This window comes from Nocardia sp. NPDC055053 (genome assembly GCF_053608285.1).
In genome coordinates this window covers 1-47594 of record NZ_JBSGVD010000042.1, presented here as the reverse complement: position 1 = coordinate 47594, position 47594 = coordinate 1, and the positions used below count along the sequence as shown (strand labels likewise).

The window sequence follows — 47594 nt, the reverse complement described above, 5'->3', positions numbered from 1 at the left end:
GCTGCGCATCAGCGCAGCAGGTCGACGGCATTCACCAGGGCATCGCGGTGGCGCCCCGGCTCAACTGATCGTCGGGGTGGCTGCCTTGCCGATCGTGCGAACTCCGCCCCGCGGGAGCGCGAAGATCAATCCGATTATCGCCACCAGCAACGCGATCGCGGCACTCAGCATGATGGCGAAGGCCCGCGAGAAGTTCTCGGTGCGAGCGGTCTCGCCGGCGTCGGTCAGCGCGATGCTCACGGGATCACCGGGTGTCGCTGCCGGGCAACTGGCCGGCACGGCAGTCGGATCGTGGGCCGCGGACCTGTCCTGGACGCAGCGGCGAAACTTCGCGGCGATGTCGGCCTGCGCGTCGGCCGGTATCCCGGCGGCGGTCAACTCCGTGCGCAGCCCCGGTAGCGCGCTGTCAACGCCATGGTCGGAATTCTCGTCCAGCATCGTGAAGAACAGCACCGCCGCCAATGCCACGCCCAGTGCGGTGCCGACCTGCTGACTGGTGTTGAGCAGGCCGGAGGCCGAGCCCGCGTCCTCGACGGGAGTGTCCGACAGCACGACTTCCACAGTCGACGCGAACATCATGCCGAATCCGATGCCGGTGAACGCCAACACCGCCGACATGTGCCAGGTGCTGATCGTTTGCCCGTAATGCCATGCGAGCGCGGCATAGAGGCCGAACCCGGTCGCGTTGATCGCGGCGCCGACGAACAGCACCCGTCGCCCGTACTTCGGGACCAGTATCTCCATGGAGCTACCGGCGCCGATCCCTGCCCCGACCGCGAAGGTGGCCGCGACGAGCCCGGCGTGCAGTGCCGACCAGCCCAGGCCCACCTGCATGTACAGCGTCCACACAACGAAGAAGCCACCGAGCGCGGTGTTGAACAGCAGCCAGATGCCGATGCCGGACGCGAAGGACCGGAGCCTGAACAGGCTCAGGACCACCAGCGGGGAGCCGACGGTCTCGGTGCGGCGTTTTTCGTAGGCGAGGAAGACGGCGAGCAGTACCAGCGACGCGGCCATGGAAACGAAAGTCCATGCGGGCCAACCCAGTCGGCGGCCTTCGGTCAACGGGTAGATGAGCAGTGTCACCGCGACGATGGCCAGGATCATGCCGATCGGATCGAGACGCGGTGGGACTTCGGAGCGGGTCTCCGGGATGAGCCGCCAGCCCGCGACGAGTGCGGCGATGCCGATCGGGATGTTGATGAGGAAGATCGGACGCCACGTCAGATCGAAAAGATTGAGTTCGACCAGTGCGCCACCGATCACCATGCCGGAGACGGCGGCCAGACCACTGATGCCGCCGAAGATTCCGATGGCCCGACCGCGGTCGTCGGCGGGGAAGGTGGCCTGCACGATGGCGAGGACCTGCGGGATCATCAAGCCCGCCATCGCGCCCTGCAGGAATCTGGCACCGATGAGCATTTCGGGCGAGGTCGCCAGCCCGCACAGGGCCGATGCCAGCGTGAAGCCCGCGATGCCGAGCAGGAAAAGCTTGCGCCGACCATAGATGTCGCCGAGCCTGCCGCCGGTGATGAGCAGGGCCGCGAACCCGAGCACATAGCCGGTGACGGTCCATTCGATCTGTGTGTACGTCGCGTCGAGATTGTGCTGCAGCGTGGGGATGGTGACGTTGACGATGGTCATGTCGAGCAGGTCCATGAAGGAAGCGACGAGCATCACGACGAACGCTGCCCAATGTCGGCGGCCTGGCGGCGCCGACCGGCCTGCGGACGACTTCACCGGGTCCAACGTGCGGGTTTCCATATTCGACTGCCTCTGATTCAGGGGCTGGTGCCGGCCGACGGCGTCGGTGTACACCCAGCCATGAAATGCACCTGTAGTGCTTATCACGCTCAGTGATACGCAGCAAAGTTGCAACGGTCTCTCCGGGGCGGTGCACGGCTCGAGGTACTTTGAACGAGACATGGATACGACGGGCGATCATGCGCACCTCCGGCTGGACGAACATCCGACCTTCCTGCTGGCGCAGCTCGGGGTGCACACGACGGAGCGATTCAGTGCCGCCCTCGCGTCCCTGGGGATTCAGCCGCGACATGTAGCTGTGCTCAGCGTGCTCAGCGACAGTGACGGGCTCTCGCAGCAGCAGCTGTGCGATTCGCTGCACATTCACCGCAACGTGATGGTCGGGATCGTTGACGAGCTGGAGCGTCGTGAATTCGTCGAACGGCGAAAGCATCCCGCCAACCGCAGGGCTTACGCCGTCCACGTGTTGCCGGCGGGCAAGCGCTTGCTGGTCGAGGCGGAGCGAGTGCTGGACGGGTACGAAGCGGAGTTCACCAGCTCGCTACAGCCGGATGAGCGGCGGGAATTCTTGGCGTTGCTGCAGCGTCTCGCGGTGAACGGCGGCCTGCATGTCGGTGCTCACTACGGCTGCGGAGCCGACCCGGTCGAGTAGGGCTCGACCGGGCCGTCGTGTCGAACCGGACGGTCCAATTGTGATACGAGTCGCGCTTGTATCGTATTGGGTACCTGGTTACGCTCAGTTCGTGCCGACACAATCAGGCGGTGATGCGCCGCTCAGGTCGGCCGGACGTCCTCGGGATCCCGGCCGCGACAGCGCCCTTTTGGCCGCGGCTGGGGAAATTCTGCCCGAGGTGGGGTACGACCGGCTGACGGTCGAGGCGGTCGCGGCCAGAGCGGGCGCGGGCCGTGCCACCGTCTACCGGCGGTGGAAGGACAAAGCCGAGCTGGTTCGCGATGCCATCGAGGCGCTGGGCGGGGAAATCCCGATCCCGGACACCGGCAGTCTGCGTTCAGATCTGATCGCCCTTGGCGCTGCCTACCTCGACGCGAGCAGCCGCCGCGATGCCGTGCTGGCAGCCATCGCATCGTCGATGACCCGTGACCGCCAGTTGCGGGAGACGGTCGAAAGAGCGGTCGCGACACCACGGCGGGAGGCCTATGCCGCAGTGGTGGAGCGTGCGCGTGCGCGCGGAGAGATCGCCGCCGGAGTCGATGCCGAGCTGATCGCCCATGTCATTCCCGCGATGATCTTTCACCGAATCATGATTCTCGCCGAGCCGGTGGACGGTGTCTTCTTCGAACGTCTCGTCGATTCGCTGACGGTTCCGTTGTTGACCATGCAGGCGCCCGCGGATTGATACCTATCCGATAGCGGATCGTCGCGTCTGTCCATATTCGAGGAGCCGACAAGGTCGATTCCTCGAATCGTCATGTCTGTCATCGAGGAGTAGCAGTGAGGCTGGTCGTTTTCGGTGCTAATGGTCCGACCGGTCGTCAGGTCACCCGGCTGGCGCTCGACGCGGGACATCACGTCACCGCGGTTGTTCGCGATCTCGCTTCCTTTCCGTCCGGAGAACCAGGGCTGCGGGTCGTCCAAGCCGACGTTCGGGACGGTCGATCTGTGGACCGTGTGCTGGCAGGCCAAGATGCGGTTGTTTCCGTGCTCGGTGCCACCTACACGCGGCAGCCGATTACGGTGTACTCCACCGGGATCGCCAACATCGCCAGTGTCATGACGCGCCGCGGAATCAGTCGGCTGGTCTGCGTGAGCTCCGTCTGCGCGCCACCGGTTTCCGCGCCGGGCGAGCGAATTCTATTTCGCACTGTCGTCCGGCCGGTGCTGCGAAAAATCGGCCGCACGGCCTACGCGGATATGCTTCGAATGGAAGATTTTCTGCAGAGCACGGATCTCGATTGGACGGTGATCCGGGCCGCCGGCCTGTTCGACGGCAGTGAGGTAACCGGCTACACCATCGCGCCGACCGGAATTCCCGGGTGCTTCACCTCACGTCTGGATCTGGCCCACGCGCTGCTTGCGGTAGCGGTTCAGAAAACGCACCGGCGAGCCGTCGTCGATGTGATCACCACGGCCGACACGCCTCAATTTGTCCGGTTGCTGATCAAGGAGATCGCTCGCAATCGGTAAGAAGGCCTCCGGTCGACGCGATGCTGTCGCACAGCCGAATCTGGGGGGATGTTTTCACGTGAAAGGAATTTCGATGGTAAGTGTCGTTTCGTCTCGAAGGTCTGTGCTGGGCGCGCTGATAATGACATTCGGGATCGCCTCTGCGGTGTTCACGCCGACGACCGCCTCCGCAGAGGAGTCTGCAGCACGCTCGCTGGCTGGTTCCTGGACTGTGAGCGTGATCGAGTATCTGTCGACGGGACCCGTAACCCGCAGTGCGCAGTTCACTTTCAACGAAGGCGGCGACGGTTCGGTGGTGACCGGTGGCGGTCTCACCGGAACACTGACGTGGACGCAGCAAAAGCACGTCATCAGCATCGACGCGAACCATGATCTGCCACCGGACGGTACCGCGAAGGGATTCCAGGTCGGTACCTTGGCCGATGCCAACCGGTTCACTTCGTCCGGAACGACGACGCTGTTCCGTGCCGATGGGTCGGTGATCGTGAGCTTCCGGTCCGACTTCACGGGCACCAGAAACCGGTAATTGGTCCACACGTGCAGCCGAACAGCTCGCCCCGCCGACGAAATCCCGTAGCGGGGTGAGCTGTTCACCCGGCACTCGATGCCGTACCTGTGTGCGCAGGGGTGCAGATGGATTCAGCTGGTACCGCCGAGCGAGTCCTGTTGATTCCCTTCGCTACCCAGTCGATGGAGCTGTCGTGACGGTTCCGCCGCAGCGCTGTGATCATTGTCCCGGCCCATGGGGCAACCGCGATCGCGGCGAGCGCGATCATCCACGGCACCCGCCACCACCAGCGCAGGCCGACCACGTCGACCGGCGGCTCCCCGGTAAGCAACCGAGCCGTCGAAGACCACACCACGAACGCGTCCCCGATCGGCACCATCCCGAACGCGTACCGCTTCGACCCGGGCAGACCGACCGGCAGCCCGAGCAGCTCGCCTTGGGCGCCGATCGCCGCGGCCAGCTCGCTGTCGCCGTTCACCCGGGCGGCCCCGAGCCCGACCACGGTGGCGGACAAGCTGATTCCGGCTATCAGCGGCCCCGAATCCACATCACCGACCCCGTCGACACCCTTCGGGTATTCGCGCAAAGCTGGCCCGAAACCGCCCGGATAGGACAGGTACTGCTCGCGATACAGGGCGTACTGACTGCGCGCGAAGGCTGGATCGATCTCCGGCAGGAACCGGTGGATCACCGACTGCGAGGTCGCCCGCGCACCGTCGAGCTGCGATCCCTCCGGCGACACCTCGTGCGGCATCAGCCCGGTGGCGGGATCGAGCCTGCTCCGCACCGCGCCGAGCCAGCGTGCCGTCACCGCCCCGAACTTGTCGTCGAACAGCTGGTCGTGCAATCGCAGCGAGGCCACAGCCACGGTGGAGTCGACCGGCCAGGCCTGTCCACGGTAGGCCTGCAAGAACGGTGTCTCCGAGGCGGCGAAGGCCTGCGCGATCTCCGCGCTGTGTGTGGAAAAGCGCTGCACCTCATCGGGATCAGACGCATCGAGCGACAGGATCGCTCCACGTAACCAGTTGGTCCACCCGGCCCAGAACACCCCGTACGCGGGCCGCAGCGTCGGGCTGAAAACTGCCCGGCCCGCCGCGGACTCCAATCGATCCAGCGCCCAGCGAGATTCGCGCAGCGCATCCTCGCGGAGCCCCGGATCGGTGCGCGCCGCCTGCGCCCACGAGATGCCGTAGAGCGCGTTCAGGAAGAAGTGCCCCTCCGGAAACTGCCGCTGCGCAGCGACATCCGCACCACCGTCGAGCGCGTCCCGGACGAACGCCAGCTGCCGCTCGGTCGAACCGGGCTGGTCATCGATTCCCGGCTGCGGCCACAGGAACCGGCCCATCCCGACCACGCAGGCCAGCGTCACAGCAATCCCCACGATGCGCGGGCCCCACCGGGCCGAGCGCCGAATTCTCCCCATGCCGACACTGTGCCACCGATTGATCGTCAACCGACGGTTGACGCAGCCGAATCGTCAACCTAGAGTTGACGCATGAGCATTCCGAACATTCGCCTCGACGATCTGATCGACGGCATCAAGAAGGCCCGTCCCGACAACGTCCTCGACCAGCTCTCCGACGCCGTGGTGGCCGCGGGTCACCTCGGCGAGGTGGCCGACCACCTCATCGGCCACTTCGTCGACCAGGCCCGCCGCTCCGGCGCGTCCTGGACCGATATCGGTGCCAGCATGGGCGTCAGCAAGCAGGCCGCGCAGAAGCGCTTCGTTCCCAAGCAGCCCGGCGACACCGCGGCCATGGACCCGCAGGCCGGGTTCGCCAAGTTCACCGACCGGGCACGGCAGGTCGTGGTGGGTTCCCAGGAGTCGGCCAGGGGGGCGGGCAACAACCAGATCACGCTCGGCCACCTCATCCTCGGGCTGATCGGCCAGTCCGAGGGCCTGGCGGCCAAGGAGATCGTCGCCCGTGGGGTCAGTCTGGAGTCGGTCCAGGCGGCGGCCGTCGCCGCGCTCCCGCCCGCGACCGACGACATCCCCGCGCTCATCCCGTTCGACGGTGAGACCAAGAAGGTCCTCGAACTGACCTTTCGCGAGGCGCTGCGCCTCGGCCACAACTACATCGGCACCGAACACATCCTGCTCGCGCTGCTCGAACAGGAGAACGGCACTGGCGTGCTCAGTGACCTCGGCCTGGACAAGGCTGTGGTAGAAGCCGAACTCGTCGAGTTGCTGAATCAGTTCCTGGCGGCGCAGGGCGAGTCCTGACCCGCGGGGCGCGCCCGGTGTCCTCCTCCGCGCCGGGCGCGACCTTGCACTCTCACCACCCGAGTGCTAAAAATGCTTTGGCACTCGCGTCTGTTGAGTGCCAGGTCGGGACGGTGAGGCCGGGTTCCATCGACACCCTCGGTCGTCCGTCGCGGGCACCGCACCTGGCCAGCGTACTTTGGGGCGATCCAACCTGTGGTCGTCTCGTGTGTCAGCCATAGACATGTGGAGGATCTCAACGCAATGGCCAAGACAATTGCGTACGACGAAGAGGCCCGTCGCGGTCTCGAGCGGGGTCTGAACGCCCTCGCCGACGCTGTCAAGGTGACGCTGGGCCCGAAGGGTCGCAACGTCGTGCTCGAGAAGAAGTGGGGCGCCCCCACGATCACCAACGATGGTGTGTCCATCGCCAAGGAGATCGACCTCGAGGACCCGTACGAGAAGATCGGCGCCGAGCTGGTCAAGGAAGTCGCCAAGAAGACGGACGACGTCGCGGGCGACGGCACCACCACCGCCACCGTGCTCGCCCAGGCGCTCGTGCGTGAGGGCCTGCGCAACGTCGCGGCCGGCGCCAACCCGCTTGGCCTGAAGCGCGGCATCGAGAAGGCCGTCGAGGCCGTCACCGCCAAGCTGCTCGACACCGCCAAGGAGGTCGAGACCAAGGAGCAGATCGCTGCCACCGCCGGTATCTCGGCAGGCGACTCGTCCATCGGTGAGCTCATCGCCGAGGCCATGGACAAGGTCGGCAAGGAAGGCGTCATCACCGTCGAGGAGAGCAACACCTTCGGTCTCCAGCTGGAGCTCACCGAGGGCATGCGCTTCGACAAGGGCTACATCTCCGGTTACTTCGTGACCGACCCCGAGCGTCAGGAAGCGGTCCTCGAGGACCCGTACATCCTGCTGGTGTCGGCCAAGATCTCGACCGTCAAGGACCTGCTGCCGCTGCTGGAGAAGGTCATCCAGGCCGGCAAGCCGCTGCTGATCATCGCCGAGGACGTCGAGGGCGAGGCCCTGTCGACCCTGGTTGTGAACAAGATCCGTGGCACCTTCAAGTCCGTCGCCGTCAAGGCTCCGGGCTTCGGTGACCGTCGCAAGGCCCAGCTGGCCGACATCGCCATCCTCACCGGTGGCGAGGTCATCAGCGAAGAGGTCGGTCTGTCGCTGGAGACCGCCGGTATCGAGCTGCTCGGTACCGCGCGCAAGGTCGTCATCACCAAGGACGAGACCACCATCGTCGAGGGCGCTGGCGACGCGGAGGCCATCAAGGGCCGCGTTGCGCAGATCCGCACCGAGATCGAGAACTCGGACTCGGACTACGACCGTGAGAAGCTGCAGGAGCGCCTGGCCAAGCTGGCCGGCGGTGTCGCGGTGATCAAGGCCGGTGCCGCCACCGAGGTCGAGCTCAAGGAGCGCAAGCACCGCATCGAAGATGCCGTGCGCAACGCCAAGGCTGCCGTCGAAGAGGGCATCGTCGCCGGTGGTGGCGTCGCCCTGCTGCAGGCCGCCCCCGCGCTGGACGGCTTCAGCGGCCTGTCGGCCGACGAGGCCACCGGTGTCAACATCGTGCGTGTCGCGCTGTCGGCCCCGCTGAAGCAGATCGCCTTCAACGCCGGCCTCGAGCCCGGCGTCGTCGCCGAGAAGGTCTCCAACCTCCCCGAGGGCGAAGGCCTGAACGCCGATTCCGGCGTCTACGAGAACCTGCTGGCCGCCGGCGTTGCCGACCCGGTCAAGGTCACCCGTTCGGCCCTGCAGAACGCGGCCTCCATCGCGGCCCTGTTCCTCACCACCGAGGCCGTCGTCGCCGACAAGCCGGAGAAGGCCGCCCCCGCGGGCGACCCCACCGGTGGCATGGGCGGCATGGACTTCTGATCCCCCCGGATCACTAGTTCCCGCAAGTCACGAAGGCCGGTCCACTCCCGAGTGGACCGGCCTTCGGTCTGTCCGTAGGGAGTGGAAAATGACGTTCGCCCGCACGGCCCGCAAGTACTGGGTGTTCTGTGTACTGGTGGGGATCATCTGCGGCTGGCTGATCCTGTCGGGCCTGCTCGGCCTGCTCGACGACACGGTCACCTGTCACACCTGGAACATCTTCGTCCTGGATTTCTCCAGCTACGACATGAGCCAGGGCGACACGTCGTGCTCGATGTCGAAGTCCGGTGGCAACTACGCGGACGTGAAATTCTTCAACAACACAATGGACTGGGTGAAGGTCATCATCGGGGCGGTACTGCTGTGGGCGAGCTGCTCGGGCCTGAACGACCTGGCGAAGAAGGAACTCACGCCGCCCTCCGACGAGTAGACCGACTCGCTGTCGACGGCGTAACCCGGTGGTGCGGGAGCTGTCTCACCCCACCGGCGTCAACCGCAACCGCTCCGCGAGTTCGTTGAAGATGTAGAAGTTGGGGATGGTGCCGACGGGGGTGAGGGAGCGCCAGGTGCCGGTGAGTTTGAGGCGGATGTGGCCGCTGCGGGCGTCGATGAGCTGGATGTTCTCCCACGGGAAGGATTCGCCCTGGAAGTGGAGGGCGTCGAGGGAGAGGCCGACCTCGCCGAAGGTGACGGTGCCGCCGTTGTCGATGGCGGTGACGGCGGCGGGGAGTTGGGTTGCGGTGACGGCGGATTGGATGGCGCGGGCCCATTCGCGGGCGCGGGCGAAGCCTTCTTCGTCGATGGTGGCTTCGACACCACCTGGTCCGGTGAGCGCGAGGTAGTAGGACACCGCCGTGGTGTCGTGGAAGGGGATCATCTGCTGGCGCACTTCGGTGCTGTCCCAGCGGAATCCGGCGACCCGCTGGCCGGAGCGGTAGACGGTGACGCCGTGGTCGAACAGGTCGATGCGGGCGGCGCGGTTCTGCCGGTTGAGGATTCCACGACGGAAGGCCAGCAGGACCGGGAGCGCGGCGATCACCAGCAGGGCGACACCACCCTGCCAGGCGCCGACGGCGCCGCAGATGACGCCGATGGTGGCGAAGGTGCCCCCGATGATGCCGCAGCCGCGGACGAAGGTGTCGTCGGCGGGCATGGCGAGGAACGTGTCACGGTGCGCGCCGAGGTGCTGATACTCCGACATCAGGTGTATCAGCTGCGTCAACGGCACCCTATGCCGGACTTCGGCTACGTCCTCCGGACTGTTCGGAGTGATCACTCGTCCCTCCATGAGGCGTCTTACATCCGCGGCGAAGCGTATTCGACGAGGCCGATTACCGCCACTGGTGGGTGAATAATGATAGCGGCCATTCCGGAATCGGCTGCTACGCGGGGTGAAAGCCGCTGTAGAGGGGACTGATTCAGCGCTGCGGATCGAGCAGCCGGGAGACCACGGCGTCCACCAGTTCGTCGGTGGCGGGCAGGGTCTGCGGCGCGATCCTGGCCAGCTGATTGAACCCGTGATAGATGCTGACGGCCACGCTCGCGCGAGTGTAGGCCTGCGGATCGGGCACCCCGAGCAGCCGCAATTGCGCGGCGACATAGTCGATCCGGCGTTCGGCGACCCGGCTCATCGCCGCGGCGACGGCGGGCTGATCCACCGAGGCGAGCAGCGCGAGATCTTCCCTGCCGTGCGCGGCGTACTCGATGACATGGGTGAACAGCTGCCGCAAACGTTCAGCGGGCCCTGGCAATTGATCCAGCTCGTCGATGACATCCTGCGTCCCGCGCTGCTCCCACCGCGCGAGCACAGCCTCGACGAGCGCGGCGCGATCCTTGAAATGCCAGTAGAAGCTGCCCTTGGTCGCCCCGAGCCGTTTCGCCAGCGGTTCGACCGCCACCGCGGCCAGCCCGCCTTCGCCGAGGGCGTCCAGCGCGGCCTGCGCCCAGTCGTCGGCGGTGAGCCTGCGCCCGGCGGACTTCGCGTTCTCCTCTCGCGGCATTCGCATACGCTACCGTATGGTCAATTCCATACGGGAAAGTATGGAGGTCTGACCATGCCGATGCTCGACTTCGTCGCCTCGGTGCGTATGGCAGGCGGCCGGACGTCGCTGTGCGGAGCACCTGTTGGCCACCAACGCTTCCCCGCGTCGCCAACCGGTTCCGCGGTCCCGCGAGTCGATGCGGTACGCGGCCTGGCAGGTCAGGCGATCGGGACCACGTCGTCGGGGTCGGACAGGTCGCCGTCGTCGGACAGGTTGTCGTCGCTGGTGCGCAGGATCTCCTCGATCGCGTTGCGTAGGTCGGTATAGCCGTCGGTGGCGAGGTAGGTCAGGATCTCGGACCGATGCTCCGGCGAGGGGTAGGCCGCGGGGTCGGTGCTGACGCTCTTCATGAATTCGCACATGAACAGCGCCGTGATCGCGCCCGGGTCCAGCACCTCGAGGATGTTGGTCTTGCGCAGTGTGGAGAACAGCTGCAGGGGATTGTCGACCCGGCCGGACAGGTCGACCATCCGGTCGTCGACGTGGTCGTCGACGAGGCGCACGACCACGCTCCACTCGTGCAGCCGATCCGCCTGTCGGGCAAGCCAATCGGCGGCGCATCTGCGTAGCACGGCGGTGACCTCGGGGTCTTCGAGCCAGTGGCTGCCCGCGGGCCCGGCGAGGATGTCGCAGGCCACGATGGCTGTCAGGCGGTCCCGCATGTACGAGTCGCCACTGCACCGCTGCAACTCGGCGTAGAACTTGACCGGATCAGCGGCACGGCGGATCGTGGAATCCAGATCGGGAACCGTCGGATCGACTACGAGCTCTACTTCGTAGACGAGTTCGGGCCGGTCTCCCGGCGTCGTGTTGCTGGCACTCATCTGAGACCTCAGCCTCCTCACTCTTCGCGTGGTTCGGAGCGCCTGGCGGATAGGCCAGGCTGAGAGACCACGATACTGCCACACGGTGCAGATGTGTTCATCGACTCGACATGAACCGCTTCGCAACTCGCGCATCCGACAGGTTCCCCGACACGCCGGTGTCCTCAGAGGTTTTTTACTATCCTGCGCGAGCACGAATGCCTACACTGTGTGTTAAGGAATATGAACACACACGGTGCGCTCCGGTTCGATATGATTCACCCGTTCACTAATGAACACCGACGTCCAGTAGTAGTTGGCATCGCATCGCGAGGGGTCGCACCCTCGCCCACCCTGTCGGAATCAGGGTGGGCGAGGAGCGGATGCCACGACCGACAACCAGGAGATGAGCCATGGCCAATATGACCTTCACAGTGCGGATCAGCCCGCGCGACCACGAGCTGTTGACCAGCCTCGCGGCCATCCGCAACCAGAGCGTCGCGGAGCTCTCGCGCGAACTCCTCTCCGACGGCATTCGCAGACTTCTCGATCCGGAGGAGATCGAGCGTCGCATAGCGGCTGAGCGTGCTCGGCTACTCGCCGCCGCCGCGGAGCTTCGCGCTGACGACGCCGTACCTTCCGCGGTGGCCGACGTCGATGATTCGGCCGCGAAGGCCAAGTCGTCGGTCAAGGCCTCCGCGACAACGAACTGATATTCGTATCAATATTTGAACCACCCTGGCCGAGGTTCCGAGTGCGCCTACCACCCGGAGCGATCGACCGGAGATCTGAGAAAGAGCCGCCGGGCGAGAAATCGCCGGCGGCTCTTTTCGCGTCGGTCAGTTCGTGTGCATACGTTTGAACACGTTTGAGCACAGTCGGTTCTTGTGCAACGTGTGCACACGGGTACAGTGGCCATCGATAGGCAGATCGGTACTCGTGGAAGGACCTTCATGACCGACAACGCCAGCGGCGCCACCACACCCCCGCCCCCCGCTCCGCCGGTCACCGCCGAGGATGTGGCCCGCATGCTCCAGGCCGCCGAGGACGCCACCCGGCTGCTCCGGGAGGTCCAGGCCGCCGGCCGCCGCCAGCAGACCCGCGCGTTCGCCGCCGGCTTCGCAGGCAGCTCCGTGGGCAGGCTCTTCGGCAAGGCGGGCGAGAAGTGGCTCGACCGCCTCGACTGGTTCGGCCTGGTCTGACCGCCTGGTCCGGCGGCCGCGAGTATCTGTGCGGCGCAATCGAATACGACGAAGGCCTGTACCGACATGGTGCGGGCCTTCGTCGTGTCCGGGGCATAACGCACCGCCCCGGCGCGGCAGACGAACCGAACGGTCTCGATAGTCTGGACAGGTGCTATTTCTGGACGAAGGCTCGCGCACCGGCCCGGTGATCGTGTTCGTGCACGGCATACCCGGTTCGGTCGACTGGTTCGCGGCGGTCGCCGAACGGCTGACCGGCGACCACCGCGTGATCCGGGTGGATGTCCACGATCAGGGCGCGGAATCCGGTGACTTCACGGCTGCCGCGCGCAGCGCTCCGATCGCCGCGCTGCTCGACGAGCTGGACCTGTCGCAGGTGACTGTGGTCGGTCATTCGTTCGGCGCGGAGATCGCTCTCGAACTCGCCGGCTCGCCGCGGGTGGCGCGGGTCGTAGTGGTCGGCCAGGCGCCGGACTATCACATCGCTGCGATCCCGTCCGTGGCGAAGTGGGTGGTCCGGCCATGGTCGGTCCGGCTGGCGCAACGCTGGACGCCCGGCCTGGTGATCCGGCTGGCCAACCGGACCGTGTTCGCGCCGCGCTTCCGCTACGCCTCCGCGCCCGGCCTGGCCGACGCGATGGTTCGGGACTTCCGAACCGCGGTGCCGGGCGGTCTCGCCTATGCGGCCGGTGCGCGAGCTGACGACCTCGCCGCACATCCGCTCGACGAGCGGGTCGCCGCACTCGACCTCCCGGTCCTTGCCGTGCACGGCAGGCACGACTACCTCTACGACAGCACGGCCACCCTGGACCGCTACGCCGCGGCCGGCGCGCGCACCCACCTCGTCGAGCACGCGGGTCACTCGCCGCAGATCGAGCAGCCGGACGAATTCGTCGCCGTCCTCAGGGAATTCGTCGACGGGGCCTGACTCAGAACCCGTCGACCGCCGACACCACGAACGTCCCGGGCGAACCCGCATCACCCATCGGCCCACCCTTGTCGAACTGTGACGACACGATCAGCGCCCGATCGCCCGAGTGCACCATCGTCGTGGGGATATTCAGTGCGGGATCATGGAATTCGCGATCACGCGTAGCGGCGGTACCGCGGTCGGTGACGGTCCAGCGGCTGACAGTGTTCTCGGTGTTGTGGACTACCCACAGCGTGTTGTCGCGCAGTTCCATGCCGTCGCCGTGGCGCACGTCGCCGCCGGTCAGCGCGACCTTGCGGATCGGCTCGGCGCCGGTCAGGTCGATCCGGTACAGCTCGCCCGCCGACATCGCGACGACGAGCAGATACGTGCCCGCCTGATCGGCGACGATCCCGTTCAGCTCGAAGGTCTTCGCATCGCGCGGTCCGAGCACCGGGCTCAGGTCGTAGGCGACCCCCAATTCACCATGGCCCGAGGCCATCTGGTCTGGAGTGACCCGATAGACGACATTGCGGACACTGTCGGTCAGATAGCCGCTCCCGTCGGCACCGAAGTCGAGATCGTTGACGAAACGCGGCGCGGCGCCCGGCACGTCGAACCGGGCCAGCAGCGCGCGGGAACCGGTGTCGTACACCGCGACTCCCACGCCCGAATCGATCACCCACAGCCTGCCGTCCCGGTCGACCCGCACTCCGTTGGCCGTCTTGCGGCCGTCCGCGCCCGCGGGCAGGAACACCTCCGCGCGCTCGGCGCCCGCGGCCGCCCGGTAGACCGTGCCGTCGGCGAACGAGCCGACATAGCTGTCGCCGGAGCGAGCGTCCAGTGCGATGCCCTCGGGATACACGGCATCGCCGGGCAGCTCGAAGGCGGTGCTCAACGCCGGCGCGGTGTCGGTTCCGCACGACGTAGCGGACAGGCAGGCGACGGCCAGTGCGATGGTGGCGCTGGTCCTGATCATGATGAAGCCTCTCAGTGATGTAATGCCAGACATCAAGTGATGGGCAGAAATGTAGATTAGAGCTCTAATGATCGTCAAGGGCATTACATGATGACGGACGGATACCATGCACGCATGACGTCCATGCCCGCCGCCGAGAGGCTCGGCACGTATATCAAGCGCGCCGAGCAGTCCCTGATCGCGGCGAAGACCGCCGCGCTGAAGCCGGCCGGGCTGACCGTCCCGCAGTACAGCGCCCTGCTACACCTCGCGGAGAACCCCGGCATCTCCGCCGCCGCGCTGGCCCGGCTGGCTGGGGTCACGCCACCGACCATGAACACCGTCCTGACCAACCTCCAGGACCGTGGCCTGGTCGAGCGCACGCCGCACGAATGGCACAAGAACGTGCTCGAGACCCGGCTGACCGAGGCGGGCCGCGAGGTGACCGCCGCGGGTGACGTGCGCGCGGTCGCCGTGGAACGCGATCTCGCGGCGCGGTTCACCGCCGAGGAACTGGCGACCGTGACGGCGCTGCTCACGCGGACGGCGGAGGCGCTCGACGAGATCCGCGCAGACCTGCCCTGACAGTCCGGCAACGCCGAGAGCCCGCCGGATCATCCGGCGGGCTCTCGGGGTTTGTGCAGGTCAGCGCTCTGCGACAGCCTTGACCTTGCTGAGGGTTTCGTTCATGCCCGCGACCAGGTCGGCCTCGAACTTCTCCTCACCACCGAGGGCGACCTTGATCGTCCCGCGCAGCCACGCCGGCACGCCCTTGACGGGGTCGACGGTGCGGGTTTCGACAACGCGGGTGCCGGTGGCGGTCGGCTGGAGCTCGTAGCGCCACACCGTGCGGTTCTCGTTCATCCGGAACGCGAAGGACTTGCTTGGCTCGTAGCTCACGATGCGCGAGGTGGTCGGGTACACCTTCCAGCCGACCTTGTTCAGATTGACGGTGTAGGCGCCGTCGCGGACCCCACCGACGGCGATCATCTTCAGCGTGGTCGGGCTGAGCTCGGGCATGCGGCGCAGGTCGGCCAGGATCGACCACACCTTCTCCGGCGCTGCGGCGATGTCGATGCTGGCTTCGAGATTGTTCGGCAACGGTGCCTCCGGTGGGTGTGACGGACTGTCACGCACAGCATAGGCATCGTCGACCAGGGGATCTTCCGCCCGTGGTCGGATTTTTCGCAACCTGGTCGCAACACTGTTCAAAAGTTCTGCGCCCGAATAATTTTCGTTCGACGGTCACGAGTTCCAGCTTCGAGCCCCGGCTTGCTGGGCGGCAACCCTCCATCGGGGGCGGGGTGCTCCGGGTGACGACCGGATGGCGGGGAGTTCCCACCCGCCATAAGCGTCCTTCTGGAGGTTCTATCCATGTCTGTTGTCCAACTCGACTCCGCCACCCGTGCCCCGGAAACGGTGGCGACCACCTTCGTCGTGGTCGCCGACCGGTTTCTCGGAATCTCCGCGGACGACCGGGTGCACACCGTGTCGGGACTCGTCGCCCTGTTGCGCGGCGGCCGTCTCACCGATCGGGAGTTGACGGTGCACCTGGGGCAGGGCATCACCCGGCACGATCTCGATTACCTCGAGCATGTCGCGCAGACCGCCGGGGCCCGGCTGCGGGTGGTCGGCGAGATCGCCGAACCGGCCCGCCGCCATCACGTGCACAAGTACCAGCATTCCAATGTGCTGTTGGCCGGGCTGACCAGGGAGAACGAGAACGTCTTCCGCGCCGACCTGCGCCTCGACAGCGACAACGAACTGCTGCTCGACCATCAGACCGGTGAGCACGTGCAGGGCATCGTGGTGATCGAGGCGGTGCGCCAGCTGTTCCTGGCCGCGTTCGAACTCGAATACGGCGTGCGCAGGCCGCAGGAGCACTTCTACATCGTGTGGAACAACGTGGACCTGCGGTTCACCTCGTTCCTGTTCCCGCTGCCCGCGACCCTGCACGCCCGGCTCACGCCGGTCTCGGTGGACGATCCCGGCAAGCTGCAGTTCGTCATCGAGACCGAGGTGCGTCAATTCGGCAAGACCGTGGCCGGCTCGCGCATCGAGTTCACCGCGCTGCCCAACGACCGCATCGCGCAGATCGAGCGAGCCAAGGCGGCCAAGGCGGTCACCGCGCACCTGGCGGAGTCGGCATGAGCGTGGCGTTCTTCGATGTCGACGAAACGTTGATCACCGTCAAGAGCATGTTCGCGTTCCTGCGGCACTGGCTCACCGAGCGCGGTGACGACGGCAGCGAGTACGCGCGCATCACCGGCGAGATCAAACAGCTGGCGGCAGCGGGCACTCCGCGCGAGGAGATCAACCGCCACTACTACCGGATCTATCGCGGAGTCGAGTACGCCGCGCTCGATGAGTCGGGGCAGCGCTGGTTCGACACCTTCGCCGCGGATGGCGCGCCGTTCTATCTCGATACCTTGGAAGCACTGCGCGCACATCATGATTCAGGCGTTCGCACCGTCCTGCTCTCCGGATCGTTCGCACCGGCGATCGCTCCGGTGGCCGCCGCGGTCGGTGCCGATCACATCATCGCCACCGAGCCGGTGCTCGACGAACACGGCTCGCTGACCGGCGAGGTCCACCGGCCGATGATCGGCGATGCCAAAGGCGAAGCGGTGGTGGCCTACCTGCGCGAACACGGCATCAGCCCCGACGACACCTGGGGCTACGGCGACCACAGCACCGACCTACCCTTCCTGTGGATCGTCGCGCACCCCTTCCACCGCGGCGACGACCCGCACCTGCTGGCCGCCGCGACCGCTGCCTGGCGCAGACTGGGCGACCGTGTCGGCGACGCGAACGGCATCGAAATCTCCGGCGATCGAAAAGTGGTATCCACGTGGTGAAACGGCTCTACGACCTGACCCCGACCACCCAGGGTCCGCTCTACCCACCCAGCGAAATCGTGGACGCCGACGGCGATTTCCTCGTCGTCGGCTTCCTCAACGAGGCGGGCCCCGACGGCACGGTGACGCGTCGATGGGGACGTGCTGTCGTCGCGGCCGACACCCCGCTGCCCGCCTTCGGCGAGAACCTGCCGTACCGCGTGATTCGTGAACTCCCCGAGAAGCTTTCGATCGACGACGCGAATCTGGTCCTGCACACGCTGCCCTTGCCCCTGCCCGCACACAACTACCCGATGGTCTTCGCTCCCGACCAGCTCCCGAACGCGGGGGAGGTGGTGCGACCGAGCTACCCCTTCCACGAGGTGCCGATCCCGGACCTGCGCCCCGAGGACGGCCGCAAACTCACCGAACCGATCACCCTCGGCCGCTGGCTGGAAGCGCGCGGCACGGTGGAGGTCGCGATCAGCGACGACGAGCACCACGGCGAATTCCATTTCGAACTCAGCGGATTGATCCCCGATTCCCTCTACACGATCATGTCCTTGCGCTCAGGCGACCTGAACCCGGCCGCACCCACCCGCCCCGGCCCACTCGGTGTCCCCAATGTCTTCATCACGACCGCCGACGGCACCGCCACCTACCGGGCTACCCTCCCCAACCCCTTCCCCGACCCAGCCACCCCCGGCGCGAACCGCATCATCAGCGTGGTCGTCCTCTGGCAGAGCTACCAGCAGAATTATGGCGGCGCGATCGGCCACTTCGGCCTCGGCGGCGACATCCACGCCCAGCTCAAACTCCCCACCCCGACCTTCGAGGAGTTCAGAACCCGTCCCTGACCGGAGCGCGGCACCGTCACCCTCGCCGTGTCACCCAGGCTGGCAGCGCCTCCCGCGCTGCCAGCCATTCCTCCGGCACACCGCCCTGCGTCCCGATCCCCGTGCGCGCGGCCACGATTCCGCCGACGATCGCCGCGGTGGTGTCCGCATCCCCACCGGCCTCGACACACGCGGTGATCGCGGCGGGATAGTCGTCCAGGAAACTCGCCGCCGCCCACAGCGTGAACGGCACCGTGTCCTGCGCGCTGACCTGCGCTCCGTTACCCAGTTCGTAGGAAGCCTCGGCCACCGATCGGCCGAGGAGCTTCCTGGCGCGCCGCACCCCGCTCGCCGTCCGGCCGTCGACCAGATACGGCTCCACCGCGTCCAGCAGTTCCACTGGTGCACAGTCTTTTCCGCGATTCGCCGCCGCCCAGCTCGCCGCCACCGCGACAACCATCGCCCCCACGATCGCCTCAGGATGCCGGTGCGTCAGCTCCGCCGCCGACGCAGCCTCCGCCGCGGCCCGATCGAACTCCCCGGCGAAATACGCCCCGAGCGGCGCCACCCGCATCGCCGCACCGTTCCCCCACGAACCACCTCCGCCGAACAGCGCACCCGCCGCCTCAGCCCAGGGCCGGCCATCCCGAATCTGGTGCAGCACAGCAACTGTGCCGCCGCTGTATCCCCGATACGGCTCGCACCGATCGGCGAAAGTGGCCGCCAGCGCATCGCGGTCGATCCGCCCGCGCTCCCGCAACTCGGTGAAGACCGAACACGCCATCTCGGTGTCATCGGTCCACTCCCAGGGACCGGCGGGCGGCCGCCCGGCGAGAAGATCGGACACCGATCGCCCAGGTACGAAGAACTGAGCCCCTAACGCATCACCTACCGACAGCCCATCCAGGCTGTCCCGAGCTGTCTCGAATCGCTCCATCATGTGCGAGCCATCCTGCCAACTGATAGTGGTCACTGCAACCAGAACCCGTGCGCCGACCTCGCTCAGTCGTCGCTCTCGGACTCGTCGGGGTAGGCGAAGTCTTCGATGGTCCAGGGATCGGAGGGTTGATTGCGCCAGGCCAGCTTGCCGGGTGGCAGGGCTGCCAGTTCGGTGACGGCGGAGTCGGTATCCGCCACGTGCTGGATGTGGACGAGGGCCGCGGTGTCCGGGTCGAGCGGGTCGTCGGAGCCGTCGCCGATGATCCAGTCACCCTCGGGGTCGTGGACAACGACCAGTGCGGGGCGTTCGCCGGACGCGACGGTGTTGTAGACGCACGCGGCGAGATCGTCGGGGAAGGCGAGACCGTAGGACTCGGGTGGCGGGTCGCTGGGATTGCGATCGGGAAGCGCGGGGGTCGCGGTGCGCCACCGCTCGGTCACCGAACCGAGGTCGTAGAACCACAGGCCGTCGGCATGTCCTTGCGCGAGAGTGGCTTTGGTTTCCTCGATATCGCTGCTCGGCGGGACATTCAGCGCGACAAGGCCGGTGCGGCTGCCCTCGCCGTCGACCCCGAGCGGTTCGAAGGCGTCGAGGACCGCCTGGCGAACTTCCGCCCGCAGACATCCGTCGGCCGGGATGACCCGGATCGTGCAGTTCCCTGACGATTCGAGCACGTCTCCCGCCCACAGCACGCCGTCGTCGCCGGCCTCGACCGCGATGACATCGCCGCACGCGATATCGCGGGCATGAAACGGGATGTTGTCCAGCCGAACCCGGGTTTCGTCGACCCGCACCGCCCACATCCGCTCTGTCCCGAACGAATGCCACCCGGCCGGATCGTCCGGCAGCCGAAACACCACCCGGACGTAGTCGACCTCGCCGCTCTCACCCACCGTCATACCGGAGAGCATGCCAGGGCGCGCCCCTAAATCTGGAACAGGTCAGCACGTAATGCGGCATGCAACGGACGCAGTGCCTCGACCGACTACCCGAAGACGGCCGGTGACGGTGGGAGAAGAGCGGGCGGCGGTTTCCGTGATCAGTCCGAATTTCTCGGGTCGATGGTCGCGCTGTCTCGAAGACCCGGAAATCGCTGCACCCTTGTCGAGGCGAAAGCCAGTGCTGCTCCCACGAATCCGAGCGCGGCGATGACGAGTGCCACGGCGGTGAATCCGTTCCCGGCGACCAGGTTGGCCAGTTGTGGGCCCGCGCTGGCGCCGAGGAACAGGGCGAACGTGTACAGCGCGGTGGCCGCACCCCTGGCGTCACCTGCCTGGGCGGCGATCGCTTGGACGGCTGCGGGGGCGGCAGTGGCCACCGCGGCGACGAAGACGAAAAGCCAGGTACCGACCCAGATTCCACCCAGCGGGATCGCGGTGATTCCGGCCGCAGCACCTGCCGCGGCGAGAGCGCTGATCAAGCGCAGTTCCGGATTGATCGCCGCCAATCTGGTGGCAAGCAGGGGGATCGCGATCATGGCCGGGATCGCGCTGGCCCGTAGTGCGAGCAATGTGGCACCGTCGGCACCGATGCCGGCGGGCGGTGCCAGCTGGATGCCGGTGTAGATGCCGACGAAGGAGCCGAGGACGGCGAGGCAGCTCAGGTAGAGCAGGGTCAGGCGCGGGGTGCGCAGCAGGGTGGCGAACGCGGTGAACACCGTGCTCGCCGATGCCGTGGTCGCGCGCTTGCCCGGCTCGAGGACAGCGTGCAGAACCACCGCCGATAGCCCGAAACCCAGTGCGCCGGTCACGAATACCGCCCGCCACCCGAAGGCGTCGTCCACGAGCTGGGCCAGCACCTGCGCGATCACCCCCGCCCCGAGGAACGAGCTGGTCAGGCAGGTGAGGGCGAAGACACGGCGGGCGGGGGCGATGCGCTCGGCGAGGTAGGCGAAGGCGGCGGGGGCGAAGAAGGACGCGGTGAGTCCCTGGAGGATCCGGGCGGCGAGTCCGGCGCCGAGGGTCGGTGCGGCGATCACGACCAGCGTGGACACCGCTGTCGCGGCGAGGCCGCCCACGATCACGGGGCGGCGGCCCCACCGGTCCGACAGCGGCCCGGTCACCAGGAATCCGGCGCCGTAGGCCAGCCCGAACGCGGTGGTCGTCCAGGTCGCCGCGGCGCGGGAGGTGCCCCACGCCGCGGCGAGATCGCCAAGGACCGGGAGCACCACGTACAGCTGGCCGACGACGAGAATGCCGACGGCGCAGATCGTCGCGACGGTGCGCCCGGTCGGCGCCCAGGTCTCAGTAGTCGCCGGCGAGCTCACGCGCACGTTCCTGTGCCGCGGCGAAGCCGACCTGCGGGTCCTCGGTGAGCACGGTCGGGGCGAAGCGGATCTCGGCGACGTCCTTGACGCCGATGAACCGGAGCCAGTCCTGCACGAACGGGGTGGCGAAGTCGCTGCCGAACTGGATCGGCACGCCCGGCTGGTGCACGCCGCTGGTGTAGACGGTGACGGCGCGCTTGCCGTCGAGCAGACCGCTGTAACCGACCTCGGGATCGAAGCCGAACGCCCACCCGGGCTGGGTGACGATGTCGACGTACTGCTTGAGGATGTAGGGCACCCCGTGGTTCCAGATCGGGATGTTGACGACATAGAGATCGGCGGCGGCGAACCGGTCGAACACCGCGCGCGCCTGCTCCCAGGCGGCGACCTGTTCGGGCGTCTGCTCCGACCCGGTGAACACGGCCAGTTTGGCCGCGGCCGCGTCGGTGCCGAATTCGGGCAGACCCGCGTCGAACAGATCGAGCGTGTCGACCTGCAAGCTGGAATCCTTCGCGGCGAGCGTTTCGATGAAAGTCTGTGCGATGGCGCGAGATTGGCTGAATTCGCCGCGTGCGGAGGCATTGATGTGTAGCAGAGTGGTCATGGGGAATAGCAGTACCGAGGCCGCCGACCCTCGACAATGATTTGTCGCACGCTGCGCTGATCCTCGCCGTGCCTGCCCGGTCATTTGTCTCGAGCTGATCGCAACCAGCCGCGCCACCGATCACCGCAGCTAGAGCCGTATCCGGCTGTCCCGGAACATCATCGAATGCGATCGCACGCGTCGGATCCGTCGCTGACCTGCTGCTACATTTCGACCCACGGTCACGAGTATCAGCAGTTTCGAGCCCCGGCTCGCTGATCGGCAACCCTCGCTTGGCGGTGGGGTGCCCCGGGTGACGACCAGGCGTTCTCGAAAGGAGAGCGCAAGCGCTGAATGCCCGGGTTTCCGTGGCGTCCGGATTCGAAGGAAAATCATCAATGAGCAAGTTCTCGATCGGCTCGCGCCGTCGTTTCAAGATTGTGGCGGGCGCGCTGGCCGCGGTGAGTGTGGCGGCCGCGGTGGTCGGTTGCAGCGACGCGGGCGGTGAATCCGCGAACGGAACTGTGTATTTCGGCGTTTCCGGTCCGCGCACCGGTCCGTCCGCCGAGTACGGCCGGCTGTGGCAGCAGGGCTTCGACCTCGCCCTCGACGAGATCAACGCCGCGGGCGGCATCAATGGCCGCAAGGTCGAATTGAAGTGGGAGGACTCGCAATCCGATCCCAAGCAGACCGTGCCGATCGCCACCAAGTTCGTCGACGACTCCTCGATCATCGCCGAGCTCGGTGACTTCTCCTCGCCCGCCTCGATCGCCGCGTCGCCGATCTACAACCGCGGCAAGCTCGTCCAGTACGGCTTCACCAACTCCGCGGTGGACTTCACCAAGGCGGGTGCCTACTCGTGGAGCCCGTCCATCACCCTCGATGTGTTCCAGGAGCGCAATGCCGAGTGGGTGAGCAAGAAGGCCAAGAAGGTGTCGGTGGTCTATCTCGAAACCGACTGGGGCAAGCAGGCATTCCAGTTCTTCGAGAAGTTCGCCGAGCAGAAGGGCGTCGAGATCGCCTACTCCTCGCCGATCCTGCCCGACTCCACCGATGTGAAGCCGATCCTGATCAAGGGCCGCGAGGCGAACCCGGAGGCGTTCGTGCACCTCGGGTACGGTCCCGACGGCGCGCTGGTGGTCAAGCAGCTGCGTGACGTCGGCTTCACCGGTCAGTTCTTCGGTGGCCAGAACACCCCGCAGTTCATCTCGCTGGCGGGCGCGGCGGCCGAGGGCGACATCGTCAACGGCATCTTCAGCCCGGCCGATCCCGACCCGAAGGTGCAGGACTTCGTCACCAAGTTCCGCGCGAAGTTCAACACCGACCCGGGCGACTTCAACGTCTACGCCTACGACGCCCTGAATGTGGTGGTGCAGGCGGCCAAGAAGGGCGGGGCCACTCGCGAAGGCGTCCTCGATGGCTTGAAGACCGAAACCCGGTTCACCGGAATCGGGCTCGGCACTTTCGCTTTCGATCAGGAGACCCGGCGCCCGAAGGGCGTGACCCCGCGTGAACTGGTGCTGACGGGCGGAAAGTTCGTCCCGACCGGCAATCGCTGATGTTCGACACGCTCGTCGCCGGTGTGGTCCATGGCAATGCGTACGCGCTGCTCGCCGTTGGCATCACCCTCATCTTCGGCGTCACCAATGTCATCAACTTCGCGCACGGTGCCGTCTTCGCGCTCGGGTCGATCCTGGGCTGGTGGCTGATCGCCGAACAGGGCTTGCCGCTGTGGCTGACCATCGTGCTGGTGGTCGCGATCACCGCCGTGGTCGGCATTCTCATCGATGTCCTGGCCGTGCACCCGTTGCGCAAGGCACCCGCCATCGCGGCGCTGCTGGCGACGGTCGCGGCCGGGTTGATCATCGAGAACCTGACCCAGATCGTGTTCGGACCGGACACCAGACCGTTTCCGCAGGTATTGCCAACCAACAACTTCCAGCTCGGCGGTGTCCGTTTCGGCACCTCCGATCTGGTGATGTTCGCGATCACCCTCGCGGTCATGGTCGGGCTGGCCGGATTCCTGCGATTCAGCCGGTACGGCCTTGCCATCCGGGCCACCGCCCAGGACCCGGACGCCGCCGCGCAAATGGGGATCGGGGTGTCGCGCATTCAGGTGCTCGCCTTCGCGATCGCCGCCGGGCTGGGTGGTCTCGCGGGAATCTTTGTCGGCCTGTACAACTCGAACATCTCGCCGACCAGCGGCACCCTCGCCGGGCTCACCGGCTTCGTCGCCGCCACCATCGGCGGTCTCGGCTCGATTCCCGGCGCGGTGATCGGCGGCTTCGCGCTCGGCATTCTGGAGGCGTTCGGGATCTACGTCTTCGGCGACGGCTACCGCGACCTGATCACCTTCGGCGTGCTGGTGGCGTTCCTGATCCTGCGGCCCGGCGGCCTGCTGGCGAAGGTGCCCGCCATCAGCGCCGAACCGCTCACCGGCACGTTCCTCGGTGTCGGCAGGCAGCTCAGGGTGCGGTGGTGGCACGCGGTCGCGGCGTTCGCGGTGGCGGCGCTGATCGTGCCGCTGGTCGCGAACAACTACGCCATCGTGGTTGGCACACAGATCCTCGCCTACGCCATCATCGCGGTCTCGATGACACTGGTGGCTGGCTCGGCGGGACAGCTGGTGATCGGGCAGGCCGGGCCGATCGCGATCGGCGCCTACACCTCGGCGATCCTGACGGTGAATCACGACTGGCCGTTTCTCGCCGCGGCCCTGGCAGGCGGTGTGCTGGCCGCGGTGCTCTCCTCGATCCTGGCCGCGCCGCTGTGGAATCTGAACGGGCACTATGTCGCGATCGCCACGCTCGGCATCGGCATCGTGATCGTCGCGGTGATCCGCAACTGGGAGTCGCTCACCAGGGGCAGCTACGGCATCTTCGGGATTCCGGTGCCGAGCATCCTCGGCCACGAGTTCACCGAGAACATCGAGGTGTTCTGGCTGGAGCTGGTGTTCCTCGCGATCACCCTCGCGGTGGTGGTCGGGGTGCAGCGGTCCCGGCTCGGTACCGCTTTGCGGGCCGTCGGCGCCGACGAGGTCGCGGCCAGGTCATCCGGTATCCCGGTGCGCGACTACAAGGCGCTCGCCTTCGCGATCAGCGCCCTGTTCTCCGGGATCGCGGGCGCGCTGCTGGCCCACCAGTACAGCTATATCGACCCGACCGTGTTCAACCTGCCCATGTCCCTGCTGATCATCACCGTGCTCGTGCTCGGCGGCACCGGATCGCCGTACGGCGCGGTGCTCGGCGCCGCGGTGCTGATCGGTGTCCCCGAGGCGCTGCGGCTGGCGCCGGAGGCACGCATCCTGCTCTACGGCGTGGTGCTGCTGCTGATCATCCGGTTCCGTCCGCAGGGCGTTCTGGTGAGGAGTGAACGTGTCCCCGTCCCCACGTGAGCCCGTGCTCGTGGTCACCGGACTGCGCAAGTCCTTCGGCGGCGTCCGCGCGGTCGACGGCATCGAATTGTCGGTCGCACCCGGCGAATTCGTGTCGATCATCGGGCCCAACGGATCCGGCAAGACGACCACCGTCAACCTCATCTCGGGTGTGCTGCGCCCGGACGAGGGGCGCGTCGAGGTGGCAGGCACTCGGCTGCGGCCCGGCTCGCAGGAGGCAGCGGCGCGTGCAGGCATCGCCAGGACCTTCCAGAACGGCAGGGTGTTCGGGAATCTGACCGTGCGCGAGAACGTCGAGATCGGCTTCCACCCGACGGTCACCGCGGCAAGGCCGTGGCAGTCGCTGGCACGGATCCCGGTCCTGCGCTGGATTCCGCTGCTGGCCGAGACGGTGCTGGCGCTGGTGCCGACCCCGGCGGTGCGCGCGGAACGGCGCGCGACCACCGCTCTCGTGGATACCCAGCTGGCCAGGTTCGCCGAACGACTCGAACCCCGCGCCGAGCACAACGCCTACACCCTGTCCTACGCCAATCGCCGCCGCACCGAGATCGCCAGGGCACTGGCCCTGCGACCCACGGTGCTGCTGCTCGACGAGCCGGCCGCCGGCATGAACCAGACCGAGACCGCCGAGGTCGGGCAGCAACTCGCCGAGCTGAAAGCCGCAGGTCAGACCATCGTGCTCGTGGAGCACAAACTGGAACTGGTGAACGCGCTCTCGGACCGGGTGATCGTGCTCGACGAAGGCCGGATCATCGCCGAGGGCAGCCCGGAACAGATCCAGCGGGACGAGCGCGTCATCGAGGCGTACCTGGGGCGCCGCAGGGCGCGCGCCTCCGCCGCGAACGAGACAGGAGCAGAGAAGGTGACTGTCGGTGCCGAATGACGAGATTGCCACGCCCATCCTGGAATTCGACGAGGTGAGCGTGCACTACGGGCCCTCGCGGGCACTGGACAAGGTGTCGCTGACGGTGCGTCCCGGGGAGATCGTCTCGCTGCTCGGCGGCAATGCCTCCGGCAAGTCGACAACGATGAAAACCGCGCTCGGCCTGCTGCGCCCGAGTTCCGGGGCGGTCCGCATCGACGGTGTCGACGTGAGTACCAGCTCACCCGCGACCCGGATCGAAGCCGGTCTCGCCTCGGTGCCGGAGGCCAGGCGCGTGTTCCCGGCGATGACGGTGGAGGAGAACCTCTACGTCGGCGGCTATATCCGCAAGGAGCGGCGTTCGGTGCTGGCAGCCAGGGCCACCGAACTGTACGAGCACTTCCCGCGCCTGCGCGAGCGCCGCGCCCAGCAGGCGGGCACCCTGTCCGGCGGCGAACAGCAGATGCTCGCCTTCGCCAGGGCGCTGATGAGCAAACCCCGGCCGATCTGCATGGACGAGCCGACCATGGGCCTGTCGCCGCTGTTCGTCGACCGGGTGCTCGACGAGATCGCCCGGCTCAATACCGAATTGGGGCTGGCCATCCTGATCGTGGAACAGCAAGCCGAACTCGCGTTGTCGATCGCGCACACCGGCAATGTGCTGGCCGGCGGCCGGATCGTGTTGCGTGGCACCGCCACCGAACTGCTCGACGATCCCGCCATCCGCGACGCCTACCTGGGGAAGGTACCGGCATGAGCGAAGGTAAGCGGCTGGGGCTGTTCACCCGGCTGGTCCGCTATGACGACGAGCAGAGCGCGGCGAAGGTCTACAGCGATGCGCTGGAACAGATCGGCCTGGCCGAACGGCTCGGCTACGACACCGCCTGGGTCGCACAGCATCACGTCGACCCCGCCGAGGGCGGACTTCCGTCGCCGCTGGTATTCCTCGCCAACGCCGCGGCGCGCTTCGACCGGATCCGGCTCGGCACCGCCATCGTGACTCTCGGCCTGGAGGACGCGATCCGGGTCGCCGAGGACGCGGCTGTGCTGGACATCCTGTCCGATGGCAGGCTCGAATTGGGTTTCGGCAGTGGTGGTTCCAAGAGCACCTTCGCGTTGTTCGGCATCGCCCCCGAGGACAAGCAGCGCGTATACGCCGAGAAACTGGCGGCGATCACCGCGGCGCTCGACGGCGCGGACCTGGTGCCGGGCAGACCGTTGCACCCACCGGTGGCGACTTTGCGCGACCGCGTCTGGTACGCCAGCTTCTCCGTGGCCGGTGCCGTCCGCGCCGGTGCGGCGGGCGCGGGCCTGCTGCTCTCGCGCACCCAGCCGCGCGACGAAGGCATCCCGCTCGACAAGCTCCAGGACCAGCTGATCAGCGCTTACCGGCAGGCGCTGCCCCGGGGCGCGACATCTCGAATAGGCGCCTCCCGCAGCGTTTTCGTCGCCGACGACCGCGAAGACGCCCAGCGGTGGGCCCGGCGCGGCGCCCTGCGTTTCCTGGATCACCTGCGCACAGCGGGCATTCCGGAGGTGGCGTCCAGCGTCGAGGAAGTCCTGCGCGACTCCTACATCGGCACACCCGACGACGTCGCCGCCCAGCTGGCCGCCGATACCGCGGTCACCGCGGCCACCGATCTCATCGTCCAGGTCCACCCGATCGATCCCGACCAGCGCGCCGCGTTGCGATCGATCGAACTCCTCGCCACCGAGGTCGCCCCGCGACTCGGCAGGCCGGTCAGCGAAAGGGGCTCGGCATGAGCGTCGATGTCATAGATACGGTGCTCGGCGCCGAGGCGGCGGCCAGGGTCGCCCTCGTCCGCAGGAGCAGGCCCGCTGTCGTCGAACACACTCAGGGCGTGCATGATTCGCTGTTCGCGGGTCCTGGTGGTGTTGCCTTCGGTCCTGAGCGGCTGGCTCTCATCGCGACGCACGTAGCCGCGCTCGGCGAGGCCACCGCACTCGCGGCGCACTACGCCCGTCGCGCGGGAATCGCAGGTGCCAAACAAGATTCGGCCAACGACGCCAAGCTGACGGCCGCGCTGCGTCACGCGACCAGGCTCACCACCGCCCCGTCGACCAGCACCCGCGCCGACATCGACGCGCTACTGGCCGCCGGACTGACCGAGACCGACATCGTCACCGTCTCCCAGCTGGTCGGCTTCGTGAACTACCAGGTCCGCCTGCTGAAGGGCCTCGAACTGATCGGAGCGACACGATGACCGAGGTTCGCACGGTCGAGACAGCCGATCGCCCACTAGGTTTCACCCAGGAGCAGCTCGACTGGGTGCCCTGGGCCGAACCCATCGCACTCGCCGACGCCGACGAACAGCAGCGCCAACTACTCGAAGGCCAACGCGGCGAAAGCCCCTACTTCCGCCTGCTGGCCCGAAACCCCGAGGTACTCGCCCATCGCAGTGCCAACGACAAGGACATCTTCTACAGCAGGGAGGGCCTGACCCGGGCCGAGCGGGAACTCGCCGCGACAGTTACTTCCCGGTACAACAGATGCGAGTACTGCGCTTCGGTACACTCTCGTTTCACATCTCAGTTGTCCAAGCGCGCGGACGATGTGCAGCGACTGCTGGACGACGGGGTGACGGTACGGATCGACGAACGATGGGACGCGATCATCGATTTCACCGCCGCGCTGGCCGCGCAACCGCCACGGTCCGCGCACGCGGAACTGGCACGGCTGCGCCTGCTGGGCTTCGATGACGCCGACATTCACGATCTGGTGCTGTCGACCGCCTCGTTCTCGTGGGCCAATCGACTCATGTTGAGCCTTGGCGAGCCGGAAGTTCTTGGGGCTTGTGCGCAGTGACAAAAAAGTTCTATAAAATTCCTCTAAAACACTCCCTGTTCAGATTTGGCTCGGTATCGTCCGAGACGGCAAATGGCCAGTGACAACGTAGTCACAAAGCATCAACTTGGAGTGACACATGCTTTACAACATCACCGATGACAGCTCTGACGGCAACATTTTGACCCTCCTGCTCGGCCTGCTGACCAGCTCGCTCAGCAGTGGTTCTGCGCAGGCCTCGGGTAACTGAGCGGACTGTAGCCAACTTTCGGCTAACGCGCGGTAAGTCGGAAGGGCGGCCGAAGGGCCCGATCCATGACGAGGGGATCGGGCCCTTCGGTATTGTCAGCGACAATGTCACAGGATGCGAATACGGGACGAATGTATGCCGGGCAACCCGTAGAGGACCGGCAACGCCAGCGGCGTGCGCGTTTTCTGGAGTCAGGCCTGACGGTCTTCGCGCGCGACGGGTACGCCAACAGTTCGGTCGGTGCCATCTGTAAGGACGCGGGACTCTCGTCCCGTCAGTTCTACGAGGAGTTCACCGGCCGCGAGTCGCTGCTGTTGGAACTGTACGAGCAGATCGATCGGCAATCGCGCGAAGCGGTCGCCGTCGCTCTCGAAGCCAAGACCGACGCACCGGTGCTCGAGCAGATCGAGACCGCCGTTCGCGCCTATGTCGAGGCGATCGGGGCCGATCCGCGCAAGGCACGGGTGGCGCTGGTCGAAGTGGTCGGCGCCGGCCCCAAGGTCGAGAAGTTCCGGCTGGAGCTGCGGCGGGTGTGGGGGTCGCTGCTGGCCAGTGCCGCCGAGGACGCCGCCATGCACGGTGAGATCCCGCCCGGCGACTACGAGTTGCGCGTGCTGGCGATCATCGGCGCGGTCAACTATGTCGTCGACGGCTGGAGCGGCTCGGATCCGAGGCCGCCGCTGGACGACGTGATCCAGGTGCTGAGTCGGGTGATTCTCGGTGCGGTAGGGGCCTGATGCCCCGGGTCGAGGTCGTCCCGATCCAGGTTCCCGACGGAACCACACTGCCCGTGCGGCTCATTCCGGCGCGTGGCTCACACCGGCATCCGGTCACGCCGGACGCGCCGCGGCCCGTCGTCGTCATCGTGCCCGGCCTCGCCGTGCCGGGAGAGTTCTACGAGTACTTCGGCGATTGCCTGGCCCAGCGCGGTTTCGACGTGGCCATCGGCGAGCTGCGCGGCAACGGCGACAGCACGCACCGGCCCGATGCCGACAGTGCCTACGGCTACCACGAATTGGCCTCGGTCGACTTCCCGGCGATGCTGCAGGCGGTGCGCGCCCGATTCCCCGACAGCACCCCGTACCTGCTCGGCCACAGCATGGGCGGGCAGCTCTCCGTCATGTACGCGGCCAGGGCGCGTGGCCGGATCGCGGGGCTGATCCTGGTCGCTTCGGGCACACCGTATTTCCGCGGGTATCGCGGCGTGCTCGGGCCAGGGATGCTGGTCGGCACGGCGGCGGTGGCGGTCGCGTCGAATCTGGCCGGGTTCTGGCCGGGCGACATGCTCGGCCGCCGTGCCTACGGCAGGCAGTCCAAGGTGCTCATGTCGGATTGGGCCCGGCTGGCCCGCACCGGACGTTTCGTGCCCGTCGGCGCCGATATCGACTACGAGGAACGGATCTCGCGGTTGAAGTTCCCCGTCCTGTCGATCACCATCGCCGGTGACGACCTGGCGCCGCAGACCTCCGCCGACCACCTGCTGAGCAAACTGCCCGCCGCGCAGGTCACCCGGTGGTTCCAGCCGGAGGCACTGGGGCACAACGGCTGGATCACCAATCCGGACTCCACCGTCGACGTCGTCGAGAAGTGGCTGCGCGACCGCTGAGGCCTACGCCGAGCGACGGTCCTCGATCAGCATCTGCGTGAAGAACTCGTAGACCAGGGTGGACAGGAACGCCGCCTGCTTGTTGTCGGCCGCGCCGCCGTGCCCGCCCTCGATGTTCTCGTAGTACCAGACGGTGCGGTCCTGGGATTCCAGCAGCGCTGCCATCTTTCGCGCGTGCCCGGGGTGCACCCGGTCGTCGCGGGTGGAGGTGGCGAGCAGGATCGGCGGGTACTGCTTGCCGGTGTCGGTGTTCTGATACGGCGAGTACTCGCTGATGTAGGCCCATTCCTCCGGCTTGTCCGGGTCGCCGTACTCGGCCACCCAGGACGCGCCCGCCAGCAGCAGGTGGTAGCGCCGCATGTCCAGCAGCGGCACCTGGCAGACGATCGCGCCGAACAGTTCCGGGTAGCGGGTGAGCATGACGCCCATCAGCAGACCGCCGTTGCTGCCGCCGATCGCGCCGAGCCGGTCGGGGGTGGTGATGCCGCGGGTCACCAGGTCGCGCGCGACCGCGGCGAAGTCCTCGAAGGCGCGGTGCCGGTGTTCCTTCAGTGCCGCGGTGTGCCATTCGGGGCCGTATTCGCCGCCGCCGCGGATATTGGCCGTCACATAGGTGCCGCCGCGTTCCAGCCACCCCATACCGGCGGAGCCGAGATACAGCGGGGTCTTGGAGATCTCGAATCCGCCGTAGCCGTTCATGATGGTCGGGCCGGGTGTTCCGCGACGGTCACGGTGACGAATCACGAAGTAGGGGACGGACGTTCCGTCGTCGGAGGTCGCGAAGAACTGCTCGGTCTCGATGCCGGTGGCGTCGAAATAGGCGGGCGCCTGCTTGAGTACGGTGGCCGACTCGCCGACGGCGCTGCTGAGCAGCGTGGTCGGCGTGGTGAATCCGGTAGTGGTGAGCATGAATTCGTCGCCACCGTCGAGCGGGTCGAGGTTGTTCACCGAGGTGCTGGCCATGGCGGGTGAGTCGGCGAGTTCGGCTTCGGTCCAGCCGTCGGGTCCGGGGGTGAGCACGCGCAGCCCGGTCTGCACATCGCGCAGAGTCGTGAGGATCAGGTGGTTCTCGGTCCAGCCCCACGATTCCAGCGAGGTGTGCGGGTCGGGGGCGAACAACACTTCGAATTCGCGTGCGCCGGCGAGGAAGTCGTTCAGATTCGTGACCAGGAGACTGCCGGGAAGGTAGGTGGTCTCGCCCGGCGTCCACGCGGTCTTCAGGCGCACCAGGAGCCAGTCGCGGTACCAGTCGACATCGGCGTCGGTAGGCGTTTCGATCAGGCGCCACGCGCCGTCGTCGAGCAGGGACACCTCGCTGTTGAAGAAGTCCGTCGACCGGTGCAGATAGTGCCGCTCGTAGCCGGGGTGGCGATCGTAGCCGGCGCTGATCGAGACATCGCCCGGCTTTCCCTCATACACCGTTTCCGCGACGGCCAAGTCGGTGCCGCGCCGCCAGCGCTTGGCGATGCGCGGGTAGCCGGAATCGGTGAGCGAGCCGGGGCCGAAATCGGTTCCGACATAGACGGTATCGGCGTCGATCCAGCCGATCCGGGACTTGGCCTCGGGCAGGGAGAACCCGCCGTCCGCCGGGGCGATGAATGACCTTGTGGTCAGGTCGAATTCACGCTCGACGGTCGCGTCGGCGCCACCTCGGGACAGGTGGATGATGGCGCGCTCCTGGCTGGGCCGCAGGACCGCCGCGCCCGACCACACCCAGTTCTCCCCGTCGGCTTCGGCGAGCGCGTCGACGTCGATCAGCACATCCCACTCGGGGTCGTCGGTGGCGTAGGACTCGAAGGTGGTCCGCCGCCACAGCCCGCGCTGGTGCTCGGCATCGCGCCAGAAGTTGTAGAGCCACGGCCCGCGCCTGCCGGGGTAGGCGATCTTGGTGTCGTCGTCGAGCATGGCGAGCACGCGCCGCTCCAGCTCGGCGAACCGATCCGTCGCCGCGAACCGCTGCTGCACCACCTCGTTGCGGGCGCGCGCCCAGTCCAACGCGGCCTCGTCGGTCACTTCCTCGAGCCAGAGATACGGATCCGTCACGTCCTGCTCAACGCCACTCATCCCCACATTGTTGCCGATGTGGCCGATCACATCCCAGGGCGGCGTGTTCACGGCATCGAGCTGCGGCGATATGGTCTCCTGGACGGGTGACCTCGCTACAGACAGCGGTACGCATCGGGTCTCCGACCCTCAACCTCGTCTTGGCCACCTGGGTTTCGGCCGTCAATTTCTGGGCGTGGAACCTCATCGGTCCCCTCTCGCCGACCTACGCCGACAAAATGGCCCTGAGCAGCATGGCGGCCTCGATCATGGTGGCCATGCCGATCCTGGTCGGCTCGCTGGGGCGGATCGTGTCCGGCGCGCTCACCGACCGGATCGGTGGCCGGACGATGTTCATCGGGGTCTCGCTGGCCGCGATCGTTCCGGTTGTCCTTGTCGGTATCGCGGGCAGTATCGAGTCCTATCCGCTGATGCTGGTGTCGGCCCTGCTGCTCGGCATCCCCGGCACGATCTTCGCCGTCGGCATCCCGTTCGCGAACTCCTGGTACGTGCCAGCGCGGCGTGGTTTCGCGACCGGAGTCTTCGGTGCGGGCATGGTCGGCACGGCGGTGTCGGCGTTCTTCACCCCGCGCTTCGTCCGCTGGTTCGGGTTGCTGCCGACGCACCTGATCGTGGCCGCCGCGCTCGCGGTGACCGCGGTGCTGTGCATCCTGTTCATGCGGAACTCACCGGAGTTCACGCCGAACACCGATCCGGTGGTTCCCAAACTGCGCGCGGCGATGAAACTCGGTGTCACCTGGGAGATGTCGTTTCTCTACGCCGTGGTGTTCGGCGGGTTCGTCGCCTTCAGTTCGTATCTGCCGACCTACATCAAGAACGTCTACGGCTTCTCCGCGGTGGACGCGGGCACCCGCACGGCCGCCTTCGCCCTCGCCGCGGTGATCGCCAGGCCCGTCGGCGGCGCGCTCTCGGATCGGATCGCACCCAAGTACATCGTGGTCACCTCGCTGGCGGGCACCGCGGTGATGGCGGTGATCGCGTCCTTCAAGCCGCCCGCCGATGTCGCCTCGGCCTGCACCTTCATTGCGATGGCGCTGTTCCTCGGGATCGGCACCGGTGGTGTCTTCGCCTGGGTGGCGCGGCGTTCGCCCGCGTCCAATGTCGGCAGCGTGACCGGAATCGTCTCCGCCGCGGGCGGTCTCGGCGGCTACTTCCCACCGCTGATCATGGGCGTCACCTACGACGAGCAAGGCCACGACTACACGGTGGGTCTGCTGCTGCTCGCGGCGACCGCGCTCGCCGCGCTGCTCTACACGGCGTTCAAACTGCACGCCCACGAATAGCCCGCCCGATCCGACCGCACAGAAGGAGAGCGCACGTGGCAACCCAGGAGCGCATCGGCGGCCCCATCGAGGACCTGCTCGTGCGCAGCGGGCGGTTCTTCACCCCCGGTACCGAATCCGCCGACCTGCGCACCGTCACCAGGGCGGGCGGGCGCGAAGGCGACGTCTTCTATCGCAACCGCTGGAGCCACGACAAGGTGGTGCGCTCGACCCACGGCGTGAACTGCACGGGTTCGTGCTCGTGGAAGATCTACGTCAAGGACGACATCATCACCTGGGAGACCCAGGAGACCGACTACCCCTCGGCGGGTCCCGACCGGCCGGAATACGAACCACGCGGCTGTCCACGCGGCGCGGCCTTCTCCTGGTACACCTACTCGCCCACCCGCGTCCGGTATCCGTACGCGCGCGGCGTACTCGTCGAGCTGTACCGCGAGGCCAAGGCCCGCCTCGGCGATCCCGTGCTGGCCTGGGCCGATCTACAGGCCGACCCGGAGCGCCGCCGCCGCTACCAACAGGCAAGGGGCAAGGGCGGTTTGGTCCGCGTGAGCTGGGACGAGGCGGTGGAGATGATCGCCGCCGCGCACGTGCACACCATCAAGACCTACGGCCCGGACCGGGTCGCCGGGTTCTCGCCGATCCCCGCGATGTCGATGATCTCCTTCGCGGCGGGCTCGCGATTCATCGAGCTCATCGGCGGCGCGATGACCTCGTTCTACGACTGGTACGCCGACCTGCCGGTGGCCTCGCCCCAGGTGTTCGGCGATCAGACCGACGTGCCAGAGTCCGGCGATTGGTGGGACGCGTCGTACCTGCTCATGTGGGGTTCCAATGTGCCGGTCACCCGGACACCGGACGCGCACTGGATGGCCGAGGTCCGCTATCGCGGCACCAAGATCGTCACCGTCAGCCCCGACTACGCCGACAACACCAAGTTCGCCGACGAGTGGATGCCGTGCGCGGCGGGCACCGACGGCGCGCTGGCGATGGCCATGGGGCACGTCATCGCCACCGAGTACTACGTGCGCAGGCGGGAACCGTTCTTCGTCGACTACGTCCGCCAGTTCACCGACCTGCCGTTCCTCATCACCCTGGAGGAGCGGGACGGGCGACTGGTTCCCGGGAAGAACCTCACCGCGGCCGATCTCGGCGGTATCGAGGAGAACGCGGCGTTCAAGCCGGTCTTCGTCGACGGCGTCACCGGCGCGGTCGTGGTCCCGCACGGGTCACTCGGCTTCCGCTACGGACCCGACGGGGTCGGCAAGTGGAACCTGGACCTCGGCGAGCTGGCGCCTGCGCTGACCGTCGCCGAGGCGGGGGAGCCTCAGGTCGAGGCGGCCCGCATCACGGTGCCGCGCTTCGACACCGTCGACGGGCACGGCGAGACCATGGAGCGGGGTGTTCCCGTCCGGGTGGTCGCGGGCAGGCGGGTGTGCACGGTCTTCGATCTGATGCTCGCCCAGTACGGTGTCGCCCGGCCCGGCCTGCCGGGGACGTGGCCGCGTGACTACGACGACGCCGACACCCCGTACACCCCGGCGTGGCAGGAACCGATCACGGGAGTGTCCGCGGCACAGGTCATCCGGATCGCCAGGGAGTTCGCGAACAACGCGGTGGATTCCGGCGGCCGGACCATGGTGATCATGGGCGCTGGCATCTGCCAGTGGTTCCACGGCGACGCCACCTATCGCGCGATCCTGTCGCTGCTGCTGCTCACCGGGTCGATGGGCCGCAACGGCGGCGGCTGGGCCCACTACGTCGGGCAGGAGAAGTGCAGGCCGGTGACCGGCTGGGCGACGGTGGCGATGGGTACCGACTGGTCGCGCCCGCCGCGTCAGATGGCGGGCACCTCCTACTGGTACGTGCACACCGACCAGTGGCGCTACGACGGCTATCGCGCCGACGCGCTCGCCGCGCCGACCGGTCGCGGCCGGTTCAAGGACAAGCACACGATGGACGTGCTGAGCGCCGCCGTCGCGATGGGCTGGACGCCGTTCTTCCCCCAGTTCGACCGGTCCAGCCTCGAGCTGGCCGACGCCGCGGAGACGGCGGGGGTCGACCCGGTGCAGTACACCGTCGACCAGCTGGCCAGTGGCGAGCTGCGATTCGCGCTACAGGACCCGGACGACCCGAAGAACTGGCCGCGGGTGCTGAGTGTCTGGCGGGCGAACCTGCTCGGCTCCTCGTCCAAGGGCAACGAGTACTTCCTGAAGCACCTGCTCGGCACCACCTCGAACGTGCAGGCCGAGCCGACACCGCCGCAGACCCGCCCGGTTGGCACCACCTGGTCCGGCGAACTGCCCGAGGGCAAGCTCGACCTGCTGCTGTCGATCGACTTCCGGATGACCTCGACCACCCTGTTCTCGGATGTGGTGCTGCCCGCGGCGACCTGGTACGAGAAGGCCGACCTGTCCAGCACCGACATGCACCCCTACATCCACGCCTTCACCCCGGCGATCGATCCGCCATGGGAAACCCGTTCGGACTTCGACGCTTTCGGTGCCATCGCCCGCAGCTTCTCGACCATGGCCGCCAAGCATCTCGGCACGCGCACCGACATCGTCATGGGCACCTTGCAGCACGACACCCCGGGCGCGATGGCCTATCCCGGTGGCGTGGAATCGGATTGGCGGAGCACCGGCGAGAAACCGGTGCCGGGCAAGACGATGGGACCGTTGGTCGTCGTCGAACGCGACTATGCCGCGATCGCCGAGAAGTGGACGGCGCTCGGGCCGCTGGTGGAGAAGGCGGGCCTGACCACCAAGGGGATCACGGTGATCCCCGATCAGGAGGTCGTCGAACTCGGGAAGCTGCACGGTGTCATGAATTCCGGTGTGGCGGAAGGACATCCGGCGCTCGATACCGCCGAGAAGATGGCCGAGACCGTCCTGCGCCTGTCCGGCACATCCAACGGCAGGCTCTCGGTGGCGGGTTTCCGGGAACTGGAGGAGCGCACCGGGCGCGAGCTTGTCCACCTCGCCGAGGGCAGCGAGGAGAAGCGGATCACCTTCGCCGACACCCAGGCCAGGCCGGTGCCGGTGATCACCAGCCCCGAATGGTCGGGCAGCGAGACCGGCGGTCGCAGATACGCGCCGTTCACGGTGAATATCGAGCAGCTCAAGCCCTTTCACACGCTCACCGGGCGGATGCACTTCTACCTCGACCACGACTGGATCGAGGAACTGGGTGAGGCGCTGCCGATCTACCGGCCGCCGCTGGATATGGCCCGGCTCTTCGGCGAACCGCCGATCGGTGCGCAGCGCGACGGAATCGGCATCACCGTGCGCTATCTGACGCCGCACTCGAAGTGGTCGATCCACTCGGAGTACCAGGACAACCTGCTGATGCTCTCGCTCTCCCGTGGCGGGCCCACGATGTGGATGAGCCCGGCCGACGCCGCGAAGATCGGTGTCGCCGACAACGAGTGGGTGGAGGCCGACAATCGCAACGGCGTGCTGGTGTGCCGCGCGATCGTCTCGCACCGGATGCCCGAGGGCGTGGTGTACGTCCACCACGCCCAGGAGCGCACCATCGACGTCCCGTTGACCGAGAAGACGGGAACCCGTGGCGGCATCCACAATTCGCTCACCCGGCTGCTGGTCAAGCCGTCGCATCTGGCGGGCGGCTACGCCCAGACCGCCTTCGCGTTCAACTATCTCGGCCCCACCGGAAACCAGCGCGACGAGGTCACGGTGGTCCGTCGCCGCGGCCAGGAGGTGACGTACTGATGAAGGTCATGGCGCAACTGGCGATGGTGATGAACCTCGACAAGTGCATCGGCTGCCACACCTGCTCGGTGACCTGCAAGCAGGCGTGGACCAACCGCGCCGGCACCGAGTACGTCTGGTTCAACAATGTGGAAACCCGTCCGGGACAGGGCTATCCGCGCACCTACGAAGACCAGGAGAAGTGGCGCGGCGGCTGGGTTCGCGAGCGCAACGGCAGGCTGAACCTGCGCGACGGCGGGCGCTATGCCAAGCTCGCGCGCATCTTCTCCAACCCGAAGATGCCGGCCATGGAGGACTACTACGAGCCGTGGACCTACGACTACGAGAACCTGACCAACGCGCCGCTGGGTGAGCAGTTCCCGGTCGCCCCGCCGCGCAGCCTGATCAGCGGCAAGCCGATGAAGGTCAGCTGGTCGGCGAACTGGGACGACAACCTGGCCGGTTCGCCGGATATCGTGCCGGGCGACCCGGTGCTGGCGCGGGTGAGCGAGAATGTCAAGCTCGACCTCGAGCAGACGTTCATGTTCTACCTGCCGCGCATCTGCGAGCACTGCCTCAATCCCGCCTGTGTGGCGTCGTGCCCGTCGGGCGCGATGTACAAGCGCAGCGAGGACGGCATCGTGCTCGTCGACCAGGACAAGTGCCGCGGCTGGCGGATGTGTGTGTCCGGATGTCCGTACAAGAAGGTGTATTTCAACCACAAGACCGGCAAGGCCGAGAAGTGCACGTTCTGCTATCCGCGCGTCGAGGTGGGGCTGCCGACGGTCTGCGCGGAGACCTGCGTCGGGCGGCTGCGCTACATCGGCCTGATCTTCTACGACGTGGACCGGGTGCTGGACGCCGCCACCGTGGCCGCGGACACGGACCTGTACGAGGCGCAGCTGGATGTGCTGCTCGACCCGAACGACCCCGAGGTCGTCGCCGGCGCGCGAGCCTCCGGCATCCCCGACACCTGGATCGAGGCGGCGCGGCGGTCACCGATTCACGCACTGCTCAAGGACTTCCGGGTCGCGCTGCCGCTGCATCCGGAGTACCGGACCATGCCGATGGTCTGGTACATCCCGCCGCTGTCGCCGGTGGTCGACGCGGTCAGCCGCGACGGGCACGACGGTGAGGACGTCGGAAACCTGTTCGGCGCACTCGAATCGCTCCGCATTCCCCTGGAGTACCTGGCCGGACTGTTCACCGCGGGCGACACCGAGCCGGTGGCGGCGGTGCTGCGCAAGCTCGCCGCGATGCGCGCCTATATGCGCGATATCAACCTCGGACGTGCACCGCAGGAACACATTCCGGCCGCCGTCGGCATGACCGAGGAACAGGTCTACCGCATGTACCGGCTGCTCGCCCTCGCAAAATACGAGGACAGGTACGTGATTCCATCGGCCTACGCCGAGCTGGGGCATCGGCTGGAGGAGTCGGTGAGCGATTGCGCGCTCGACCTCGACGGCGGGCCTGGCATGTACGAGCAGGCGTCGGGGCCGTTCGGGGAGACCAGCGGCGCGCCGGTGCCGGTGGCCGTCGAGACGTTCCACGCGCTCAAACAGCGCCAGACCAGTGAATCCATCGGCAGCGGGGCTCGGGTGAATCTGCTCAACTGGGACGGCAAGGGCAGGCCGACGGGCATGTTCCCGGGTGGGCGATGATGTCGCCGCGGCGCCGGTCGGCCCGGCGCACCGAGCGGCACCGGATCGTCTGGCAGGCGGCCTCGCTGCTGCTCGCCTATCCCGACGCCGGTCACCGCGCGCGGCTCGATCTCGTCGACCAGCTGTGCGCGCATCTGCCGCCGGAGCAGGCCGCGCCGTTGCGGACCGCGGCCCTGCGTGCGATGCCGGAAACCGTTGCCGCCCAGTGCTACGTCGACACCTTCGATCTGCGCAGGCACTCGACACTGCTGCTCACCTATTGGACCGACGGCGACACCCGCAATCGCGGCATGGCGATGCTGGCGTTCAGCGACACCTACCGCGCCGCAGGCGTGCGCCCGCCCGTCGGCGAGGTGCCCGATCACCTCGCCGTTGTGCTCGAATTCGCGGCCACCGTCGACCCCGTCGCGGGAGCCGCGCTGCTGACCGCGCACCGCCGGGCGATCGATGCGATCGGGCTGGCACTGACCCAGGACGAATCGCCCTACGCCCCGGTGCTCGCCGCGATCGCCGCCACCCTGCCCGCCGCGACCGACCACGACCTCGGCCTGGCCCGGCGGCTCGTCGAGGCGGGACCGCCCGCCGAATCGGTCGGCCTCGCGCCGTTCACGCTCACCGTGCCGCCGCGCCGTACCGCATCCGACCTGGCTCCAGCGAAAGGACACCGGTGACATGGCAGATTCCGTCTCCGCCGGCGAGATCTATTGGGACATCGTCCCGTACGTGAGTCTGGCGATGCTGGCCGTCGGCACCTGGTGGCGCTATCGCTACGACAAGTTCGGCTGGACCACCCGCTCCTCGCAGCTCTACGAGAGCAGGCTGCTGCGGATCGGCAGCCCGATGTTCCACTTCGGCATGCTGGTGGTGATCGTCGGGCACATCATCGGGCTGGTGATTCCCGAATCCTGGACCGACGCCGTCGGGATCAGCCAGCACGTCTATCACATCCAGGCGATCACGCTCGGCTCCATCGCGGGCGTCGCGACGCTGACCGGGATCGGGCTGCTGGTCTACCGGCGGCGGGTCAACGGGCCGGTGTTCACCGCGACCACGGTCAACGACAAGATCATGTACCTGGTCCTGATCGCCGCCCTGGTGACCGGACTGGCGACCACCCTGATCGGCTCCGGCGCCATCGGCCCCGAACACAACTACCGCGAGACCGTGGCGCCGTGGTTCCGCTCGATCTGGATACTGCGGCCGCGCGGCGATCTGATGGCGCAGGCGCCGCTGTCGTTCCACATCCACGTGACGATCGCGCTGATCCTGTTCGCGATCTGGCCGTTCACCCGGCTCGTGCACGCGTTCAGCGCGCCGTTCGGCTACCTGTTCCGGCCCTACATCGTCTACCGGACGCGGGAGAGCGCGAAGCAGGGCGAGCTGGTCGGCTCGCGGCCGCAGCGACGGGGTTGGTGAGTCACCAGTAGTGGGCGACGTCGACCACCACGCGCGAACCCGAGCCGGGGCCGTCGAGGGTGAAGACGCGGAACGGCAGGCGGGCGCGGACACCGAGTCCGAGGGTGGTCTGGCCTTCGAACGACCCGGCCCAGGACACCTGGCGGAAGGTGGAATAGCCACCGACGCCGACGAGTTCGGTGCTGTTCGCCGGGTGGTAGGTGCTGTTGCCCGCGGTGTCGTACGCGGGAGCTTGGACGACGACCTGGAGGTTCGCACCGCCGCGCAGGGGGACCGGCGCGCCCGAGCCGTCCATGGTGACCGAGTCGACGTAGCCGACCCGGTAGCCGGCGGCAGGGCCGGTCACGTCGACGACGAGCCGGTCGAAGCACTCGTGGCGGCCCGCCCTGACGTCGCCGACCGTGCCGGTGGAGTAATTCGTGGCCGACTCGTCGAGCGAGCCCCAGACCAGTCCGCAGTAGGAGGGTGTCGCCGCGGCGGGCAGGGTCCATAGGCCTGCGCAGGCCGCGATCGTGGCGAGGAATATGAGGACGCGACGCATGTCGCACCGCCTTCGGGGCAGTGGGATGAAGTACTGATTAATCGGACGAATCAGACATCGCGTTAGCGTCGGTCCGATTCCGGTCGCATTGCGAAACGTAGGATCGCTGGTCACGACTCATGAACCGGAGGTGAAGCGTGCCGCCCTTCCTGTGGGAGCAGCATTGCTGTCTGCCGTTGCATCACACGGCGCGGATCGGCGAGCTCGCCCGGTATCCGCTGGGTTCGTATCTGTCGGTCAATGTGGGCTATTCGGCACAGACCACCGAGGATTCGCTGGCGCTGCTGCGTCAGTTCCGGGGCCAGGCGGCGGCCGATCCACGGTTCCGGCTGGTGACGAGCCTGGCCGATATCGGCGACGACGCGATCGCACTCGCCTTCGACCTGGAGGACTCCGGCCCGCTCTGCGGCGATCTGGACAACGTCGAGATGTTCTACCGGCTCGGCGTGCGCTCGCTGCTGCCCACTTACAACCACGCCAACGCTGCTGGCTGCGGGTGTCTCGACACCGAGGACACCGGCCTCACCGGCTATGGAAAAGACCTGGTGCGCAAGCTCAACGAGGTCGGCATGTTTGCCGACGGTTCGCACTGCTCGCGGCGCACCGGCCTCGACATCGCCACGCACACGGCCGTGCCGATGATCTACAGCCACTCCAATTTCGCCGCGCTGTGGGAACACCCGCGCAACATCACCGACGAGCAGGCCCGAGCCTGCGCTGCGACGGGTGGGGTGATCGGCATCAACGGAGTGGGAATCTTCCTAGGGCACAACGAGCCTGGCGAGCGGGCCGAACGGGTCGCGGCGATGGCCGACCAGATTCGCTACGGTGTCGACCTGCTCGGGATCGAGCACATCGGGGTCAGCTCGGACTATTCGTTCGACGGCCAGGAATTCAACGACGAGATCCGCGACAACCCCGGCGCCTTCTCGGAGTCCTACACGAAGTGGGGACCCCTGCACTGGACACCCCCCGAGGACCTGCTCGGCGAATCCGACGTCCCCGGCCTGGACGACCTCCTCGCCGACCGAGGCTTCACCCCGAACGAGCGCGCAGCCATCTTCGGCGGCAACTTCGCCCGCGTCGCAAGCCAAGTCTGGCGCGACTGATGTCCTGGACGAGTGATCACCACGCTCTCGGGTGAGTATCGCCCGAGAAGTGGCCACCACCAGCGCGTGGTGATCTTGATACGCCTTTGGCCCCGCCGGACCGAGGGATCGGTGTGGCGGGGCTGGGGCGTTCAGGCCAGGTGAACGAGCATCTTGCCGGTGTTGGCGCCGGTGAGGACGCCGAGGAAGGCGGCGGGGGCCTGGTCGAGGCCTTCGTAGACGGTTTCGGTGGTGCGCAGGGTGCCGTCGGCGAGCCAGCCCGCCGCCTTGGCGATGTACTCGCCGAAGATCGGGAAGTAGCTGGTTACCAGCATGCCGCGCAGGGTGGCTTCCTTCGTCGCCGCGAGGTAGAGGTCCGGTGTCTGCTGGGCGGTGGCGCCGTTGTAGCCGCTGATCGCGCCGACCAGGGCGATCCGGCCGTGCTGGTTGAGTGCCTCGATGGCGACCTTCAGGTGTTCGCCGCCGACGCTGTCGAGGTAGACGTCGACGCCGTCGGGGGCGGCGGCCGCGAGCTGTCCGGCGAGATCGCCTGCGCGGTAGTCGATGGCGGCGTCGAAACCGAACTCCGCGAGCAGCTTTCGGGTCTTGGCCGGTCCGCCCGCCGAGCCGATCACGCGCTTCGCGCCGAGCGCCTTGGCGATCTGGCCCGCCACGCTGCCGACCGCGCCCGCGGCGGCCGAGATGAACACGGTGTCGCCGGGCTTGACCTGGGCGACGTCGGTCAGTGCGGCGTAGGCGGTGAGCCCCGTGGTGCCGAGCACACTCAGGAAGTGCTGCGGCGCTGCCAGTTCCGGGTCGATCGGGGTCGCGGTCGCGGCGTCGACGATCGCGTGTTCGCGCCAGCCGGCGAAGTGCGAGACCGTGGTGCCGACCGCGATATCGGCGGCGCGGGAGGCGATCACCTCACCGACGGCCGAACCATCCAGTGCCGCACCGAGTTCGAACGGCGGGATGTAGGACTCCTTGTCGTCCATCCGGCCGCGCATGTACGGGTCGACCGACATCCAGGTGTTCCGGACGAGGATCTGGCCGTCTTCCAAGGCGGGCAGCTCGCGCTCGACCAGGGCGAAATCGGTCGCCACCGGAGCGCCGTCCGGCCGGGCGGCCAGGTGGATCTCGCGGGTGTGGGTGGGCAGCGCTGCGGTGGTCGTGGTCGACATGATCGAGCCTTCTTTCGAGGTCAGCCGGTGTTTCTCTCCGGTGCTGACTACGTTATGGCGGCCGGGCCCGCGCTCCCAGGTCCGCGGACGCCACCACCCGGTCCGTTCACGACACGGTCGCCGCGTGCCGGACGCTCGACATGTCAGCGGCGCCCCGGCGAGTGGAGATGCCGTACCGCCGGGCCGTGTGGGCTCACCGTGCGCGTGATGCGGTCGGCGCGGCACCGGTCCATCGGTGGAACGCCTTGCGCAGGGCGCGGTCATCGGTGAAGGCGAGTCGCTGCGCCACGGTCGAGGTGCTGTGACCCTGGCGCAGAAGGTCTTTCGCGCGCTCGTGACGGAGCAGGTCGAGTTCGTCGCGCCACGAGGTGCCATGCTCGGCCAGGTGGCGTTGCAGGGTGCGCTCGCTCATGGCAAGGCTTTTCGCGACGCGGGGCAGGGCCGGGTCGCCCGCGTCAAGGGCTGCGCCGAGGGCGATGCGGAAAGCGTCGAGGGGGTCGGCGATCGGGCGGGCGGAGGCCAGGACCAGGTCGGCGTGGCTGCGCATCAGGTCGGACAGCATCGGGTCGGCGCGGGCGAGTGGTGCGTTGGCATCGTCGGCGTGGAAGGTGATCGCATCCGCCTCGGCGTCGAATTCGATGTCGGCGGTGCCGAATACGGCGATCAGCCCGGTGCGGTCGGCAGGCGCGGGGTGGCCGAAGCTCACCCGGGCAGGCACGAGCGGTCGGCCGAGCGCTTCGCGCGCGCGGCGCAGGTAGTAGGCGAGCACGTACTCGTTGACCACCGAGGCCACCGCCGGATCGCCGGCCGAGGTCCGGTAGCCGATGGTGAGATCGCCGTCGCCGGACAGATCGAAGCCCTCGGTGGCCGCGGTGACCAGGCGGTGATACGGCTTGGCGGCGCACAGCGAATCCGCCAGTGTCGCACCGGTGGTCACCAGATAGTCCCAGGTATTGAGTGAGCCGAGCGGCGCGGCGGCGGCGATCGCGGCCCCCGATCCGGCGCCGGGTCGCGCCTGCGCGATCAACTCCCACAACCGCAGCAGGGAGCTCATCGGGATCCGGTTGAGCTCCCCGCGCAGGATCACCTCGTCGGTGCCTGGGACCCGCGCCAGCTGGTCCTCGGCCACGCCCGCCGTCTTCGCGGCCTGGACGAGCAGCCGGACGAGATGGGTGGACGCCGTGCCGTCGAGACGGCTACCGATCCCGTCCGCCGACGTAGCACCACTCACCCCCCGACCCTACTGCGCCGGTCCGCGGGTCGGTCCGCGGTGACTGAGCTCGCCCGGCCACGGCTTCGACGACGTTCACCCGGCCACGGTGGCGATGTCAGGTGGCCGGGTGGATCGTGGGTCAGGCCGAGGTTTCGATGGTCAGCCCCGCGTCGGCCCAGTCCTGGATGCCCTCGCGGTACTTGCGGATGTTGGTGTAGCCCAGCGCTTCCAGCTTGCTCGCGACGGCCTGGCTGTTGCCGCACGCCGCGTTCGAGCAGTAGGTCACGATGGCCGCGTCGCGGTCGGGGAGGAGGTCGGGGGCGCGGTCGGCGACGTCGTCCTCGATCAGGTTGAGGGCGCCGGGAAGGTGTGCCTTGGCGTAGTACTCGGGGCCGAGGGCGTCGAGCACGGTCACGGTGTTCGCCGCGATTTCCTTCGCCAGTTCGTCGCGGGTGATGAGTGCGGTCATGGGGTCCACCTCGGTCGTCGAAAGAATTTATGTGCGTGCACACGCTACTAATTGTGTGCGCACGCACGCAAGTGGTTTAGGGTGGTGTGGTGCTGAACGAACAGCCGTCCCGTCGTCCCGCGGTCGCCGCGTGGGCCGCGTTGCTGCAGGTGCACGCCGCCCTCGTCCCCGAGCTCGACGCCGAACTGCGCAAAGCCTGTGGACTACCGCTGACCTGGTACGACGTTCTCCTCGAGCTCGATGCCGCCGGGCCGATGCGGATGAGCGACCTCGGCGAGAAGGTCGTCCTCAGCCGTACCAGGGTGAGTCGTCTTGTCGCGGAACTGGAATCGAACGGCCTGCTGTCTCGCGAGACCAACCCCGACGACGGCAGATCCGCGCTCGTGGCCATCTCCGACCTCGGACGGCAGCGGTTCCGCGAGGCCGCCCCGCACTACCTCGACGGCATCGAACGCCGGCTCGGCGCGCACGTGAGCCCCGACGAGCTCGCGGCCATGGCCGCCACTTTGCGCAAGGTGCTCGGCGCGACGGACCTGGCGCCGCCCGACCCCCGGCAACGGTGATCGGCGTACCGTCGCGGCCGGTCACGCGCACATCTCACCTATGTGGGGGACGGGTGGGTGAACTCCCCGAAACAGAGTTAGGCTCGGGGTCGTGACTTCCCACTACGATGTCGTCGTTCTCGGCGCTGGTCCCGGCGGATACGTCGCCGCGATCCGTGCCGCTCAACTCGGCCTGCGAACAGCGATTGTCGAGCAGAAATACTGGGGTGGCGTGTGCCTGAACGTGGGCTGCATCCCGTCCAAGGCACTGCTGCGCAACGCCGAACTGGCCCATATCTTCCACAAGGAAGCCAAGACCTTCGGCATCTCCGGTGAGGTCAGCTTCGACTTCGGCGCCGCCTTCGATCGCAGCCGTAAGGTGGCCGACGGGCGCGTCAAGGGCGTGCACTTCCTGATGAAGAAGAACAAGATCGACGAGTTCGACGGACTCGGTTCCTTCACCGGCCCGAACTCGCTCGATGTCGCCCTCACCAAGGGCGGCTCCGAGTCGATCACGTTCGACAACGTCATCATCGCCACCGGCACCACCACCAAGCTGCTGCCGGGCACCCAGCTCTCCGAGAACGTGGTCACCTACGAGGAGCAGATCCTCACCCGCGACCTGCCCGGCTCGATCCTGATCGTCGGCGCCGGCGCGATCGGCATGGAGTTCGCCTACGTCCTGAAGAACTACGGCGTCGACGTGCGGATCGTGGAGTTCCTCGATCGCGCGCTGCCGAACGAGGACGAGGACGTCTCCAAGGAGATCACCAAGCAGTACAAGAAGCTCGGCATCACCATCACCACCGGTGCGGCCGTGCAGACGATCGACGACGACGGCTCCAAGGTCACCGTCCAGATCAAGGACAACAAGTCCGGCGCGGTCGAGACCGTCACCGTCGACAAGGTGCTGCAGGCCGTCGGCTTCGCGCCGCGGGTCGACGGCTACGGCCTGGAGACCACCGGTGTCGCCCTCGAGCGCGGCGCCATCGCGATCGACGACCACATGCGCACCAACGTGCCGCACATCTACGCGATCGGTGACGTCACCGCCAAGCTGCAGCTCGCGCACGTCGCCGAGGCGCAGGGTGTGGTCGCCGCCGAGACCATCGCGGGCGCCGAGACCATGACCCTCGGTGACTACCGGATGATGCCGCGCGCCACCTTCTGTCAGCCGCAGGTCGCCAGCTTCGGTCTCACCGAGGCCCAGGCCCGCGACGAGGGCTACGACGTGAAGGTCGCGACCTTCCCGTTCACCGCCAACGGCAAGGCGCACGGCCTGGCCGACCCGACCGGTTTCGTGAAGCTCATCGCCGACAAGACCCACGGCGAACTCATCGGCGGCCACCTCATCGGCCCCGATGTCTCCGAGCTGCTGCCCGAGCTGACCCTGGCCCAGAAGTGGGACCTCACCGTCAACGAGCTCGCGCGCAACGTGCACACCCACCCGACGCTCAGCGAAGCGCTGCAGGAAGCGATCCACGGCCTCGCCGGCCACATGATCAACTTCTGAGCTGTGTTTGTTTGAGCGCTGGCGCGCTCGAGTTCGCGGCCCCTTGTGTCCCGCCGGTCAGGCACCGTTGCTTGCTCCTTCGTCGCCTACGCAACGGCACCTGACCG

47 protein-coding genes and 2 riboswitches are annotated in these 47594 nt (G+C 67.4%); of the genes, 31 read left to right on the top strand and 16 right to left on the bottom strand.

The genetic code is table 11. From position 1 onward, the window contains the following. Window positions 1-60: 60 nt before the first annotated feature. Entirely contained in the window at window positions 61-1677 is a 1617-nt protein-coding gene (locus tag ACWF82_RS29995; RefSeq protein ID WP_452506606.1) for an MFS transporter, read from the bottom strand. Between the two features lie 247 nt (window positions 1678-1924). On the opposite strand from ACWF82_RS29995, the gene ACWF82_RS29990 reads away from it, so the two are divergent. The 4 genes from ACWF82_RS29990 to ACWF82_RS29975 all read left to right on the top strand — a co-directional run bounded on the left by ACWF82_RS29990 (window position 1925) and on the right by ACWF82_RS29975 (window position 4436). Beyond that, on the top strand, window positions 1925-2416 hold the full coding sequence (locus tag ACWF82_RS29990; RefSeq protein ID WP_452506604.1) for a MarR family winged helix-turn-helix transcriptional regulator: 492 nt from the start codon (window positions 1925-1927) through the stop codon (window positions 2414-2416). A 40-nt stretch (window positions 2417-2456) separates the two neighbouring features. Beyond that, on the top strand, window positions 2457-3122 hold the full coding sequence (locus tag ACWF82_RS29985; protein ID WP_452506602.1) for a TetR-like C-terminal domain-containing protein: 666 nt from the start codon (window positions 2457-2459) through the stop codon (window positions 3120-3122). A gap of 95 nt (window positions 3123-3217) precedes the next feature. Beyond that, the gene (locus tag ACWF82_RS29980; protein ID WP_452506600.1) at window positions 3218-3910 is read left to right on the top strand and encodes an NAD(P)-dependent oxidoreductase; all 693 of its coding nucleotides are present in this window, start codon (window positions 3218-3220) and stop codon (window positions 3908-3910) included. A gap of 103 nt (window positions 3911-4013) precedes the next feature. Further along, entirely contained in the window at window positions 4014-4436 is a 423-nt protein-coding gene (locus tag ACWF82_RS29975) for a hypothetical protein (RefSeq protein WP_452506598.1), read from the top strand. Window positions 4437-4500: 64 nt separating this feature from the next. On the opposite strand, the gene ACWF82_RS29970 is transcribed toward ACWF82_RS29975, so the two are convergent. Further along, window positions 4501-5841, bottom strand: a complete 1341-nt coding sequence (locus tag ACWF82_RS29970) for a hypothetical protein (RefSeq protein ID WP_452506597.1) — start codon at window positions 5839-5841, stop codon at window positions 4501-4503. 72 nt (window positions 5842-5913) lie between these two features. Here ACWF82_RS29970 and ACWF82_RS29965 point away from each other — a divergent pair, with 72 nt between their 5' ends. The 3 genes from ACWF82_RS29965 (at window position 5914) to ACWF82_RS29955 (ending at window position 8941) form a co-directional block, all read left to right on the top strand. Then, window positions 5914-6642, top strand: a complete 729-nt coding sequence (locus ACWF82_RS29965) for a Clp protease N-terminal domain-containing protein (protein WP_452506595.1) — start codon at window positions 5914-5916, stop codon at window positions 6640-6642. A gap of 243 nt (window positions 6643-6885) precedes the next feature. Next, window positions 6886-8511, top strand: a complete 1626-nt coding sequence (gene groL, locus ACWF82_RS29960; protein WP_378845391.1) for a chaperonin GroEL — start codon at window positions 6886-6888, stop codon at window positions 8509-8511. 88 nt (window positions 8512-8599) lie between these two features. Next, window positions 8600-8941 carry a hypothetical protein gene (locus ACWF82_RS29955; protein WP_452506593.1) on the top strand — a complete coding sequence of 114 codons (342 nt, stop codon included), beginning with the start codon at window positions 8600-8602 and terminating at the stop codon, window positions 8939-8941. 45 nt (window positions 8942-8986) lie between these two features. On the opposite strand, the gene ACWF82_RS29950 is transcribed toward ACWF82_RS29955, so the two are convergent. From ACWF82_RS29950 to ACWF82_RS29940, 3 genes are all read right to left on the bottom strand, one after another. Continuing rightward, window positions 8987-9739 (bottom strand): DUF6585 family protein, encoded by a 753-nt coding sequence (locus ACWF82_RS29950; protein ID WP_452506611.1) that lies wholly within the window; start codon window positions 9737-9739, stop codon window positions 8987-8989. A gap of 190 nt (window positions 9740-9929) precedes the next feature. Further along, window positions 9930-10511 carry a TetR/AcrR family transcriptional regulator gene (locus ACWF82_RS29945; protein WP_452506592.1) on the bottom strand — a complete coding sequence of 194 codons (582 nt, stop codon included), beginning with the start codon at window positions 10509-10511 and terminating at the stop codon, window positions 9930-9932. Between the two features lie 200 nt (window positions 10512-10711). Continuing rightward, entirely contained in the window at window positions 10712-11377 is a 666-nt protein-coding gene (locus ACWF82_RS29940) for a hypothetical protein (RefSeq protein WP_452506590.1), read from the bottom strand. A 392-nt stretch (window positions 11378-11769) separates the two neighbouring features. Between ACWF82_RS29940 and ACWF82_RS29935 the strand changes: the two genes are divergently transcribed. The 3 genes from ACWF82_RS29935 (at window position 11770) to ACWF82_RS29925 (ending at window position 13486) form a co-directional block, all read left to right on the top strand. Beyond that, window positions 11770-12069 carry a hypothetical protein gene (locus tag ACWF82_RS29935; protein WP_452506588.1) on the top strand — a complete coding sequence of 100 codons (300 nt, stop codon included), beginning with the start codon at window positions 11770-11772 and terminating at the stop codon, window positions 12067-12069. Window positions 12070-12309: 240 nt separating this feature from the next. Then, window positions 12310-12558 (top strand): hypothetical protein, encoded by a 249-nt coding sequence (locus ACWF82_RS29930; protein ID WP_452506586.1) that lies wholly within the window; start codon window positions 12310-12312, stop codon window positions 12556-12558. 151 nt (window positions 12559-12709) lie between these two features. Next, complete coding sequence (locus tag ACWF82_RS29925) at window positions 12710-13486, top strand: alpha/beta fold hydrolase (RefSeq protein ID WP_452506584.1); 777 nt, start codon at window positions 12710-12712, stop codon at window positions 13484-13486. A 1-nt stretch (window position 13487) separates the two neighbouring features. On the opposite strand, the gene ACWF82_RS29920 is transcribed toward ACWF82_RS29925, so the two are convergent. Continuing rightward, the gene (locus tag ACWF82_RS29920) at window positions 13488-14447 is read right to left on the bottom strand and encodes an SMP-30/gluconolactonase/LRE family protein (protein ID WP_452506582.1); all 960 of its coding nucleotides are present in this window, start codon (window positions 14445-14447) and stop codon (window positions 13488-13490) included. A 114-nt stretch (window positions 14448-14561) separates the two neighbouring features. On the opposite strand from ACWF82_RS29920, the gene ACWF82_RS29915 reads away from it, so the two are divergent. Then, window positions 14562-15011: a MarR family winged helix-turn-helix transcriptional regulator gene (locus tag ACWF82_RS29915; protein WP_452506580.1), complete on the top strand. Its 450-nt coding sequence runs from the start codon at window positions 14562-14564 to the stop codon at window positions 15009-15011. Window positions 15012-15071: 60 nt separating this feature from the next. On the opposite strand, the gene ACWF82_RS29910 is transcribed toward ACWF82_RS29915, so the two are convergent. Then, on the bottom strand, window positions 15072-15527 hold the full coding sequence (locus tag ACWF82_RS29910) for an SRPBCC family protein (RefSeq protein ID WP_452506579.1): 456 nt from the start codon (window positions 15525-15527) through the stop codon (window positions 15072-15074). A 142-nt stretch (window positions 15528-15669) separates the two neighbouring features. Next, window positions 15670-15786, top strand: a riboswitch (SAM riboswitch). A gap of 14 nt (window positions 15787-15800) precedes the next feature. Here ACWF82_RS29910 and ACWF82_RS29905 point away from each other — a divergent pair. From ACWF82_RS29905 to ACWF82_RS29895, 3 genes are read left to right on the top strand one after another with little or no spacing between them, the layout of a single operon-like run. Then, window positions 15801-16577 carry an AfsA-related hotdog domain-containing protein gene (locus ACWF82_RS29905; RefSeq protein WP_452506577.1) on the top strand — a complete coding sequence of 259 codons (777 nt, stop codon included), beginning with the start codon at window positions 15801-15803 and terminating at the stop codon, window positions 16575-16577. Continuing rightward, window positions 16574-17284 (top strand): HAD family hydrolase, encoded by a 711-nt coding sequence (locus ACWF82_RS29900; protein ID WP_452506575.1) that lies wholly within the window; start codon window positions 16574-16576, stop codon window positions 17282-17284. The genes ACWF82_RS29905 and ACWF82_RS29900 overlap by 4 nt, the downstream gene beginning before the upstream one ends. Then, on the top strand, window positions 17281-18120 hold the full coding sequence (locus ACWF82_RS29895) for a hypothetical protein (protein ID WP_452506573.1): 840 nt from the start codon (window positions 17281-17283) through the stop codon (window positions 18118-18120). Before ACWF82_RS29900 ends, ACWF82_RS29895 begins: the two co-directional genes overlap by 4 nt. 16 nt (window positions 18121-18136) lie before the next feature. On the opposite strand, the gene ACWF82_RS29890 is transcribed toward ACWF82_RS29895, so the two are convergent. The 4 genes from ACWF82_RS29890 to ACWF82_RS29875 form a co-directional block, all read right to left on the bottom strand. Next, a complete protein-coding gene (locus ACWF82_RS29890) occupies window positions 18137-19036 on the bottom strand; it encodes an ADP-ribosylglycohydrolase family protein (RefSeq protein WP_452506609.1) in 900 nt (299 codons plus the stop codon). Between the two features lie 65 nt (window positions 19037-19101). Then, a complete protein-coding gene (locus ACWF82_RS29885) occupies window positions 19102-19938 on the bottom strand; it encodes a DUF4265 domain-containing protein (RefSeq protein ID WP_452506571.1) in 837 nt (278 codons plus the stop codon). Window positions 19939-20078: 140 nt separating this feature from the next. Then, the gene (locus ACWF82_RS29880; RefSeq protein ID WP_452506570.1) at window positions 20079-21305 is read right to left on the bottom strand and encodes an MFS transporter; all 1227 of its coding nucleotides are present in this window, start codon (window positions 21303-21305) and stop codon (window positions 20079-20081) included. Continuing rightward, on the bottom strand, window positions 21283-21909 hold the full coding sequence (locus ACWF82_RS29875) for an FMN-dependent NADH-azoreductase (RefSeq protein WP_452506569.1): 627 nt from the start codon (window positions 21907-21909) through the stop codon (window positions 21283-21285). The genes ACWF82_RS29880 and ACWF82_RS29875 overlap by 23 nt, the downstream gene beginning before the upstream one ends. A 219-nt stretch (window positions 21910-22128) precedes the next feature. Next, window positions 22129-22244, top strand: a riboswitch (SAM riboswitch). Between the two features lie 42 nt (window positions 22245-22286). On the opposite strand from ACWF82_RS29875, the gene ACWF82_RS29870 reads away from it, so the two are divergent. The 9 genes from ACWF82_RS29870 (at window position 22287) to ACWF82_RS29830 (ending at window position 30806) form a co-directional block, all read left to right on the top strand. After that, window positions 22287-23447, top strand: coding sequence for an ABC transporter substrate-binding protein (locus ACWF82_RS29870; protein ID WP_452506567.1), 1161 nt, complete (start codon window positions 22287-22289; stop codon window positions 23445-23447). Next, window positions 23447-25282 carry an ABC transporter permease gene (locus ACWF82_RS29865; protein WP_452506565.1) on the top strand — a complete coding sequence of 612 codons (1836 nt, stop codon included), beginning with the start codon at window positions 23447-23449 and terminating at the stop codon, window positions 25280-25282. The genes ACWF82_RS29870 and ACWF82_RS29865 overlap by 1 nt, the downstream gene beginning before the upstream one ends. Beyond that, window positions 25263-26165 carry an ABC transporter ATP-binding protein gene (locus tag ACWF82_RS29860; RefSeq protein WP_452506564.1) on the top strand — a complete coding sequence of 301 codons (903 nt, stop codon included), beginning with the start codon at window positions 25263-25265 and terminating at the stop codon, window positions 26163-26165. The genes ACWF82_RS29865 and ACWF82_RS29860 overlap by 20 nt, the downstream gene beginning before the upstream one ends. Next, complete coding sequence (locus ACWF82_RS29855; RefSeq protein WP_452506562.1) at window positions 26155-26901, top strand: ABC transporter ATP-binding protein; 747 nt, start codon at window positions 26155-26157, stop codon at window positions 26899-26901. The genes ACWF82_RS29860 and ACWF82_RS29855 overlap by 11 nt, the downstream gene beginning before the upstream one ends. Next, window positions 26898-27908, top strand: a complete 1011-nt coding sequence (locus ACWF82_RS29850) for an LLM class flavin-dependent oxidoreductase (protein ID WP_452506560.1) — start codon at window positions 26898-26900, stop codon at window positions 27906-27908. Before ACWF82_RS29855 ends, ACWF82_RS29850 begins: the two co-directional genes overlap by 4 nt. Beyond that, window positions 27905-28369 carry a CMD domain-containing protein gene (locus ACWF82_RS29845; protein ID WP_452506558.1) on the top strand — a complete coding sequence of 155 codons (465 nt, stop codon included), beginning with the start codon at window positions 27905-27907 and terminating at the stop codon, window positions 28367-28369. Before ACWF82_RS29850 ends, ACWF82_RS29845 begins: the two co-directional genes overlap by 4 nt. Next, a complete protein-coding gene (locus ACWF82_RS29840; RefSeq protein ID WP_452506556.1) occupies window positions 28366-28971 on the top strand; it encodes an alkylhydroperoxidase domain protein in 606 nt (201 codons plus the stop codon). The genes ACWF82_RS29845 and ACWF82_RS29840 overlap by 4 nt, the downstream gene beginning before the upstream one ends. Before the next feature lie 333 nt (window positions 28972-29304). Further along, window positions 29305-29937, top strand: a complete 633-nt coding sequence (locus tag ACWF82_RS29835) for a TetR/AcrR family transcriptional regulator (protein WP_229739626.1) — start codon at window positions 29305-29307, stop codon at window positions 29935-29937. Continuing rightward, window positions 29937-30806: an alpha/beta hydrolase family protein gene (locus tag ACWF82_RS29830; RefSeq protein WP_452506554.1), complete on the top strand. Its 870-nt coding sequence runs from the start codon at window positions 29937-29939 to the stop codon at window positions 30804-30806. The genes ACWF82_RS29835 and ACWF82_RS29830 overlap by 1 nt, the downstream gene beginning before the upstream one ends. 3 nt (window positions 30807-30809) lie before the next feature. Here the strand turns inward: ACWF82_RS29830 and ACWF82_RS29825 are convergent, their stop codons facing one another. Then, window positions 30810-32870 (bottom strand): prolyl oligopeptidase family serine peptidase, encoded by a 2061-nt coding sequence (locus tag ACWF82_RS29825; RefSeq protein ID WP_452506553.1) that lies wholly within the window; start codon window positions 32868-32870, stop codon window positions 30810-30812. A gap of 86 nt (window positions 32871-32956) precedes the next feature. On the opposite strand from ACWF82_RS29825, the gene ACWF82_RS29820 reads away from it, so the two are divergent. Genes ACWF82_RS29820 through narI form a run of 5 tightly spaced genes read left to right on the top strand, consistent with a single transcriptional unit; the run spans window position 32957 to window position 40940 of the window. Next, on the top strand, window positions 32957-34153 hold the full coding sequence (locus ACWF82_RS29820) for an MFS transporter (protein ID WP_452506551.1): 1197 nt from the start codon (window positions 32957-32959) through the stop codon (window positions 34151-34153). A 35-nt stretch (window positions 34154-34188) separates the two neighbouring features. Beyond that, entirely contained in the window at window positions 34189-37881 is a 3693-nt protein-coding gene (locus ACWF82_RS29815; protein WP_452506549.1) for a nitrate reductase subunit alpha, read from the top strand. Continuing rightward, window positions 37881-39524 (top strand): nitrate reductase subunit beta, encoded by a 1644-nt coding sequence (narH, locus tag ACWF82_RS29810; protein WP_452506547.1) that lies wholly within the window; start codon window positions 37881-37883, stop codon window positions 39522-39524. The genes ACWF82_RS29815 and narH overlap by 1 nt, the downstream gene beginning before the upstream one ends. Beyond that, window positions 39524-40195 carry a nitrate reductase molybdenum cofactor assembly chaperone gene (gene narJ, locus ACWF82_RS29805; protein WP_452506608.1) on the top strand — a complete coding sequence of 224 codons (672 nt, stop codon included), beginning with the start codon at window positions 39524-39526 and terminating at the stop codon, window positions 40193-40195. The genes narH and narJ overlap by 1 nt, the downstream gene beginning before the upstream one ends. Window position 40196: 1 nt before the next feature. Further along, window positions 40197-40940 carry a respiratory nitrate reductase subunit gamma gene (narI, locus tag ACWF82_RS29800; RefSeq protein WP_452506545.1) on the top strand — a complete coding sequence of 248 codons (744 nt, stop codon included), beginning with the start codon at window positions 40197-40199 and terminating at the stop codon, window positions 40938-40940. A 1-nt stretch (window position 40941) separates the two neighbouring features. On the opposite strand, the gene ACWF82_RS29795 is transcribed toward narI, so the two are convergent. Continuing rightward, the gene (locus tag ACWF82_RS29795; protein WP_452506543.1) at window positions 40942-41481 is read right to left on the bottom strand and encodes an AMIN-like domain-containing (lipo)protein; all 540 of its coding nucleotides are present in this window, start codon (window positions 41479-41481) and stop codon (window positions 40942-40944) included. 137 nt (window positions 41482-41618) lie between these two features. On the opposite strand from ACWF82_RS29795, the gene ACWF82_RS29790 reads away from it, so the two are divergent. Further along, window positions 41619-42590: a dipeptidase gene (locus ACWF82_RS29790; RefSeq protein WP_452506541.1), complete on the top strand. Its 972-nt coding sequence runs from the start codon at window positions 41619-41621 to the stop codon at window positions 42588-42590. Between the two features lie 131 nt (window positions 42591-42721). Here the strand turns inward: ACWF82_RS29790 and ACWF82_RS29785 are convergent, their stop codons facing one another. The 3 genes from ACWF82_RS29785 to ACWF82_RS29775 form a co-directional block, all read right to left on the bottom strand. Next, complete coding sequence (locus ACWF82_RS29785) at window positions 42722-43750, bottom strand: NADP-dependent oxidoreductase (protein ID WP_452506539.1); 1029 nt, start codon at window positions 43748-43750, stop codon at window positions 42722-42724. A gap of 193 nt (window positions 43751-43943) precedes the next feature. Continuing rightward, window positions 43944-44981, bottom strand: a complete 1038-nt coding sequence (locus ACWF82_RS29780; protein WP_452506537.1) for an AraC family transcriptional regulator ligand-binding domain-containing protein — start codon at window positions 44979-44981, stop codon at window positions 43944-43946. Between the two features lie 121 nt (window positions 44982-45102). Further along, window positions 45103-45432 carry a rhodanese-like domain-containing protein gene (locus ACWF82_RS29775; protein ID WP_452506535.1) on the bottom strand — a complete coding sequence of 110 codons (330 nt, stop codon included), beginning with the start codon at window positions 45430-45432 and terminating at the stop codon, window positions 45103-45105. A gap of 89 nt (window positions 45433-45521) precedes the next feature. Here ACWF82_RS29775 and ACWF82_RS29770 point away from each other — a divergent pair, with 89 nt between their 5' ends. Further along, window positions 45522-45995: a MarR family winged helix-turn-helix transcriptional regulator gene (locus ACWF82_RS29770; RefSeq protein ID WP_452506533.1), complete on the top strand. Its 474-nt coding sequence runs from the start codon at window positions 45522-45524 to the stop codon at window positions 45993-45995. 91 nt (window positions 45996-46086) lie between these two features. After that, on the top strand, window positions 46087-47487 hold the full coding sequence (gene lpdA / locus ACWF82_RS29765; protein WP_452506531.1) for a dihydrolipoyl dehydrogenase: 1401 nt from the start codon (window positions 46087-46089) through the stop codon (window positions 47485-47487). The last annotated feature ends 107 nt before the right edge of the window (window positions 47488-47594 follow it).

What these genes read in the sequence shown, in the direction of transcription:
- ACWF82_RS29995 (WP_452506606.1), bottom strand. Translation starts at nt 1,677, where the DNA reads ATGCTCGTCGCTTCCTTCATGGACCTGCTCGACATGACCATCGTCAAC.
- ACWF82_RS29990 (WP_452506604.1), top strand. Translation starts at nt 1,925, where the DNA reads ATGGATACGACGGGCGATCATGCGCACCTCCGGCTGGACGAACATCCG.
- ACWF82_RS29970 (WP_452506597.1), bottom strand. Translation starts at nt 5,841, where the DNA reads ATGGGGAGAATTCGGCGCTCGGCCCGGTGGGGCCCGCGCATCGTGGGG.
- ACWF82_RS29965 (WP_452506595.1), top strand. Translation starts at nt 5,914, where the DNA reads ATGAGCATTCCGAACATTCGCCTCGACGATCTGATCGACGGCATCAAG.
- groL (WP_378845391.1), top strand. Translation starts at nt 6,886, where the DNA reads ATGGCCAAGACAATTGCGTACGACGAAGAGGCCCGTCGCGGTCTCGAG.
- ACWF82_RS29955 (WP_452506593.1), top strand. Translation starts at nt 8,600, where the DNA reads ATGACGTTCGCCCGCACGGCCCGCAAGTACTGGGTGTTCTGTGTACTG.
- ACWF82_RS29945 (WP_452506592.1), bottom strand. Translation starts at nt 10,511, where the DNA reads ATGCCGCGAGAGGAGAACGCGAAGTCCGCCGGGCGCAGGCTCACCGCC.
- ACWF82_RS29940 (WP_452506590.1), bottom strand. Translation starts at nt 11,377, where the DNA reads ATGAGTGCCAGCAACACGACGCCGGGAGACCGGCCCGAACTCGTCTAC.
- ACWF82_RS29935 (WP_452506588.1), top strand. Translation starts at nt 11,770, where the DNA reads ATGGCCAATATGACCTTCACAGTGCGGATCAGCCCGCGCGACCACGAG.
- ACWF82_RS29930 (WP_452506586.1), top strand. Translation starts at nt 12,310, where the DNA reads ATGACCGACAACGCCAGCGGCGCCACCACACCCCCGCCCCCCGCTCCG.
- ACWF82_RS29920 (WP_452506582.1), bottom strand. Translation starts at nt 14,447, where the DNA reads ATGATCAGGACCAGCGCCACCATCGCACTGGCCGTCGCCTGCCTGTCC.
- ACWF82_RS29915 (WP_452506580.1), top strand. Translation starts at nt 14,562, where the DNA reads ATGACGTCCATGCCCGCCGCCGAGAGGCTCGGCACGTATATCAAGCGC.
- ACWF82_RS29905 (WP_452506577.1), top strand. Translation starts at nt 15,801, where the DNA reads ATGTCTGTTGTCCAACTCGACTCCGCCACCCGTGCCCCGGAAACGGTG.
- ACWF82_RS29900 (WP_452506575.1), top strand. Translation starts at nt 16,574, where the DNA reads ATGAGCGTGGCGTTCTTCGATGTCGACGAAACGTTGATCACCGTCAAG.
- ACWF82_RS29890 (WP_452506609.1), bottom strand. Translation starts at nt 19,036, where the DNA reads ATGGAGCGATTCGAGACAGCTCGGGACAGCCTGGATGGGCTGTCGGTA.
- ACWF82_RS29885 (WP_452506571.1), bottom strand. Translation starts at nt 19,938, where the DNA reads ATGACGGTGGGTGAGAGCGGCGAGGTCGACTACGTCCGGGTGGTGTTT.
- ACWF82_RS29875 (WP_452506569.1), bottom strand. Translation starts at nt 21,909, where the DNA reads ATGACCACTCTGCTACACATCAATGCCTCCGCACGCGGCGAATTCAGC.
- ACWF82_RS29870 (WP_452506567.1), top strand. Translation starts at nt 22,287, where the DNA reads ATGAGCAAGTTCTCGATCGGCTCGCGCCGTCGTTTCAAGATTGTGGCG.
- ACWF82_RS29865 (WP_452506565.1), top strand. Translation starts at nt 23,447, where the DNA reads ATGTTCGACACGCTCGTCGCCGGTGTGGTCCATGGCAATGCGTACGCG.
- ACWF82_RS29850 (WP_452506560.1), top strand. Translation starts at nt 26,898, where the DNA reads ATGAGCGAAGGTAAGCGGCTGGGGCTGTTCACCCGGCTGGTCCGCTAT.
- ACWF82_RS29845 (WP_452506558.1), top strand. Translation starts at nt 27,905, where the DNA reads ATGAGCGTCGATGTCATAGATACGGTGCTCGGCGCCGAGGCGGCGGCC.
- ACWF82_RS29840 (WP_452506556.1), top strand. Translation starts at nt 28,366, where the DNA reads ATGACCGAGGTTCGCACGGTCGAGACAGCCGATCGCCCACTAGGTTTC.
- ACWF82_RS29835 (WP_229739626.1), top strand. Translation starts at nt 29,305, where the DNA reads ATGTCACAGGATGCGAATACGGGACGAATGTATGCCGGGCAACCCGTA.
- ACWF82_RS29830 (WP_452506554.1), top strand. Translation starts at nt 29,937, where the DNA reads ATGCCCCGGGTCGAGGTCGTCCCGATCCAGGTTCCCGACGGAACCACA.
- ACWF82_RS29825 (WP_452506553.1), bottom strand. Translation starts at nt 32,870, where the DNA reads ATGAGTGGCGTTGAGCAGGACGTGACGGATCCGTATCTCTGGCTCGAG.
- narH (WP_452506547.1), top strand. Translation starts at nt 37,881, where the DNA reads ATGAAGGTCATGGCGCAACTGGCGATGGTGATGAACCTCGACAAGTGC.
- narJ (WP_452506608.1), top strand. Translation starts at nt 39,524, where the DNA reads ATGTCGCCGCGGCGCCGGTCGGCCCGGCGCACCGAGCGGCACCGGATC.
- narI (WP_452506545.1), top strand. Translation starts at nt 40,197, where the DNA reads ATGGCAGATTCCGTCTCCGCCGGCGAGATCTATTGGGACATCGTCCCG.
- ACWF82_RS29795 (WP_452506543.1), bottom strand. Translation starts at nt 41,481, where the DNA reads ATGCGTCGCGTCCTCATATTCCTCGCCACGATCGCGGCCTGCGCAGGC.
- ACWF82_RS29785 (WP_452506539.1), bottom strand. Translation starts at nt 43,750, where the DNA reads ATGTCGACCACGACCACCGCAGCGCTGCCCACCCACACCCGCGAGATC.
- ACWF82_RS29775 (WP_452506535.1), bottom strand. Translation starts at nt 45,432, where the DNA reads ATGACCGCACTCATCACCCGCGACGAACTGGCGAAGGAAATCGCGGCG.